The sequence below is a fragment of the Niveispirillum sp. FG148 genome (assembly GCF_057809655.1).
The window spans coordinates 1-57671 of record NZ_JBMDKJ010000022.1 but is presented as its reverse complement, the minus strand read 5'-3'; the positions used below and the strand labels follow the sequence as shown (position 1 = coordinate 57671).

General features: G+C 64.1%; 39 protein-coding genes and 1 pseudogene (1 of these 40 running past the window's edge). 22 read left to right on the top strand and 18 right to left on the bottom strand.

Going from position 1 to position 57671, the window contains the following annotated elements:
* From ACODTW_RS20135 to ACODTW_RS20125, 3 genes are all read left to right on the top strand, one after another.
* Positions 1-1032, top strand: partial view of an outer membrane beta-barrel protein gene (locus ACODTW_RS20135; protein ID WP_488947864.1) — the 3' portion only. The gene continues 348 nt to the left of window position 1, outside the view; the window shows 1032 of its 1380 coding nt (coding positions 349-1380); its start codon lies off the left edge, out of view; its stop codon occupies positions 1030-1032.
* Between the two features lie 127 nt (positions 1033-1159).
* Positions 1160-2554: a sugar transferase gene (locus tag ACODTW_RS20130; RefSeq protein ID WP_488947863.1), complete on the top strand. Its 1395-nt coding sequence runs from the start codon at positions 1160-1162 to the stop codon at positions 2552-2554.
* Positions 2548-3318, top strand: coding sequence for a WecB/TagA/CpsF family glycosyltransferase (locus tag ACODTW_RS20125; RefSeq protein ID WP_488947862.1), 771 nt, complete (start codon positions 2548-2550; stop codon positions 3316-3318). The genes ACODTW_RS20130 and ACODTW_RS20125 overlap by 7 nt, the downstream gene beginning before the upstream one ends.
* A 27-nt stretch (positions 3319-3345) precedes the next feature.
* Here ACODTW_RS20125 and ACODTW_RS20120 read toward each other — a convergent pair whose 3' ends face one another.
* The 10 genes from ACODTW_RS20120 to ACODTW_RS20075 all read right to left on the bottom strand — a co-directional run bounded on the left by ACODTW_RS20120 (position 3346) and on the right by ACODTW_RS20075 (position 13704).
* Positions 3346-4041 carry a sugar phosphate nucleotidyltransferase gene (locus ACODTW_RS20120; protein ID WP_488947861.1) on the bottom strand — a complete coding sequence of 232 codons (696 nt, stop codon included), beginning with the start codon at positions 4039-4041 and terminating at the stop codon, positions 3346-3348.
* Entirely contained in the window at positions 4034-4978 is a 945-nt protein-coding gene (locus ACODTW_RS20115; protein WP_488947860.1) for an NAD-dependent epimerase/dehydratase family protein, read from the bottom strand. The genes ACODTW_RS20120 and ACODTW_RS20115 overlap by 8 nt, the downstream gene beginning before the upstream one ends.
* A gap of 15 nt (positions 4979-4993) precedes the next feature.
* The gene (locus ACODTW_RS20110) at positions 4994-6163 is read right to left on the bottom strand and encodes a DegT/DnrJ/EryC1/StrS family aminotransferase (protein ID WP_488947859.1); all 1170 of its coding nucleotides are present in this window, start codon (positions 6161-6163) and stop codon (positions 4994-4996) included.
* Positions 6164-6189: 26 nt separating this feature from the next.
* Positions 6190-7257 (bottom strand): alpha-ketoacid dehydrogenase subunit beta, encoded by a 1068-nt coding sequence (locus ACODTW_RS20105; protein WP_488947858.1) that lies wholly within the window; start codon positions 7255-7257, stop codon positions 6190-6192.
* The gene (locus tag ACODTW_RS20100; protein WP_488947857.1) at positions 7244-8206 is read right to left on the bottom strand and encodes a thiamine pyrophosphate-dependent dehydrogenase E1 component subunit alpha; all 963 of its coding nucleotides are present in this window, start codon (positions 8204-8206) and stop codon (positions 7244-7246) included. Before ACODTW_RS20100 ends, ACODTW_RS20105 begins: the two co-directional genes overlap by 14 nt.
* A gap of 95 nt (positions 8207-8301) precedes the next feature.
* Positions 8302-8868, bottom strand: a complete 567-nt coding sequence (locus ACODTW_RS20095) for an NUDIX hydrolase (protein WP_488947856.1) — start codon at positions 8866-8868, stop codon at positions 8302-8304.
* A gap of 11 nt (positions 8869-8879) precedes the next feature.
* The gene (locus tag ACODTW_RS20090) at positions 8880-9920 is read right to left on the bottom strand and encodes a GHMP family kinase ATP-binding protein (protein WP_488947855.1); all 1041 of its coding nucleotides are present in this window, start codon (positions 9918-9920) and stop codon (positions 8880-8882) included.
* Between the two features lie 234 nt (positions 9921-10154).
* Positions 10155-10898: an SDR family oxidoreductase gene (locus tag ACODTW_RS20085; protein WP_488947854.1), complete on the bottom strand. Its 744-nt coding sequence runs from the start codon at positions 10896-10898 to the stop codon at positions 10155-10157.
* Positions 10895-12235 (bottom strand): FAD-binding oxidoreductase, encoded by a 1341-nt coding sequence (locus tag ACODTW_RS20080; protein WP_488947853.1) that lies wholly within the window; start codon positions 12233-12235, stop codon positions 10895-10897. The genes ACODTW_RS20085 and ACODTW_RS20080 overlap by 4 nt, the downstream gene beginning before the upstream one ends.
* Positions 12232-13704, bottom strand: coding sequence for a UbiA family prenyltransferase (locus ACODTW_RS20075; protein ID WP_488947852.1), 1473 nt, complete (start codon positions 13702-13704; stop codon positions 12232-12234). The genes ACODTW_RS20080 and ACODTW_RS20075 overlap by 4 nt, the downstream gene beginning before the upstream one ends.
* Before the next feature lie 202 nt (positions 13705-13906).
* Here ACODTW_RS20075 and ACODTW_RS20070 point away from each other — a divergent pair, with 202 nt between their 5' ends.
* Both ACODTW_RS20070 and ACODTW_RS20065 read left to right on the top strand, forming a co-directional pair.
* Complete coding sequence (locus ACODTW_RS20070) at positions 13907-14134, top strand: hypothetical protein (protein ID WP_488947851.1); 228 nt, start codon at positions 13907-13909, stop codon at positions 14132-14134.
* A gap of 4 nt (positions 14135-14138) precedes the next feature.
* Entirely contained in the window at positions 14139-15740 is a 1602-nt protein-coding gene (locus ACODTW_RS20065; RefSeq protein WP_488947850.1) for a hypothetical protein, read from the top strand.
* A gap of 62 nt (positions 15741-15802) precedes the next feature.
* Here the strand turns inward: ACODTW_RS20065 and ACODTW_RS20060 are convergent, their stop codons facing one another.
* Both ACODTW_RS20060 and ACODTW_RS20055 read right to left on the bottom strand, forming a co-directional pair.
* Positions 15803-16654, bottom strand: a complete 852-nt coding sequence (locus ACODTW_RS20060; RefSeq protein ID WP_488947849.1) for a glycosyltransferase family 2 protein — start codon at positions 16652-16654, stop codon at positions 15803-15805.
* Positions 16647-17942, bottom strand: coding sequence for an oligosaccharide flippase family protein (locus ACODTW_RS20055; RefSeq protein WP_488947848.1), 1296 nt, complete (start codon positions 17940-17942; stop codon positions 16647-16649). Before ACODTW_RS20055 ends, ACODTW_RS20060 begins: the two co-directional genes overlap by 8 nt.
* Positions 17943-18411: 469 nt before the next feature.
* On the opposite strand from ACODTW_RS20055, the gene ACODTW_RS20050 reads away from it, so the two are divergent.
* Positions 18412-19911, top strand: coding sequence for a B12-binding domain-containing radical SAM protein (locus ACODTW_RS20050; protein WP_488947847.1), 1500 nt, complete (start codon positions 18412-18414; stop codon positions 19909-19911).
* A 211-nt stretch (positions 19912-20122) separates the two neighbouring features.
* On the top strand, positions 20123-20677 hold the full coding sequence (locus tag ACODTW_RS20045) for a hypothetical protein (protein WP_488947846.1): 555 nt from the start codon (positions 20123-20125) through the stop codon (positions 20675-20677).
* Between the two features lie 258 nt (positions 20678-20935).
* Here ACODTW_RS20045 and ACODTW_RS20040 read toward each other — a convergent pair whose 3' ends face one another.
* Positions 20936-21265 carry a hypothetical protein gene (locus ACODTW_RS20040; protein WP_488947845.1) on the bottom strand — a complete coding sequence of 110 codons (330 nt, stop codon included), beginning with the start codon at positions 21263-21265 and terminating at the stop codon, positions 20936-20938.
* A gap of 216 nt (positions 21266-21481) precedes the next feature.
* Between ACODTW_RS20040 and ACODTW_RS20035 the strand changes: the two genes are divergently transcribed.
* Complete coding sequence (locus ACODTW_RS20035; protein ID WP_488947844.1) at positions 21482-22186, top strand: alpha/beta fold hydrolase; 705 nt, start codon at positions 21482-21484, stop codon at positions 22184-22186.
* Positions 22187-22357: 171 nt separating this feature from the next.
* On the opposite strand, the gene scpA is transcribed toward ACODTW_RS20035, so the two are convergent.
* The 3 genes from scpA to ACODTW_RS20020 form a co-directional block, all read right to left on the bottom strand.
* A complete protein-coding gene (scpA, locus tag ACODTW_RS20030) occupies positions 22358-24511 on the bottom strand; it encodes a methylmalonyl-CoA mutase (protein ID WP_488947843.1) in 2154 nt (717 codons plus the stop codon).
* 179 nt (positions 24512-24690) lie between these two features.
* On the bottom strand, positions 24691-26691 hold the full coding sequence (locus tag ACODTW_RS20025) for an acetyl-CoA carboxylase biotin carboxylase subunit (protein ID WP_488947842.1): 2001 nt from the start codon (positions 26689-26691) through the stop codon (positions 24691-24693).
* A 172-nt stretch (positions 26692-26863) separates the two neighbouring features.
* Positions 26864-28396, bottom strand: coding sequence for an acyl-CoA carboxylase subunit beta (locus tag ACODTW_RS20020; protein WP_488947841.1), 1533 nt, complete (start codon positions 28394-28396; stop codon positions 26864-26866).
* 387 nt (positions 28397-28783) lie between these two features.
* Here ACODTW_RS20020 and ACODTW_RS20015 point away from each other — a divergent pair, with 387 nt between their 5' ends.
* The 5 genes from ACODTW_RS20015 to ACODTW_RS19995 all read left to right on the top strand — a co-directional run bounded on the left by ACODTW_RS20015 (position 28784) and on the right by ACODTW_RS19995 (position 36312).
* Positions 28784-32065, top strand: a complete 3282-nt coding sequence (locus ACODTW_RS20015; RefSeq protein ID WP_488947840.1) for an nSTAND1 domain-containing NTPase — start codon at positions 28784-28786, stop codon at positions 32063-32065.
* Positions 32058-32495, top strand: coding sequence for a hypothetical protein (locus tag ACODTW_RS20010; protein ID WP_488947839.1), 438 nt, complete (start codon positions 32058-32060; stop codon positions 32493-32495). Before ACODTW_RS20015 ends, ACODTW_RS20010 begins: the two co-directional genes overlap by 8 nt.
* Before the next feature lie 272 nt (positions 32496-32767).
* Complete coding sequence (locus ACODTW_RS20005; protein ID WP_488947838.1) at positions 32768-33175, top strand: response regulator transcription factor; 408 nt, start codon at positions 32768-32770, stop codon at positions 33173-33175.
* A gap of 82 nt (positions 33176-33257) precedes the next feature.
* Complete coding sequence (locus tag ACODTW_RS20000) at positions 33258-34679, top strand: helix-turn-helix domain-containing protein (RefSeq protein ID WP_488947837.1); 1422 nt, start codon at positions 33258-33260, stop codon at positions 34677-34679.
* 187 nt (positions 34680-34866) lie between these two features.
* Positions 34867-36312 carry a hypothetical protein gene (locus ACODTW_RS19995; RefSeq protein ID WP_488947836.1) on the top strand — a complete coding sequence of 482 codons (1446 nt, stop codon included), beginning with the start codon at positions 34867-34869 and terminating at the stop codon, positions 36310-36312.
* Between the two features lie 49 nt (positions 36313-36361).
* On the opposite strand, the gene ACODTW_RS19990 is transcribed toward ACODTW_RS19995, so the two are convergent.
* Positions 36362-38236, bottom strand: a complete 1875-nt coding sequence (locus ACODTW_RS19990; protein WP_488947835.1) for an ATP-binding protein — start codon at positions 38234-38236, stop codon at positions 36362-36364.
* Positions 38237-38718: 482 nt separating this feature from the next.
* Between ACODTW_RS19990 and ACODTW_RS19985 the strand changes: the two genes are divergently transcribed.
* Entirely contained in the window at positions 38719-39360 is a 642-nt protein-coding gene (locus ACODTW_RS19985; RefSeq protein ID WP_488947834.1) for a fimbrial biogenesis chaperone, read from the top strand.
* Positions 39361-39373: 13 nt separating this feature from the next.
* Positions 39374-41995, top strand: a complete 2622-nt coding sequence (locus tag ACODTW_RS19980) for a fimbria/pilus outer membrane usher protein (RefSeq protein WP_488947833.1) — start codon at positions 39374-39376, stop codon at positions 41993-41995.
* A gap of 52 nt (positions 41996-42047) precedes the next feature.
* Here the strand turns inward: ACODTW_RS19980 and ACODTW_RS19975 are convergent, their stop codons facing one another.
* Positions 42048-43412 carry an amidase gene (locus ACODTW_RS19975; protein ID WP_488947832.1) on the bottom strand — a complete coding sequence of 455 codons (1365 nt, stop codon included), beginning with the start codon at positions 43410-43412 and terminating at the stop codon, positions 42048-42050.
* Between the two features lie 180 nt (positions 43413-43592).
* Here ACODTW_RS19975 and ACODTW_RS19970 point away from each other — a divergent pair, with 180 nt between their 5' ends.
* The 7 genes and pseudogenes from ACODTW_RS19970 to ACODTW_RS19940 form a co-directional block, all read left to right on the top strand.
* On the top strand, positions 43593-44513 hold the full coding sequence (locus ACODTW_RS19970) for a spore coat protein U domain-containing protein (protein WP_488947831.1): 921 nt from the start codon (positions 43593-43595) through the stop codon (positions 44511-44513).
* Between the two features lie 85 nt (positions 44514-44598).
* On the top strand, positions 44599-45063 hold the full coding sequence (locus ACODTW_RS19965) for a Csu type fimbrial protein (RefSeq protein ID WP_488947830.1): 465 nt from the start codon (positions 44599-44601) through the stop codon (positions 45061-45063).
* A gap of 23 nt (positions 45064-45086) precedes the next feature.
* On the top strand, positions 45087-45509 hold the full coding sequence (locus ACODTW_RS19960; RefSeq protein ID WP_488947829.1) for a VOC family protein: 423 nt from the start codon (positions 45087-45089) through the stop codon (positions 45507-45509).
* Between the two features lie 236 nt (positions 45510-45745).
* Entirely contained in the window at positions 45746-46288 is a 543-nt protein-coding gene (locus ACODTW_RS19955) for a MarR family transcriptional regulator (RefSeq protein ID WP_488947828.1), read from the top strand.
* Positions 46289-46291: 3 nt separating this feature from the next.
* A complete protein-coding gene (locus ACODTW_RS19950) occupies positions 46292-47485 on the top strand; it encodes a DUF2336 domain-containing protein (RefSeq protein WP_488947827.1) in 1194 nt (397 codons plus the stop codon).
* Between the two features lie 34 nt (positions 47486-47519).
* Complete coding sequence (locus ACODTW_RS19945; RefSeq protein ID WP_488947826.1) at positions 47520-48263, top strand: DUF6065 family protein; 744 nt, start codon at positions 47520-47522, stop codon at positions 48261-48263.
* Between the two features lie 338 nt (positions 48264-48601).
* Positions 48602-57671 (top strand): annotated as a pseudogene (locus ACODTW_RS19940) (hypothetical protein); the annotation flags it as partial.

The following is a 57671-nucleotide window of genomic DNA, read 5'->3' as shown; positions in this document are numbered from 1 at the left end:
AACGCCAAGAACGACCTGATCACCCGCATTACGCCCGAAGTCCGGCTGCGTTCGCGGTTCCCGGTCCATGCCCTGAACGTGCTGGCCCGTCTTGACCAGTCCGTGTTTCAGAAGCATGAGGACGACACCCACCTGGACGGGGTGCTGCTGGTCGATGGCCGCTATGACTTCACCAAGCAGTGGGAAGCCAACGCCACGGCCGAGGTGAACCAGTATTACGAGGATCGCGGCACACCCAACGCCGCTGCCGGCAAGAAGCCGACGCGCACACGGGCCGTCAGCGGTGGCCTGCAGAGCAAGTCGCGCATGGGCAACCTGACGCTGACCGGCGACATTGACGTGGCGCACCGTGATTATGCCGATGTTGAAACCTCCACCGGCACCAAGATCAACAATGATGACCGCGACCTGAATGAAACCACGTTGACGGCGCGCGCGGGTTACGAATTCTACACCGGCTATTCGGTCGTTGTGGAGGGCTCGCAGAACTGGCGTCGCTATATCGACAAGCTTGACGATAACGGCTTTCAGCGCTCCAGCGACGGCCAGCGGATTCGCGCCGGTGTCGGCGTCGATATCAGTGAATTGCTGCGCGGCGATTTCCTGGTTGGTTATCAGGTGCAGGACTACAAGGACAAGCGCCTCAGTGACCCCAAGGGCTATTCCATCGTCACGAAATTCAACTGGACGCCCAGCCGTCTGACGGTTGTCGTGCCGTCGCTGGAGCGTTCGGTTCAGGAAACCACGATCCAGGGTTCCTCCAGCATCGTGCGCATGGCCGGCAGTGTGCTCATCCGTCACGAGGTGCGGCGCAATCTGGTCCTGACCGCGGTGGGCAGTGTCTCCCGCGACAATTTCAGCGCTAACCCACGTCGCGACTGGACCTATGACGCGCGCCTGCGCGGGACCTGGGCGCTGGCACCGGAATATTACATTGGTGGCGAGTTGGGCTATCGTGACCGTAACTCGACGATCGATACCGCCGACTTCCACCAATATGTTGTCGCACTGCGTTTCGGCCTGCGGATTTGATACCTGAACCTGCCGTTGGAAGGGCGGGTGCCGTTCAAGGTGACCCGGCACCCGGTATCGTGAAGTGCAACCGCAGGCAGACCGTCGATACCCGCCCGAGGGACGAGAGGCAGGGATGCCTGCTGACATGTTGATTGATCAGGCCCAGCAGGTGGGTCGCGGCCTCCCCGTCCGCCAGTACGGGCGCAAGCTTTGGCATGTCTCCCTGCTGATGATGCTGACCGATGCGCTGCTGCTGCAGGCCATCGTCATGTTGGCGACCTGGCTGCGTCTGCTGCTGGCACCGCAACTGCCCATCGAACTGAACGCCGATATCTATCAGGGTGTGCATCTGGCCATTCTGGCCCTGCCGCTGCTGTATCTCGCTGGTGGACTATGCCCCGGCTATGGCCGGTCGGCAGTCGACCGGCTGCGGGTGAAGGTGACGCTGACGGCGGCTTTCTTTGCGGCAATGCTGCTGTTTGACCATCTGGCGCAGGGTGGACAATGGTCGCGCGGCATCATGCTGATCGCCGCCGCCATCGCCATCCTGGTCATGCCGATGGGCGATTCCCTTTTCCGCCACCTGCTGATCCGCCGCCGCCTGTGGGGCATCCCCGTACTGGTGCTGGGCAAACCGGTGGAACGGGCGCGGCTGACGGCTGTTCTGCGCGCCCATCCGGAACTGGGCTGGGTCCCGGCGCTGGAGGGGGAGGCACCGCCGGCAGCACCGCCGCTGGCGCCCGGCATTGATCTGGCACTGATCGCCATCCACGGACTTGACGGCCTTGCCGCCGCCGACCGTCTGCCGTTCCGCCGGATTGTCCTGGCCAGCGGATTGACCGAAATGCAAAGCCAGTGGGTGGCCGCGCGCGATCTGGGCGGACAGTTGGGCCTGGAGATGCGGCGCAATCTGCTGCTGCCGTGGAACCGCGCCGTCAAGCGGATGATGGACCTGATGCTGGGCTCCATCCTTCTGGTGCCGGCCGTCCTGATCTGCCTGCCCTTCGTACTGTTGGTACAGATCATGTCGCCGGGGGACGTGTTCTACAGCCAGCCCCGTCGTGGCCTGGATAACCGGCTGATTCCCGTGCTGAAACTGCGCAGCATGTATCCGGACGCTGATCAGCGGCTGCAGGCATTGCTGGCCACGTCGGAGGCGGCGCGCGCAGAATGGGATAGCGCCATGAAGTTGCGCCATGATCCCCGCCTGATCCCCTTTGCCGCCAAGCTGATGCGCCGGCTCAGCATCGATGAACTGCCGCAATTGCTGAACGTGCTGCGCGGGGAGATGAGCATCGTCGGCCCGCGCCCCCTGCCCGATTATCATCTGCAATCCCTGTCAGCCACCGCCTGCGACATCCGGGCCAAGGTTCTGCCCGGCATTACCGGCCTCTGGCAGGTCTCCGGACGCAGTTCCCTGCCCTTGGAGGAAATGGAGCGGCTGGACAGCTATTATGTACGCAACTGGTCCATCTGGCTGGACGTCTATATCCTGGCCCGAACGGCGATCGAGGTGGTTCGGGGTCGCGGCGCATGGTGAGCCATCTCCACCGTGCGCCCATCCTGGGCGTGCCGGTCCATATGCTGACCTTGCCGGATGCGGTCAGGCTGGCGGCGTCCTGGATTGAGAACGGCGAAAAGGCCTATACTTGTCACGCCGATGCCCGGTCGATCCTGGAAGCGCGCGACAATGCGGATGTCCGACGGGCCTTTGACGGCGCCCATCTGGTGGGGGCCGACGGCATGCCCGTCGTCTGGCTGGGCCGGGCGCGCGGGCACCAGGTCGGGCGTGTCTACGGTCCGGACTTCATGGAAGCGCTGATGGCGCACGGCCTTCATCACGGCCGGCGGACATTTCGCCATTTCCTGTTCGGATCGACGCCCCAGGTGCTGGAGCGGTTGGTGGAGCGGCTGGGCCATCGCCATCCGGGCCTTGCCATTGCCGGCACCCTGTCCCCCCCCATGGGTCAGTGGGGTGATGAGACGGAGGCAGAGCATCGCGCCATCATCGATGCGGCGAAGCCTGATGTGGTCTGGGTGTCGCTGGGCGCCCCGCGCCAGGATCTGTGGATGGCCCGCAACCGCCCGCATCTGCACGCCCCGCTGCTGTGCGGGGTGGGGGCCGCCTTCGATTTCCTGTCGGGCAGCAAGCCGCAGGCCCCCGCCTGGCTGCGCCGCAACGGTCTGGAATGGGTGTTTCGGCTGGCCACTGAACCTAAGCGCCTGGGCGGACGCTATCTGCGCACGGTGCCCCGCTTCGCGGCACTGGGGCTGGCGGAGGAAATCCGTCGGCGTCTGCGCTGATCCGCAGTCGAGACGGAGAGCGTGGGATCAACCCGCCAGATCCGTCTGGGCGCGGGCATAATCGGCCGGCACCCCGATATCGATGAAATATCCGTCTCCGGCCAGACCGCACAGCCGCCCCTGACGGGCCAGGACCGTCAGCACATCGGCTTCCAGCGACACGACGCCCGGCGGAATGCCCGCCGCCGCCTGACGGTCCAGCCAGTAAAGCCCGGCATTGATCAGGCCCGGCTGGTCGGGATCGCCCGTGGCGGCAAAATCCGTGATCTGGTCGCCATCCAGCCGCACCACGCCATAGCGATCCGTGCGCGTAGCCGACCGCAGGGCTACCCGGCCAAGGCTGCCCGCGGGCAAGGGGACCGTCAGTTGTCCCAGATCGATGTCGAAAAGACTGTCGCCATTCAGCAGCAGGAATTGCGGCGCCAGGAAGGGCGCGGCCTGCCGCACCGCACCGCCAGTCCCCACAGGCGAGTATTCTGCGTGACAGGTCACGGATAAACCCGTGACCTTCCCTTGTTCAACAATGGGCTGAAACTGCTCTGCCAGATAGCCCGTCAGCAGGTGGATGTCGCGGAACCCCGCCCCCGCCAGCCGGTCCAGCAGATACAGCAGGAAAGGCCGGCCGGCAACCGGCAACAGGGGCTTGGGCGTGGATGCGGTCAATGACCCCAGCCGTGTTCCCTTGCCCCCCACCAGGATGACGGCCTGGCGTGCCTCAGACATTGGAATAAAGGCTGTTGCGCAGCATGCGGTAGCCCTTGATCAGTTCGGCAATGCCGGCATCCAGGCTGTGGGCCGGCATGTATCCCGTGCCCTCGATGCGGGCGTTGGACACGATATAGTCGCGCTTGTCCGGGTCTTCGCCGATGGGCGCCTCCAGGAAGACGAAGCCCGGCAGCTGCGCCTGGATACGCTGGCACAATTCCCATTTGGACAGGTTCGCGTCCGACAGGCCGACATTATAGGGCCGGTCACGCATCGTGTCGAAATTGTCGATGCCGTGCAGGAAGGCCCGCGCCACATCGCGCACATGGATGTAGTTGCGCTTGAAATGCGGCTCGAACAGCACGACCGCACGGTCATAGACGGCGCGATAGACGAAATCATTGACCAGCAGGTCGACACGCATGCGCGGCGACATGCCGAACACCGTGGCCAGCCGGAAGCTGATGGCATTGCCGCGCGCCAGAACGGCCGCTTCCGCTTCCACCTTGCTGCGCCCATAGAGCGACAGGGGGTTCAGCGGCGTTTCCTCGGTGCAGAACTTGCCCGCCTCACCCACGCCATAGCCGGAATTGGTCACCGGCATCAGCACGCGCTGATCCGGCGACAGCATGTTCAGCAGAGTCAGGATCGCATCATGATTGGTGGTCTGGGCGGCTGTGCGATCGGCGTCGCACAAGGGCGCACCGACCAGGGCGGCCAGCGGAATGACGATATCAGCCTTGGCCAGCAGCGGCCGCAGCGTCGCCGCCTCACGCGCATCGCCGCGCACCACGTCGAAGCCGGGGTCGGCGCAGACATGGGACAGCGAATTCTGCTTGAACAGGAAATTATCCAGCACGGTCACCCGGTGCCCGGCCGCCAGCAGCGCCGGCACCATGGTGGAGCCCAGATAACCGGCGCCGCCGGTGATCAGGATGGAATAGCCCTTGGACATGCGTGTCACTCCGGTTCAGCGGCAGGCCTGATCGAGCACGGCGCGCAGCCGCTCGATCTGCGGCGTCAGGTCGAATGGATGGTTGCCGACGAAGAAGCCGCAATCATGGGCCAGGTTGGCATTCTCGATCCCGCCGACGATGTCGTAATCGTAATATTTGATGACGTCATGGCGCAGGAAGCAGCCACCCGTGATGATGCGGAAGCCGATATCGGCCTCGGTCAGGGCGGCGAAGACCTTGCGTCGGTCCAGCTTGGCCGCCGGGTTCAGGATGATGGTGAAGCTGAAGCTGGAGCTTTTGCCATTCTCGCGCTGGATGATGAAACGCTCATCCCCGGCGAACAGCGACTGGAACAGGGCCAGATTGCGTCGGCGGGCCGCCGTCATGGCGGGCAGCTTCTTCAACTGTTCCAGGCCGATGGCGCCCTCCATCTCCAGCGGCCGGACATTGTAGCCGGGCAGGATGAAGCGATAGGCCTCGAAATGGTCTTCCGACTGGCGCTGATAGACGGGGCTGTCCGCCGGCAGGTCGCGGGTCCAGCCATGGGCGCGCATCGACCGGCACAGATGCGCCAGTTCGGTATCGTCGGTCAGGACGATGCCGCCTTCCATGGTGGAGATATGGTGGGAGAAGAAGAAGCTGAAACTGTTCAGATGGCCGAAGGTGCCGGTCTTGCGACCGTTCAGCTCCGCATCCATCGACTCGCAATTATCCTCGAACACATAAAGCCCATGGGCGTCGGCAAAGGCGCGGATGACGTCGAGGGCTGCCGGATTGCCCAGGATGGACACGGGCATGATGGCGCGGGTGCGCGGGGTCAGCGCCTGTTCCAGCTTCGACACGTCCATGTTCAGCGTGTCCAGCTCCACGTCCACAAAGCGCAGCTTCAGCCCATATTGCTGCAGCGGGTGGTAGGTGGTGGCCCAGGAGATGGCGGGCACGATCACCTCGTCCCCGCGCTGCAACGGCCGGTCCTGCTTATAGGCCAGGGCGGCGACGCCGACCAGGTTGGCCGAAGAGCCGGAATTGACCATGATGCCGTGGCGCATGCCGAAATAGCCGGCGAAGGCCCGTTCAAAGGCCGCCACCTGTTCACCCATGGTGAAGCGGCCGGAGGCCACAACCCGCTGGATGGCGTCAATTTCTTCCTGGCCCCAGCTGGGGGCGGCAAGTTCATAGAACATGTTCGTCGTCACCAATGATCGAAGGCTCAGAAAGGTCCCTTGAAGGCCTGCTGATAGGCCAGGCGCGCACGCTCGGGATCGGGCTCCCACCCCCCACCACCCCCGGCCAGGGCGTGGGCCGCCTTGGCGATGCTGATGGGGTTGGGATAGAACAGCGCCTCCAGCGCCGGCGTCGTCGGACAGGTGGTGGGCGCAAAACCCAGGCGCTTGATGGATAACGGGCCGGAACCGCCCAGCCATTCGGCCACCTGAGCCGCGATCTCCGCCCCCGCCCCGGCCGACACCCAGGCATTGTCGACCACCAGCAGCCGGCGCGTACGCGCCACCGACGCCACGATGGTCTCCATATCCAGCGGCACCAGGGTCACCGGATCAATCAGATCGACCGACATGCCGACATCGGCCAGCAGGCTGGCGGCACGCAGACATTCCACCGCCATGTTGGAAATGCCGACGATGGTGATGTCATCCCCGCGCGTCATATGCCGGGCCCGGCCGAACTCCACGGCGAACGGCTCTTCCGGAACGGGCGCCTCCGTCGGGTACAGCAAACGGTGTTCCATGAAGATGACGGGATTGTCGTCGCGGATGGCGGCGATCATGCAGCCCTTGGCGTCATAGGCGTTGGATGGTGCCACCACCTTCAGGCCGGGCACATGCACGAACATGGCGTGCAGCCCCTGCGAATGCTGTGCCCCCTGGCCCCAGGATTTGCCGATCATGGACCGGACCACCATGGGCACCTTGACCGACCCGCCATACATGTAATGGGCCTTGGCCGCCATGTTGACCAGCTGGTTCATGCACAGCATCAAGAAATCCATGCGGATATGCACATGGATGGGCCGCATGCCCGCCATGGCCGCACCGATGGCCACCCCGGTCATGGCATCTTCGGACAAGGGGGTGGTGAAACAGCGCTCCGGCCCGAATTCGGCCAGCAGCCCGGCGGTCGACCCCTGGATGGACTTGTGGTCATCCACATCCAGGCCGAAACAGAACACATCCGGATCACGGCGCATTTCCTGCGCCACGGCCTCGCGCAGCGCATCGACATAGCGGAGGGAGCGCACGGCGCTATCAGGCGAAGACATGGGCGTGCAGCTCCTCTGCCGCGGGGAACGGGCTCTGTTCGGCAAAGGCGACAGCCGCCTCGATCTCGGCTTCGATCTCGGTCTCGATACGGGCGCGATCGGCGGCGGGCAGCAGGCCGGCCAGGCGGCCCACCTGATCCTTGCGCTCCCACGCCTCCAACTCGGCGCGATGGCGATAACCCTGGGCGTAATCTTCGGCCGGCCCCACATGCTCGCGCCAGCGATAGGTGTGACATTCCAGGAAAGCCGGACCGCCCCCTTCACGCATGGCGGCGACCAGACCGGCGGCGGCGTCGCGGATCTCGAAAATATCGCCCGACATGATGCGCCGGGCGGGAATGCCGAAGGTCGCCACCCGTTCCGTCAGCTGGTCGGCCGCCCAGCGGCGATGCAGCGGTTCATGGATGGCCAGAAAATTATTCTCGCAGATGAACAGGATGGGCAGCTTGTGCAGGGCGGCGAAATTCAGCGTCTCGTAGACGCAGCCTTCCTCGCTGGCCCCGTCGCCATAGAAGGCGGCGACCACCTGCCCGCGGCCGCGCCGCTTCAAGGCCAGGGAATAACCGGCGGCCACGGGGACATTGCTGCCCACCACCGCCGAACAGCCCAGGATGCCGTGATCCATGCCCACCAGATGCATGGAACCGCCCTTGCCCCGGGCACAGCCGTCGACCTTGCCGAACATCTCTGCCAGCATGGCGCCGGGATCGCCGCCCTTGGCCAGATATGTCGCATGACCGCGATAGGTGCCGGAGACGATATCATCTTCGCGCAGCACGTCGCAGATGCCGACGGCAATGGCCTCCTGCCCGATGGACAGGTGGACGGGGCTCTTGATCTTGTCGGTGGGATAGATTTCCGCCACCCGTTCCTCCATCCGGCGGACCAGATAGAGCGACCGGTAAAGCCGGCCGATCAGGTGCAGATCGGGAGCTGAGCTGTTGGCCATGCGCGACGCCTGTTTCCCCTGAGATTGATGGCGGAAGATCCCTCTTCCGCGCCCTTATAGCAGTCCCACCGGGCAACGCCAGCGGGGCGCGCGACCTAGGGCCCCGCGCGCAGCAATGGCAAGGCCCGGAACAGGCCGATGGCCGTTCCTGAATCCTCGATCTCCGACCCGATCAGCATGCGCTCAACCTCTTCGGGCGTGAACAGGCTCAGCCGGCCCAGCCCCAGTTCGCCCTCGTCGCGGGCGCCGAAGGGGTGGCAATCGCGGGCCAGGAACAGGGCCCCGCGCACCGCCATCACCGCCGCTTCGGGCAGAAAGGTGCCCAAAGGGTAAAGGTCGGAAGGCGCGCAGACATGCCCCGTCTCCTCTCCCAGCTCACGCAAGGCGGCCTGGACCGGGGTCTCGCCATCATCAATGAAGCCCTTGACGATTTCCCAGCAGGAGCCGCCGACGGGATGGCGGCTGTTGCGCAGCAGACCGATACGGCCATTGATAACCGGCACCACGGCCGCCCCGGTCAGCAGGTCAGGTCGGGGATTGGCCGGGGAAAGGACCATGAATTCCGGCACGCGGCGACCCGCGGCATCGGTGATATCATCCAGATGGATGGTCCATTTGCCGTTGCCGCCCAAGGTGCGACGCCCATGCCGTGTGATGGTCATGGCGTCGCCCATCACACAGCCGCCGGAACGGCGGGCGTCGCGGCCCCCGCCGCCGGTTGACGCAGCAGGATGTGACTGCCCTGCTGGGCGATGCCGAAGGTCAGGCTGGTCAGCCCCTCCAGCCGCCGCACCAGATCCTGCCGCCGCTCCGGCGGCACGAAGAACAGCAGGAATCCGCCATTGCCGGCTCCCAGCAGCTTGCCGCCAACGGCGCCGGCGGCGCGGGCTTCGGCATAAATGGCATCAATCTCGGGGTTGGACACACGGTCGGCCAGACCGCGCTTCAACATCCAGCTTTCATGCAACAGCTCGCCCAGCCGATGGACGGGCTCGCCTTCATTGGCCAGCAGGGCCGCGGCCGGATCGATCAGCGCGGCCATGCGATGCAGTTCGGCCTCCCGCCGGTCCAGATTCTCGATCTGGTCCTTGGCGACTTCCGACGCGATGCGGGTCTGACCCGTGAACACCATCAACGTCGACGCCAGCAATTCCTCCCGCCGCGTGGCCGACAGGGTGATGGGGGTAACCCGGAACTGTCCGTCGGGCATGAAGCGGATATGGTTCATGCCCCCATAGGCGGCCCAGACCTGGTCCTGGCAGCCGACATTCTCTGCGATCACCTGCTGTTCGATACGGATGGCTTCCGTCGCCAGATCATGCGGGGTAACCGACTGGCCCCGCATGGCGGCCAGGGCATGCAGCAGGCCCACCGTGAAGGATGAACTGGACCCCAGCCCGGACCGGGCGGGCAGATCACCCTCATGGCGCAGTTCCAGCCCGGGAGGCACCCCCAACTCGGCATAGACGGCCCGCACGGCCGGATGCTGGATGTCGGCGATCCGGGGCACCTGCTCCTCCCGCGCATAGATCACGCGGTAAATGTCCTTCTCCGCCCCCGCCAGACGCGTCAGGGTGATATGGCAATATTTGTCGATGGCCATGCCAAGCACGGCCCCGCCGTGCCGGGCGATCCAGGCGGGATAGTCCGTGCCGCCGCCGAAAAGCGAGACGCGGTAGGGCGTACGGCTGGTCATCATTACGAACTGGCTCACGGATCCCCGAGAATTTCTGCCGCAGTGGCAGGTTTGACCCGCACCCATTTCCGGGCCGGCGCCCCTTGCGAAGGGTCGCTAAATTGTCCTGCTATAATTGTGATAAGCAAGACTTTTATCAATGTATGATAATCCCTCGGCCGGGTTGTGCGCCCTTATCCCGACATTTGTTGAGCACGGATATGAAGAAACCCCCATGTCCCTGATCTGCGCCTGACACCGGGCCATCGGCCGCTACAGCGACAGACGCTTGAACACCCGCTCCGGAATGGCCCGGATGATTGCCATGATCAGTGACCAGACCGGCCGGACGTAGATCTGGTCACGGTTTCTGCGCCATGCCTTGTAGATGGCCTCACCCACCTCGGCCGGCTGGGCCGTCAGCGGCGCTGGCGTGCGCATCCCCTCGATCATCCGCGTCCGGACAAAGCCGGGCTTCACGGTCAGGACGTGAACGCCATGGCGGGCCAGGCGATTGCGCAGGCCCGACAGGAAGGCGGTGAAGCCGGCCTTGGCAGACCCGTAGACATAATTGCTGGCCCGTCCGCGCTCCCCCGCCACCGACGACACACCGATCAATGTTCCCCGCCCCCGCGCCTGGAACCGGTTGGCCAGCAGCCCCAGGATCAGGGCCGGCCCTTCATAGTTGCTGCGCATGATCAGGCTGGCATGATCGGCGTCCGCCTCGGCCCGCACCTGACCCCCCAACAGACCGACGACGCAGACGGCAACGTCCGGCAACCAGGGCAGGCCGTCCACAAAGGCCGCATGCCCGCCGGTGTCCAGCACATCGAAGGCATGGGCCGTGACCGATACGCCATGGCGGATGGAAATATCCGCGACGTCCCGCTCCAGCCGCTGCGGGTCGCGTGCCGCCAGGGCGATGGCGAATCCGTGGGCGGCAAAGACCCGCGCGACGGCAATCCCCATATCGGAAGTCGCCCCCAGCAGGAGCAGGCGTTGCGGTTCATCCATCATAGGCCCAGCCGTTCGGAAAGAAGGGAATGGAAGCGGGTGTCGGCGCCGATCCGGTGTCGGATGGCGTTGAAACGGTCCAGCCGCTGTCCATAGGAGCGGCGCAGCAGGTCGGCATCCATGCGCGCGTCCTTGGCCAGGTAAAGCCGCCCACCATGGTCGGCGACGATGGCATCCAGTTCGCGCAGCAGCGGCAGGGTGGCCGGGCGCATGGGGAAATCCAAGGCCAGGGTGTAGCCTTCCATGGGAAAGGACAGCAGCCCATCGCCTTGTGCGCCCAGCAGCTTCAGCACCGCCAGGAAGGACCCGATCCCCGCCCGCGCGATAGCGGTCAACAGGGCCCGCAATCCCTGCTGACTGCCATCGCGGGGCAGCACACATTGATATTGGGTGAAGCCGTCCCGGCCATAGATACGGTTCCAGGCCAGAATGCGATCCAGCGGATAGAAATAACTGTCCCAATCGACCAGCGTCGAACCCGGCCGGCCATGGCCATAATAGAAGGCGTTGAAGGCGCGCACCGACAACCCGTTCAGCGCCAGCCCCGGCAGGTAGAACGGTATCGTCAGCGGGCGGCGTGCCGGCGCGCGCAGCGGTTCAGCCCGCCGGGCCGCATCCAGTTCATCCAGCTGCGCATGTTCGCCCCGATAGACAAGACTGCGCCCAAGCTGCGCCCCGCCCGCCAGGCCATCGATCCAGGCAACGGCATAGGTGCTGGCCTGCGCCGCCTCCAATGCCGCCATGGCCGCCATCAGGTCCGGACAGCGCACGGTCTCCTGCCGGATCCAGGCCGTTTCGATCCGGCGCAGCCGGAAGCTGACGGTGGCGATGACCCCCGTCAGCCCCATGCCCCCGCAGGTCGCCTGGAAAAGGTCCGCATTCTGCGTCGGGGTGCAGGTGACGATCATACCGTCGGGCAGGATCAGATCCAGGGCTTCCACATGACGGCAGAAGGATCCGTCGATATGATGGTTCTTCCCATGCACATCGGCCGCCACCATGCCGCCAAGCGTGACCAGTTTCGTTCCTGGCGTGACCGGCGGAAAAAATCCCTGCGGCAGGAACCGGTCCAGAATGTCTGACAGCATGACGCCGGCTTCGGCCTTCAGCCATCCTGTCGCCGGATCGAAGGCCAGGATCCGGTCGTGCCGTTCCATCAGCAAGGTCGCACGGGCGTTCAGGGCGGCGTCGCCATAGGCCCGGCCGTTGCCACGCGCGATCAGGGACGGCTCCGCCGCCACCCGCCCCGGCAGGGCGGCGCCGTCAGCCTGGATCATCCGGCAGTCAACGCGGGGATAATTGCCCCATCCGGCCAGCGTCGTCGTCACCCCCTTGGTCATGCCAGCATGCTCCAGCCGACCGCGACCATCGCCAGCATCAGGATCAGCAGGCTGACCCGGTCCTTCAGGGCAAAAACGATGGGATCGTCATGCATGCGGCCGCGATGGGCGATCAGCAGCGCTCGGCTGATCCAGTACAGCAGCAGTACGCAGATGCTCCACAGCCCTTCCGGCCGCCGGTACAGCACCGTCACCGCCTCGCTGTTGACATAGAGCGCCAGCACGACCACGGCGGCATAGCCGGCAGCACCGGCCAGCGCGATCAGCAGGGGCATGTCGTCCAGCAGATAGCCGCGCCCCAGCGGCGCCGGCTTGCCGGCATCGAAGCGCGAACGCAGTTCCGTGTAGCGCTTGACCAGGGCCAGCGACATGAACAGGAACAGACAGAAGGCCAGGATCCAGGGCGAAAGGGGCAATGTCAGCGCCACCGCCCCGGCCATGACGCGGATGGTGTAAAGCCCAGCCAGCGCCAGCACATCAACGATGACCAGCTGCTTCAGGTACAGCGAATAGGCACAGGTGAGCAGAAAATAGACCAGAACGATGCCCAGAAACGCGGGCGACACCAGCGACGCCGCCGCGACACCCCCCAGCAACAGCAACGGCGCCATCACCGCCCCATGCCGGACGGGCATGTTGCCGCTGGCAAGCGGCCGCAGGCGCTTGCGCAGATGATCCCGGTCATTGTCCAGGTCGATCAGGTCGTTCAGCACATAGACCGACGACGCCACCAGACTGAAGGCCAGAACGGCCAGCGCGATCAGCGCCAGATTGACGGGGTCGAAGGCATGGGCCGCGATCAGGGGCAGGAACAGCAGGCTGTTCTTGGCCCATTGATGCGGGCGCAGCGCACGCCCATAGTCGCGCCAGCCGCCGGGCCGTCGATCCAGCACGGTGAGATCGGGCACCTGTGCCCGCAACCGGCTCTCCACCCGGGCATTGCGCGCCACCAGCAAGGCGCGCCGCGCCCGGCGCCAGACCGGAATATCGATATGGCTGTCGCCAATGTAATCAAACCCGCCCGGCCCGAACCGCGCGCACAGGTCTTCGGCCTTGCGTGTGCCGGTCAGGTTGATCTGCCCGTCGGATGCCAGCACCCCGGCAAACAGGCCCAGATGGTCTGCCACCGCCTGGGCGAAGGCACGGTCCGACCCGGTGGCCAGATAGACAGGCCGGCCCCGCGCCTGTTCGGCACGGATGAAGTCCAGCACGGTTTCGTTGTAGGGCAGCCGGTCCGGCGTCAGGGGCACACGCATGGCCACTGCTGCCTTGAACGCGGCCTTCCCCCGCCGGAGCCGGACAAGCGCCGCCGCCGCGGCCCCGGGCCGCAGGGCACACAGCCGGATCAACGCCTCGTGCAGCAGGTCGGTGCGGATCAGCGTGTCATCCAGATCGACCACCAGGGGCACAGGCGGCACGGCACCGTCATCCGGCCGGTCAAAATCCTGACTATTCACCGACTGCCGCATGACCTGATCCGCTGAAACCCCGTGGCGGGGACGGGCGGAATTATAGGGGGCCGCCCGCCGCCCCGGCCACAACTTTCTATAGAGGCAGCGGGATGGTGGCGGTGCGCCGATGCCGCGGGTCGAAATGATTGCTGGCCCCCGGGGCCCGCCTCGGGCAATCATTCCCGCCTGTCATCCTTGTCCCTGTTGGAGCCCCTCTTTCATGATCGACCAGAACGGCAAGCCCGTCACCAAGCCGGCGCTGAAGGAATATCTCGCCACCTATAATGCCGGGGTGCGAGGATCGAAGGACTTTGGCGGTCTGCCCCGCGCCCTGATCACCATCTGCGACGGGCTGGCCCTGGGCAAGACCACCTATGTCAAATGCGTCGAGGGCCAGGTGCAGCTGTCGCGCCGCAAGGATGGCAGCGTCGCCGGCAACGGTCTGTAACCCCATGCGCGTGGCCCTGTTCCAGCCGGATGCAGCCCCCTGCCCCGCCCTGGACCGGGTGGCGGAACAACTGCGCGCCGCGGGCTGGCCCCTGTTCCAATGCCGCCTGTCGCGGGAGGTGGAGGCGGCCGCCCCCGATCTGGTGATCAGCGCGGACACGCAAAGCGGCAAGCGCACGGCCCATCCCTGGCTCTGCTGCTTTACCGACGACCCGGAGCCGCTGCGCAGCGACCGGCGTCGGCTGGAATGCCTGCTTTCCCATGACGGGTTCCTGACCGGGACGGAGGTACAGGCGCGCTTCGTCCGCGATACGCTGTTTCCCACGGACCGCACGGCACAGATCCTGTCCCTGGGGGGGCCGTGGGGGGAGGCGGACCTGCCGGCCCGGCTGGTGGCCCTGGCGGCCGACATCCATGCCGCGGCGGGCTTCGGGCCGCGCCATGACGGACCCAGCGTCGATTACATCATCCGCGTCGGGGGCCGCGACATCGGCTTCGTGCGCCGCAGCCTGGCCAGCCTTGCGGCGCAGACCGCGTCCGGCATTGGCGCCATCCTGGTCCGCTATGCCCCCGTAAAGGGCCTGGAGGCAGAGATGGAGCACTGGCGGCCGCATCTGCGCCGGCTGACGCTGGTGGACCTGCCCCCTGTCCCCGCCCCGCGCAGCACGGCGCTGTGGGCCGGGCTGGCGGCGGTGGAGGCAGAGCTGTTCGGCGTACTGGACGATGACGACGCCCTGCACCCCAATCATGTGGCCAGTCTGGCCCAACTGGCCTGGGGCGGGCAGGTAGCGGCGGCCGGGTCGGTACGGGTATGGGACGATGCCGACGGGCCGGTACCGCCGTCCGTCACGGGTGACAAGGCTGAACACCGGCGGTTTCACGGCCTGCCGGTGGCGGACAGGGGCCGGTTCCTGGCCGACCGCATGACCATCCATTCCAACGCCTTTCTGGCCGCATCCAGCCTGTTGCCCGCAATCGGACCCGATCCGGAGCTGGATTTTGCCGAGGATACCTATCTGATCCGCCGGCTGTTGCTGAGGGGCCCTTTACGCGCATCCCTGCGGGTCAGTTGCGATTTTCACTGGCGCGACGGGCAGGCCGACAATACCGCCTTTCGCCAGGAGGGGCGGGAAGAGTCCGCCCGTCGCCTGGCCGACCGCGAGCGGCTGGACCCCATCCTCACCGCACTGCGCCAGGGCCCCGGAACCGGGATGGGGGAGGACGGCCCCCCCGCCTGGGGGCAGGAGGCCGACGTCGCCGCCCTGCCCCGCCTGGCCCGCCCCGCCGATTTCTGGGCCCTGCCCACGGGGCGGCCGCTTTTTGTCTATGGTGCCGGCTTTGGCGGGCGGGTGGTCCTGGGCGAATTGGCCAAGATGGCGCATCTGCCCGTGACGGCCGTGCTGGACAGCACGCATCGCGGCACGGCCTTCGGCCACCCGCAGCGCCTTCCCACGGACCTCAGCGAGGCGGAACGGGCCAACGGCGTGTTCATCATCGCCAGCGAGTACCGGGCAGAGATGACCCGTACCTTGATCGACCTGGGTGCCCGCACGCTGTTCGACGCCAATCCCTTTATCCGCACCTATGTGGACCTGCGGCGGGGCTGAGCAGCATTGACATGCGGACTTGTGCGCCCTGACCAGCCGTTGCCCCAGCTCCCCGCAGCCGGTCAGCCCGTGATGGCCTTGCGGAAGTTGCGTATGCGCACATAGGTTCTGGCGGAGACGTGGTCACGCAGCCAATCGTCAAAGGTGTGAAACGCCATCTTCAGCAAGGCAAACGCCCAGACGGGCACCGGATTGGCGCCCAGCCGCACATTGGCCAGCGCATTTTCCACATAGCCCGTGATGTTGTGCCGGGTGGAGTTGCCGCCGATGCGGAAATCATACCCGATCGCCGGGTCATAAGCGCCCTCGCAGCCGCCGCGATGGACCCGGAACAGCCACTCATAATCCGGGGATACCTTATAGGCCGGATCATAGAGGCCAATCTTTTCATAAACCTGGGCCATGGCGGACAGGCTGGGGAAGTTCATCACCGGCCCTCGATAGGACATCTTGCGCCGATAGTCCGGGTCGCCCGGCAGCCTGAACAGGAACTCCCCATCCTTGTGGAAATTCATGTCGCCGAACACAAAATCGGCGCCTGTCCGGGCGAACGCGGCGACCGACTTTTCCACGAAATCATCGGGCAGCCAGTCATCGGCATAGACAAAGCCGATATAGCGGCCTGTTGCCTTCAATATGGCCTTGTTGGCGCCATCAATTGCGCCTTTGTCGGGTTCCGAGCACCAGAAACTGAAGAGATGTTCATACCGACGCAGGATATCGACCGTCCCGTCCGTCGATGCAGCGTCGACGACGATATATTCGATGGCCGGATAGGTCTGCCGGGCGACACTCTCCAGCGTCTTTTCCAAGGTGCCGGCCGCATTGCGCATCATGGTGATCAGGCTGTACACGGGCATGTCCGGCGCCGGTGGGGGCCGCTTGCCGGGCCTGAATCCAAAATGTTCACTCATGCTGCTGAACTCCGACAGGTGACGGGGCCGCGGGGCCGTTCGGCGGGGATGACCAGGGGGCCATGTCTAGACGGTGCAACCTTACCGTACAAGTGCCCAGCACGAGCAGTTCCGACAGGATATTGGCCAGGGCCGCGCCATGCGCCGCCTGTTCGCTTCCCAGCATGGAACAGAAGGCCAGGCGCAGAAGGCCCGCGGCAAGGTAGGCGTTGCGCAATGTCGCCTCCTGCCCGATGGGGATCATCCATTGCACCCCAAGGACACTGTTCAACACCGACAAGGGCACGAACAGGCACAGCAGACGCAGGATGTCAGCCGCGCCCACCGCCTCAGGCCCCAGAAAGTAGCGGCTGACCAGATCGGCCGTCAGGAACAGCCCCAGCGCGATGATGACGGAGACGCCGCCAACCCGCACCAGTGCCCAGCGCCAAAGCCGCGCCCCTTCTTCCCGGCTGTCGCGCATCAGACTGGTCATGCGGGGAAACAGGGCGGTGCGGAACGGCCCCAGCAGGCCCGTCAGGGCACGCGCCAGCTTATCGGCCCCCACGAACAGGCCGACGGCAGCAGGGCTGGTCACGGTGCCCAGCACAATGGGCATCAGCATGTCAAAAATATTGCCGCCCAGATGAAGCTGAAATATCCGAAAGCCATCCTTCAGCACCGGCCATGGGTGCCTGATATGGCGGGCCGTGAACCCGGTCTCGCGCCGAACCCAGATGATGCCGATGATCAGCACGGCTAGCCAGGCCAGCGCCTGGGACATGAAATAGATCCAGGCATCGCCGGGACCGCGGATCAGCAGCACCATGCCGCCCAGGGCCGCCAGCCGTGCCACGATCGTCACCATGGCAATACGGCTGGGCCGTTCGGCGCCCAGAAAGAACCAGAGCGGATCCTGGGCCTGCAGGATGGCGGCCAGCAGGGCCCAGGCCGGCAGGATGCGGTCCGCCTCGACATGCGGCAGCAGCAGGGTCGCGGCATAGAGTGGCCCGGCCAGCACCAGCGCGATCAGCAGCTTGGCGGCGGTCACCGCCCCGAAAAGCCGGGCCAGGGCCGGCCGATCATCCTGGCGGCGGGCCGCCGCCTGGGTGGCGGTGATGTGGAAACCATATTCAAGCGGGATCAGGGCCAGCTGTGCGAAACTCATCAGCAGCGCCAGCCGTCCCCAGCCATCCAGCCCCAGCACCCGCAGCAGAAACGGGATCGTCAGCAGCGGAATGACATATTGCATGGCCTGCACGCCGAACAGGGCCGGCAGCGACTTCAGGACCTTGGCACCATTGCTCATGACCATTCCAGACAGTGCGGACGACCCGATCGGACGATTATGCGACATCCAGTGACCGGTCGCTTATCACAATTTTGGCGGGAATGCGCGGTGCGCCCTTGCACGGCTGCCCGCACGGATCGCACAGCCGATTGGCCGATTTGGGCTTCCCGGTGTGGGCAAGTGGCAGCCGCATGACCAGATCGGAGACAGTCAGCCGAGGACAGTCGCCTTGCGCGCGCCACGCTGAACGACCCACAGCGCGGCTACGTCGGCCGATGGCCTTCTTGGCAGTCAATCCTACATTGAAAATGTCAGATACCATGACATTCTGCCCACCAACCTGATCGCCGGGCGTCGGGCATTGTCCGATAATACGTAATCCTCTGCTTTTTTCACTTTTAGGTGATCGGGCGATCTGCATAATGGTGGGGATTTTTGGCAGCTAACCATTCTGTGAATGAAGCATTGCTGGTCGGGGCTATTTATCATGGCAGAGAAGATCGATCTCCTGTTGATCAACCCTGGCGGGCGGGAACAGATTTACCAGAGCCTTGGCAATGAGTTGACCGCTGTGGAGCCGCCGCTCTGGTGCCGGCTGATCGGCGGCTATGTCCGCGACCGCGGCTATTCCATCGCCATCCTGGATACGGAGGCGGAAAATTGCGGGCCGCAGATGGTGGCCGAACGGGTGCGCCAGCTGAGCCCGCGCCTGGTCGCCATGGTCGTGTTCGGCCACCAGCCTTCGGCCTCGACGCAGCAGATGCTGGGTGCCGGCATGGCCTGCCGCGCCATCAAGGAGCTGCTGCCCGACCAGCCGATCATCATGGTCGGCAGCCATGTTTCCGCCTTGCCGGAACGCACCCTGCGTGAGGAGAAGGTGGATTTCGTCTGCAAGGGCGAGGGGCCGCGGACCATCGTGCAGTTGATCGAGGCACTGAAGGCCGGGGCGAGCGCGGATTTCGCGACGGTGGAGGGGCTGGGCTGGTGGCAGGGCGGGACGGTGACCGTCAACCGCAGCCCGGCCCTGATCGAGGATCTGGATGGCGACCTGCATGGCAACGTCTGGGACCTGCTGCCGATGGACCGGTACCGGGCCCATAATTGGCAATGTTTTCATGATCTCAGCACCCGCAAGCCCTATGCCTCCATCTATACGTCGCTGGGCTGCCCCTTTAAATGTTCGTTCTGCTGCATCAATGCACCGTTCGATGTGAACCGGTATCGCATGCGCAGCCCGCAAGCCGTCGTGGCCGAGATCGACTTTCTTTACCACAGCCATGGGGTGCGGACCTTCAAGATCGTCGACGAGATGTTCGTGCTGAACGAGCGTCACGTCATGGGTATCTGCGATCTGCTGATCCAGGGCGGCTATAGCGATCTGAATATCTGGGCCTATGCGCGGGTCGATACCGTGAAGCCGCGCATGCTGGAAAAGCTGCGCAAGGCGGGTTTCCGCTGGCTGGCGCTGGGCATCGAGTCCGGTTCCAAACATGTCCGGGACGGTGCGCAGAAGGCGCTGAAGCATGATGACATTGTCAGCATCGTCCGGGAAATCCAGAAGGCCGACATCGCCGTCATCGGCAATTACATTTTCGGCCTGCCCGACGATGATCTGGAAACGATGCGGGCGACATTGGACCTGGCCAAGGAACTGAACTGCGAATTCGGCAATTTCTATTCGGCCATGGCCTATCCGGGCTCCCCCCTGTACGACACCGCCCTGGCCAGGGGCTGGGCCCTGCCGGCCGCCTGGTCCGGCTTCTCCCAGCACAGCTATGACTGCCAGCCGCTGGCGACCGAGAAGGTCAGTGCCGCCGACGTGCTGAGATTCCGGGACGCCGCCTTCCACGAATATTTCGAGAACCCGCCTTATCTGGACATGGTGAGCCAGCGTTTCGGGCCCGAAACCCGCGCCCATGTCGAGGATATGGCCAGGGTGCGCCTGCGGCGCCAATTGCTGGAAGCACCACTCGTCGCGGCGGCGTAGCGCCCGGCCTCCCCCGCCCCGCAGTTGCCTGTCAGCCGGCATTGATGCAACCAACTGCGCCATCATCATGGCCTGCTTGCGCGCCGGCGTGACCAGAAAGGGATATTCCCCCATCACGACAGACCGGAGAGAGGCAAGAATCGCGGCGGTTTCGCGGTGCGGGTGCAATGGGCTATGCTGCGCTGGAATGAGCTGTGGAGGGGGACGCAGGATGCCGCTGTACCGGGATGACCAGGGTGCTCTTTATCATTCCTGGCGCACCGACCTGCGCGGGGAACCGGTGCCAACGGGCGCCATCCAGATGCCGGAGGATGCGTGGCTGCGCGTGGCGCGGGTGAAACCGGAATGGGCGGCGCGGTTGCCACGGGCAGCGCTGGGCCTGATCGTGCTGTCCCTGCCGGCCCTGGCGGCCCTAGGCCCGCTTTATCTGTGGGGTGGAGTACCAGGGACCCTGGCAGCCTTGCTGATCGCATGGCTGCTGTTGGGCCTGGGCGGCATCGGTCTGCTGGCTGTCGCCTGCCAGCAGGTGCCGATGGACCGCCCCCTCTCTCTGGTGACGCCGCAGCCGGGCGGGCTGTTCGCCTTGGAACTGCTGCGCCCCTGGGCCACGGTGGCAATGATGACGGGCGCCCTGCTGATGCTGGACCGCGTCCCCGAACTGGCCGGATGGCAGGGGTGGGTGTCGTCCGTGATCGGCTTCATCATTGCCCTGGCAGCAGGCGCCAACCTGCGGCTGATCGGCCGGTTGCGGCGGGGAACGGCCTGAACGCGCTCAGTGCCAGGACGAAAGGCCCGTAAGTCATATAGCAAGAGCCATGGGACATGGCTCCTGGTAGCGGTTGCGCCCTCATGCGCCGGGCGTCGCTACCGGCGGCTTGGCTGGCGCCCAGGGGGGCTCGTCTGGCCCGGTAGACGGAAAATGCGCAGGGTTGCGCGCTGGCTAAGGTTTCGGACGCCGGACTCACCCTGGGTGCCGGCTTTCATCGGATAGGGAAAGGGGCGCCTGCGGGAGCGACCGGCCCTGTCAATCCGCGCTGATCTTGAGCAGGGAGTACACATTGAACAGGAGGCCGAAGCCCATATCGCCGATCGCGTAGTGATATTGGTACCGGCCGCCATCCTTGTCCTCAACATGCATGATCACGGCAAATTGCGATTTGTGGAGCACGCCGTGATATTCGCTGTGGAAGGCGGGGGGATAGGGTCCCCTGGTGTACCGGATTTTGAATCCGCGATCGGTCAGGTGCTTCTTGACGCAAGCCGTGGTCCGGCGAATGCCGAAGGCCATGACCGAAATGACGGCACAGGTGACCATGAAGAACAGCAGCAGAAATTTGTCCCGGTCAACCTGCAATCCGGCCCCCTGCGTTAAATAGAATGACATCTGTCATATTCTAGGAGAAAGCGGCTTCCGTCGTCAATCTGGCGTCGGTTCATGGGAGCGGCCGACAGCGCGGTGACGGCCGCGGCCCCGATCTTAGCCAAAGCTTATCCCGGCACCCCAAAAGCAATGATCGGTCGGACGCTCGCCGTGCCATCACTGGAGCCGTAAATCCGCAAAGGACCGCACATGCAAGCCCCTGCCCCCTGTGACGCCCCGCTGGTGATCCTGCCCGGATTGATGTGTGACAGCCGCATGTTCGGGCATCAGCTGCTGGCCTTTGGCGGGCGCTGTGTCGATGGCTTTTATGGCGGGGCCGACAGCATCGCTTCCATGGTGGATTATGCCCTGGCCCGGATGCCGGCGCGCTGTGCCCTGCTGGGCCATTCCATGGGGGCGCGCGTCGCGCTGGAGCTGTATCGCCGCGCGCCGGAACGGGTGGCGCGGCTGGCGCTGGCCGATACGGGCGTGCATCCGGTGCGGCCGGGGGAGGCGGAAAAGCGCTTCGCCCTGCGCGATCTGGGCCGCAGTGAAGGGGCGGGGGCGATGGTGGATCAATGGCTGCCGCCCATGATCGGCCCGGCCCATGCCGGGGACAGGGACCTCTATGTCGCGCTGCGCGCCATGTGCGTCGATGCCGGGGTGGCGACCTATGAGGCGCAGATCACGGCCCTGCTGGCCCGGCCCGATGCGGGGCCGGTGCTGCCGACCCTCACCTGCCCCACCGCCTTGATCGTCGGCCGGGATGATCAATGGTCACCCGTGGGCCAGCACCAGGAGATGGAAGCCGCCATCCCTGCCGCGCGTCTGTTCATCATCGATAATGCCGGCCACATGGCCCCGGCGGAAGAACCGACTTCGTTCAATGATGCCCTGCGGGCGTGGCTGGCGTAGGGGTTGTCGGTTTGGGAGGGCCCGGAATACCTCTCACTACCGTCACCCCGGCGAAGGCCGGGGTGACGGTGGAGAGAACCATGCCGATTCTAATTAAACCGGTCCGTCTCTAAGAAAAAAGGGGGCGCCCCCGCGGCCGCCCCCTTCGCCTTTACCCCACGGAAGAGCGGGTCAGGCGGTGCGCTTGGCCTGGATCATGTCCAGGATTTCGGCGGCGGCCTTGGGGATGTTGGTGCCGGGGCCATATATGGCGGCGGCGCCGGATTTCAGCAGGAAATCGTAATCCTGGGGCGGGATGACGCCGCCGCAGATGATCAGGATGTCGCCGGCCCCCTGTTCCTTCAGGGCGGCGGCCAGTTGCGGGACCAGGGTCTTGTGACCGGCGGCGAGGCTGGAGACGCCGACGACATGCACGTCATTCTCGATGGCCTGACGCGCCGCCTCCTCCGGCGTCTGGAACAGGGCGCCGACATCGACGTCGAAGCCGATATCGGCAAAGGCGGTGGCGATGACCTTGGCGCCGCGGTCATGGCCGTCCTGGCCCATCTTCACCACCAGCATGCGGGGGCGGCGGCCCTCGGTCTCGGCAAAGGCGGCCACGTCCTTCTGGATCTGCTGGAAGCCGGCATCACCCTCGTACGCCGCGCCATAGACGCCGGAGACGGAGCGGATGACGGCGCGGTGACGGGTGAACACCTCTTCCATGGCGTCGGAAATCTCCCCAACGGTGGCGCGGGCGCGGGCGGCGTCCACGGCGAGCGCCAGCAGGTTGCCGGACTTCTCCGCCGCCGCCTTGGTCAGGGCCGCCAGCGTCTCGCGGACCTTGGCTTCGTCGCGGGTGGCGCGGATGCGCTGCAGCAGGGCGACCTGGGCCTCGCGCACGGCGGTGTTGTCGATGTCCAGCACATCCACCGTTTCCGGGTTCTGCGGACGGTACTTGTTGACGCCGACGATGACTTCCTCGCCCCGGTCGATGCGGGCCTGACGGCGGGCGGCCGCCTCCTCGATCATCAGCTTGGGCAGGCCGCTTTCCACGGCCTTGGTCATGCCGCCCATGCCCTCCACCTGCTCGATCAGCTTTTCAGCCGCCTCGGCCAGGCTGGCCGTCAGATGCTCGACATAGTAGGAGCCGCCCAGCGGGTCCACGACATGCGGGATGCGGGTTTCCTCGGCGATGATCAACTGCGTGTTGCGGGCGATGCGGGCACTGAAGGGCGTGGGCAGGCCCAGGGCCTCGTCAAAGCTGTTGGTGTGCAGCGACTGTGTACCGCCCATGATGGCGGCCATCGCCTCGATCGTCGTGCGGATGACGTTGTTATAGGGGTCCTGCTCCGTCAGCGACACGCCAGAGGTCTGGCAATGGGTGCGCAGCGCCAGGGAGCGGGCGTCCTTGGGCTGGAAATGCTTGTCCATCAGCTTGGCCCAGAGCAGGCGGGCCGCGCGCAGCTTCGCCACCTCCATGAAGAAATCCATGCCGATGGCGAAGAAGAAGCTGAGGCGCGGGGCGAACTTGTCGACATTCAGGCCCTTGGCCAGGGCCGCGCGCACATATTCCATGCCGTCGGCCAGGGTGAAGGCCAGTTCCTGCACCGCCGTGGCGCCGGCTTCCTGCATATGGTAGCCGGAGATGGAGATGGAATTGAACTTGGGCATGTTGTGCGCGGTATATTCGATGATGTCCGCGATGATCCGCATGCTGGGTTCGGGCGGATAGATATAGGTGTTGCGGACCATGAACTCCTTCAGAATGTCATTCTGAATGGTGCCGGAGAGCTTGGCCGTCGGCACGCCCTGTTCCTCACCGGCCACGATATACATGGCCAGGATGGGCAGCACGGCGCCGTTCATGGTCATGGACACGGACATCTTGTCCAGCGGGATGCCGTCGAACAGGATCTTCATATCCTCGACAGAATCGATGGCCACGCCGGCCTTGCCGACATCGCCCACCACGCGGGGATGGTCGCTGTCGTAGCCACGATGGGTGGCCAGATCGAAGGCCACCGACAGGCCCATCTGCCCCGCCGCCAGATTGGCGCGGTAGAATTTGTTGCTGGCCTCGGCCGTGGAGAAGCCCGCGTACTGGCGGATGGTCCAGGGCTTGACCGCATACATAGTAGCGCGCGGGCCGCGCACGAAGGGCGCGAAGCCGGGCAGCGTGCCGGTCGTCTCCAGCCCCTCCAGGTCTTCGGCCGTGTAGAGCGGCTTCACCGCCAGCCCTTCCGCCGTGGTGCGGGTCAGGTCGGACAGGCTGGCATCGGCGCCGGCATCCTTGGCGGCAAGCGCTTCCCAGTCGGCGAGGGTCTTGGTGGGGAACTGGGTCATGGAAGGTCTCCGGGGGAGGGTGCTGGCTCAAATCTCTTCTTGCTTCCCCCGCGGAAGCGGGGGTCCAGGGGCCGCATGAAATGACGATTGGTCTGCGACCCCTGGATCCCCGCTTTCGCGGGGAAGGCACGTTTGTCAGACGGGACCGGATAGGCTCTACCGGGCGCCGTTCTTTTGGCTCACTCGAACTCGATGATCTTCTCATCCACGGCCAGAGACGCGCCCTTGACGGCGTGGACTTTCTTCACCGTGCCGTCGGCCTCGGCCCGCAGGATGTTTTCCATCTTCATGGCTTCGACCACGGCCAGTTCCTGGCCGGCCTTCACCGCCTCCCCTTCCTTGACCGATACCGAGACCAGCAGGCCCGGCATGGGGGAGAGCAAGTATTTGGACATGTCGGGCGGCAGCTTCACCGGCATCAGTTCGGCAAAATCCGCCGCGCGCGGGGTCAGCACGTCCACCGTGAAGGCGAAGCCGCCATGGGTCAGAACCCAGGACGTGCCCTTGCGGTCCACCTGCACCGTCAGATAGGTGCCGCCGATGGTGCCCTGCCACAGGCTCTGGCCGATTTCCCAGTCGCCGACGACGAAATAGGCACCGCTGTCCAGCCGGACCTCGGTATCGCCACCGCAATTGCTGATATGGGCCTTGTGGTTCTGCCGTCCGGCCCGCGCCACCCAATCGGGGCGGACATGGAAGGCGTGGCCCGCCATCTGGCCCGACACCATGGCATCACGCGTGGCAACCCGGTTGTGCAGCACCACAGCCAGCGCCAGCAGACGGTCGCGCACGGCATCATCCGGGGTCAGGCCATGGAACCCGTCGGGATATTCCTCCGCGATGAAGTTCGTGGTCAGGCGGCCGTCGCGGAAGCGCTGCTTCTGCATCAGCGAGGTGAGGAAGGAGATGTTATGGCCCACGCCGCGGATCTGGAACCCGTCCAGCGCATCGGCCATGGCATCGGTCGCCTGCCCACGCGTCGGCGCCCAGGTGATCAGCTTGGCGATCATGGGATCGTAATACATGCTGATCTCGCCGCCCTCATACACGCCGGTATCGACACGGACGATGGAACCATCGGCGCGGCGGCCCTCTGCGGGCGGGCGGTAACGGGTGACACGGCCCGTGGAGGGCAGAAAGCCGCGGGTCGGCTCCTCCGCATAGACGCGTGCTTCCAGCGACCAGCCATTGATGCCGACATCATCCTGACGGATGGGCAGCTTCTCCCCGGCGGCAACCCGGATCATCAGTTCGACCAGATCCAGGCCGGTGATCATTTCCGTGACGGGATGTTCCACCTGCAACCGGGTGTTCATCTCCAGGAAATAGAAATTGCGGTCCTTGTCGACGATGAATTCCACGGTACCGGCCGACCGGTACTGCACCGCCTTGGCCAGCGCGACGGACTGTTCACCCATGGCCTTGCGGGTCGCGGCGTCCAGGAAGGGCGACGGCGCCTCCTCAATCACCTTCTGGTGACGGCGCTGAATGGAGCATTCACGCTCATTCAGGTAGACGGCGTTGCCATGCGCATCGGCCAGAAGCTGGATTTCGATATGGCGCGGCTCGGTGATGTATTTTTCGATGAAGACACGGTCATCGGCGAAGCTGGACCGGGCCTCGTTGGTGGCCGACCGGAAGCCGTCGCGGGCTTCGGCATCGTTCCAGGCCACGCGCATGCCCTTGCCGCCACCGCCGGCCGACGCCTTGATCATGACCGGATAGCCGATGTCGCGGGCGATGCGGACCGCTTCCTCATCATCCTTGATCACGCCCAGGTAACCGGGGACGGTGGAGACGCCGGCCGCCTTGGCCAGCTTCTTGCTCTCGATCTTGTCGCCCATGGCGCCGATGGCATGCACATCGGGGCCGATGAAGGTGATGCCGTTCTGCTTCAACGCCTCGCAGAAAGGCGCCTTTTCCGACAGGAAGCCATAGCCGGGATGCACGGCCTCCGCACCCGTCTTCTTGCAGGCCTCGATGATCTTGTCGGCGATCAGGTAGGATTGGGCCGACGGGGCCGGGCCGATATGCACCGCCTCGTCCGCCATCTCCACATGCAGGGCGCCGGCATCGGCGTCGGAATAGACGGCCACGGTCTTGATGCCCATGCGGCGGGCGGTCTTGATGACGCGGCAGGCGATTTCGCCACGGTTGGCGATAAGGATTTTGTTGAACATGGGGCCGGTGACCTCGTGTCGGAGCGCGTGGAACGCGCGTCTTTCATGGTTCTCGCTGTTTCATTCCGTCATCCCGGCGAAAGCCGGGACCCAGGAGTCCCAAGCGCCGGCCTCTGACCCTGGGTCCCGGCTTGTCACCGGGATGACGGGAAAGAGTGGCGCCCGCGAGACATCACAGCGGCAGATTGTCGTGCTTCTTCCAGGGGTTCTGAAGCTGCTTGTTCTTCAGCATGGAAAGCGCCTTGCACAGGCGGCGGCGGGTGCCGTGGGGCATGATCACATCGTCGATATAGCCACGGCTGGCCGCCACGAACGGATTGGCGAATTTCTGGCGGTATTCCTCCGTCCGCTCCTCAATCTTGGTCTGGTCACCGATATCGCCGCGGAAGATGATCTCCACCGCCCCCTTCGGTCCCATCACGGCAATTTCCGCCGTCGGCCAGGCGTAATTGACGTCGCCGCGCAGATGCTTGGACGCCATCACGTCATAGGCCCCGCCATAGGCCTTGCGGGTAATCACAGTCACCTTCGGCACGGTGGCCTCGGCATAGGCGAACAGCAGCTTGGCGCCATGCTTGATGATGCCGTTATATTCCTGGGCCGTGCCGGGCAGGAAGCCGGGCACGTCCACCAGCGTCACGATGGGGATGTTGAAGGCGTCGCAGAAGCGGACAAAGCGCGCGGCCTTGATGGCGCTGTCGATATCCAGGCAGCCGGCCAGCACCATGGGCTGGTTGGCGACAAAACCGACGGTCGATCCCTGCATGCGGGCAAAGCCGGTGATGATGTTCCGGGCGTAATCCGGCTGGATTTCGAAGAAATCGCCCTCATCCACGATCTTCAGGATCAATTCCTTCATATCGTAGGGCTTGTTGGGATTGGCCGGGACCAGAGTGTCCAGGCTCATCTCCTGACGGTCGGGCGCATCCGGCGTGGGGCGCGAGGGCGGCTTTTCCTGGTTCGACAAGGGCAGGAAATCCACCAGACGGCGGGTTTCCAGCAGGGCCTGCACGTCATTTTCGAAGGCCAGATCGGCCACACCGGACTTGGACGTGTGGGTCACCGCCCCGCCCAGTTCTTCGGCCGTCACCACCTCATGCGTCACCGTCTTCACCACATCGGGGCCGGTGACGAACATGTAGGAGCTGTCCTTCACCATGAAGATGAAGTCGGTCATGGCGGGGCTGTACACGGCACCGCCGGCGCAGGGGCCCATGATCAGGCTGATCTGCGGCACCACGCCGGACGCCAGCACATTGCGCTGGAACACTTCGGCATAGCCGCCGAGCGAGGCCACACCTTCCTGAATGCGGGCACCGCCGCTGTCATTCAGGCCGATGACGGGGGCGCCGACCTTCATGGCCTGATCCATGATCTTGCAGATCTTTTCGGCATGCGCTTCCGACAGGGAGCCGCCGAAGACCGTGAAATCCTGGCTGAAGACGAAGACCAGACGGCCATTGATGGTGCCGTGGCCGGTGACCACACCGTCGCCCGGCACCTTCTGCCCGTCCATACCAAAATCGTTGCACCGATGTTCGACGAACATGTCCCATTCTTCGAACGAGCCTTCGTCCAACAGGATCTCGATGCGCTCCCGCGCTGTCAGCTTACCCTTGGAATGCTGGGCCGCGATGCGCTTGTAACCGCCGCCCTGACGGGCACCGGCCCGCTTCTCTTCCAACCTTATCAGCACGTCATGCATCGAATTCCGCCCCTTGGGAAAGGTTTATGGGAAGTTGGGCGGAGTTTGCAAATTTTGCCGCGCCGCGGATAGGCGTGGATGGGTGCATAAATGCGAACGCGCCACAGGCAAATTGCAAATTTTGCAAATTCGCAACATGCCCATACGCAACCCGTGGCATGGATCGCCCCGGGCGGATCCCCCATTGTCGCGACCAGGAGCGTGGGCCGCCATGGCGTACCCCGATTGACGGCAGGCCCACACCATCTCGGCGTATGGTGACTTCTCCTTTTGATTGCTCTGTAGACTATTGGGAGGACAATCATTAGAAATCGTCGTAGACCGTTTCCCATCGTTGCCGGTATGGTTGCGGTCGTCCGCAGGCCATCGGCAATCAGGGAGCCGTCATTGAAAAGCGAGAGCTTCCAATTCGGAGACTGGCAGATCGATGCACGCGCCTGCATGATCCGCCATTGCACGGAGCCGGTCGAAATACAGGTCGAGCCGCGTGCCATGGATGTGCTGTCGGCCTTGTGTCATCAGGCTGGCACCATCCTGAGTGCGGCGGATCTGTTGCATCTGTGCTGGGACGGGTTGGTCGTCGGCGAGAACCAGGTCCATAAGGCCATCACGCAGCTGCGCCGCGCCCTGCGCGACAGCGTCACCCAGCCGACCTATATCGAGAATATCCGCAAGCGCGGTTATCGCACCATCGCGCCCGTCACCTTCCCCCCCGGCCACAGCCTGGCGGGACCGGCGGAGGACTGGGCGCGGCAATCGCCCTATGTCGGCCTGACATCCTTCGACGCGGCCCATGCCGCGGTGTTTTTCGGTCGGGAAGCGGCGGTGGCGCGGCTGGTCACGGCCCTGTCCGGGCGGCTGGCGGCCGGGCGCCCCCTGCTGCTGGTGCTGGGGCCCAGCGGCAGCGGCAAGACCTCCCTGATCCAGGCGGGGCTGATGCCGGCACTGCGCCGCGGCGCGGTGGCCGTGCCCATCCATGATGCGGTCGCCCTGGACCTGGGTGATGTCGGCGGATTGCCGCTGGCCACGGCCCTGGGCGGCGCGCTGCTGGATCTGTATTGGGACGATGCGCCGCTGTTCACGGGGCTGAGCGCGGAGGAGATTGGCGACCGGCTGACCGACGAGGGCGGGGAGCCCGCGACCTGTCTGCCCATGCCGGCCGATGCGGCGGATGGCCGCTTTGTCCTGTTCATCGACCGGCTGGAAGCGCTGTTCGGCACGCCCGGCGGCGGCAGCCTGCAACGCGCACAGTTCCTGACGGCGCTGGACCGGCTGGCCCGGTCCGGTTCCTTCATCGTCATCGCCGCCTGCCGCAACGATTTCTATCCCGACCTGGCGCGCGAACCCCTGCTGATGGAGGGCAAGGAGGCCGGCGGTCATTTCGATCTGGCCCCGCCCACCCGGACCGAGATCGCCCGCATGATCCGCCAGCCGGCCCAGATGGCCGGCCTCAGTTTCGGCGTGGATGCCGTCAGCGGGGAGCATCTGGACGATCTGCTGTGTGACGGGGTGGCCGATAATCCCGACGCACTGCCGCTGCTGCAATATACGTTGCAGCAATTATACCTGCAGCGCAGCCCTGGCCGGGAACTGACACTGGCCGCCTATCGGGCGCTGGGCGGCATTGATGGCGCCATCGGGCGCCGGGCCGACGCCATTCTGGAGAATCTACCGGCCGCCGCCCAGGCGACGCTGCCGCATATCTTCTCCCTGATCGTGGCCGTGGGCGGCAGCGACGGGGCCGCCCGTGGCCTGCAAGCCCCCTGGTCGGCACTGGGGGGACTGGATGAGAGGCGGCTGGTCCAGACCTTTGTCGACGAAAGGCTGTTCGTCAGCCTGGTGCATGGGGCGGAGCCGGTATTCGGGGTGGCGCACGAAGCCCTGTTGCGGCAATGGCCGCGCGCGGTGGCCTGGATATCCGAACATCATCAGGCGCTGCGTATCCGCGCCCGGCTGGAGGGCGAGACCCAGCAATGGCTGAACGATGGCCGCCGGGCCGACCGGCTGCTGCGCCAGGGCCGGCCGCTGGAAGAGGCACTGGACCTGCTGCGGGCCCGCGCCGTGCCTCTGTCGGACGATGTGGCCGCCCTGATCGCGGCCTCCTCCCGTCAGGCGCGCCGGGCCGACCGGCTGCGCCTGGGCGCCGTCTTCGGTTTCGCGCTGATCGCCCTGGTAGCCCTGGCAATGGGCTATCAGGCCCGCAAGGCCGAATATCAGGCTGCCCAGCGCCGGGATGAGGCCGAAGGGCTGGTCGATTTCATGCTGGGCGACCTGACGGAGAAATTGCAGCCGCTGGCTAGGCTGGACCTGCTGGATGGGGTGGCGCAGAAAGCCATGGCCTATCTAACCGCTGAGGATCCCGGCCGCATGCCCGGTCCGCTCCGACTACGACAGGCCAAGGCGCTTTTGACGCTGGCGGATGTGAACCGGTCACGCGGTAACGTGGATGCCGCACTGACGGCGCTGGCGCGCGCGGAGGCGCTGTTGCAGGTCAATCTGGCGCAGGGGCCGGTGGATGGGGATTTGCTGAAGACCGCCGGGGCGGTGGCGTTCTGGTTCGGGCAGATCGCGCTGGATCGGGGGCGGTTGGATGAAACCGAAAAGCGATTTGAGCAATATCGCATTTTTGCGCAACGGATGATGGATCTGAACCCCGATGATGTTGATGCCTGGCTGGAGCTGTCCTATGCCCTGTCCAGTCTTGGCACCCTTAAGGCAAGACGGGGAAGCGAGGACGCGGCCGCCGCAGATTTCACCTATTCCCTGGCGTTGAAGGAAAAAGCACTTGGCTGCCGCATTGGTGATCACGGCCTTCTCGCGGGTGTCGCCAATGTTCTTTCATTGCTTGCCAACAGCAAAGCCCAGGCGGGAAATCTTAATGAAGCCGCCACGCTTTATGACCGGCAGCGTGAAAAGCTTAGCGCCCTAATTGAGATTGATCCGCAGGCCACAAATTGGCGCTATCGCCTTGGGCTGGCCATCAAGTTAAAGGCTCAGCTTCTATTAGCCCTGGGCAGAAATAAAGAGGCGATTGACGCCGCAGGCGAAGCAATAAATCTAATCAGTCTGTGCCTTGAACAAGAACCTAATAATCAAATATGGCTATCACGCCGCGCTGACACAACTCTAATAAAAGTCCGTGGGTTGATTTCAATTAACGCAATAGCTGAAAGCGTCACCGCCATTGACATGGCCATAGCTGATATTGACAAAGCATCGCGTGATAACTCGACCGACGAGAGCTTTCGATTACGCGCTACTGCGTTGATGCTGAAAGGAATCGCTGAAATTCGAAGGGGCAGACTGAATGAATCGTCTGCCAGTATTTCGAGTGCAGAAAACTTGATGCTGTCGCTGCCCAGCAAGGCCGTGAATGACAAGCTGAGCATAATTACTCAAGTAAACATATTGCTGACCCGCGCGGATCTGGAGCAACAGCGGGGACAGCATGACAGGGCGAGATTGACATGTCGTCAGGTCGGCGATCGCCTGAAATCTCAGATCGTGAACAGTAACGATTTCCGCCTGCTTGATCCATGGGTACGTGCGGCCATGTGCAGTGGCGACCCAACGTCAGCAGCGCAGAGTGCCGCTATCCTGGAGAAAATAGGATATCGGGAAACGATGTACCGCAACCACATCATGCAGAATGGAGAAAAGAATGACTGAGCTTATTGATGGAAACGCCATGACTGTCATCGTTCATATTGATGAGGTCAAAACAGGGAATAATATAACTTATAAATGGTACTACAATCGTATAACTGGAGACGGTCTCTCTCTGGCCGTTCCGAAGAACGTGCAGAAAATTAATTTTGCCCTCGATGACAGCAGCAAGAAGCTCTACAGGTTGGTCACGCCAGAGATCACACCGCGGCGGGAGGATTCGCATGTGTATGCTGATCTGTTGATTCCGACAGAAGATGGGCCGAATTCAAGAGATTTTATTTCTGTCTATGATGGCCAAATCAATCTCGGCACCCATGTTGGCAGCGTTACGCTGCGCATGGAATTGATCAATGGAAATTTCAGCGAGCATGTTGACATGGGCACGATCCGTTCGGATCCCGAGGTCATCAATACCGGCATGGAAACCTAAGCCATTCAACCGGAAGCGCAGGATGTAGTTCCTGCCCTTGATCGGGTTCTGCAAATAGGGTGATCGACACGGATCACGCGCGAAAGGGGGGCGGACCCAAGGCCAGAGAGGCTGGGGTCCGCCCCTTTTCATTTCGTGCCGTCTTCTGCATTTCTTCCGACAAATATCATTCATAATCAATGTCTTACTATCCGGAAGGATAACAGAAGAAAGAATTCTTCCGAACCCTGGCAGGGTCTGGCCATCGCCATTCCAGCCAGGGAAATCATCCCATGCCCATCCTGCTGACCCCGCGTGAACGCCAGGTTCTGGCCCTGACCGGGCGCGGATTGAAAAGTGCCCAGATCGCGGCCGAACTGGGGGTTTCCGAACTGACCATCCGCAAGCATCGGTCCGCCATCATGCGCAAGGCGGGGCTGCGGTCCACGGCGCAGCTGATCGCCTTTGCCGGCAATGACACGGAACCGGATGGAGCGGCCCCCCTGTCCTGGGACCGGCTGCGCCCGCGGGAGGCGGAGGTGGTGCGCCATGTCGTGGCCGGACGCACCAGCAAGGAGATCGCGCGGCTGCTGGATATCAGCCCCCTGACGGTACAAAAACACCGGCAGCGGGCGCGTGAAAAGCTGGGCGTGCATACGGTGGGGGAGATGATCACACGGGGCCGCAGCCTGCCCGCCTGAAAGGAATTGCTGCGGCAGACCCGCTAGCCGGGTAAGGTCGGGCGGGAACGGGCCTGCGGACAGGGGATGGAGAGCGCCGGGCATGACCGCCAAGATCTATGCAGGCGAACGGATACGCCGATTGCGGGAGACGCGCGGGATCAGCCAGGCGGCCCTGGCCGCGGCCGTGGGGCTTTCCACCTCCTACCTGAACCAGATCGAGAATAACCAGCGGCCGCTGTCGGCCGCCGCCGTCATCCGCCTGTCGGGCTATTTCACGGTCGAGCCCAGCCATTTCGCCGATGACAGCGACACGCGGCTTGCCTCTGAACTGCGGGAAGTATTGGGCGACCCGCTGTTTTCCGACGCATCGGTGACCTTTGCCGGCATCCGCGACGCCGTGCGCGCCGCTCCCGGCATCATGGGCCAATTCCTGAAGCTCTATCGCGCCTATCAGGGGCTGGACGAGGAATATAAGGCCCTGGTCGACAAGGTGGGGGGCGAGGAAGCGGTCAGCGGACCCGCCGCCTTCCCCTATGACGAGGTGCGCGATTTCGTGCAGGCGCAGCGCAACCATTTCGAAACGCTGGACCATGCGGCCGAGGACCTGTTCGAGAACGGGCATTTTTCCAAGGACCGGCTGCTGGAACATCTGGGCCAGCATCTGGCCGACCGGCATGGCGTGACCATCCGGGTCTCCCCCATGCTGGTGCGCCACGACGTGCTGTGGCGCTATGATCCCGACGACAAGGAACTGCTGGTTTCCGAAGGCACGCCGCGCGAAAGCCGCACCTTCTTCGCCGCCCACCAGATCGCGCTCTTGGATTACGGGGTGGAGATCGAACGGCTGGTGGCCGGCGCCGGCCTGTCCAGTGTGGAGGCGCGGTCGATCCTGCGCGTCGGCCTGGCCAATTATTTCGCCGGCGCCCTGATCCTGCCCTATCGCCGCTTCCTGGCCGAGGCGCAGCGCATGCGCTATGACATCGACCGGCTGTCTGCCCATTTCAATGTCAGCTTCGAACAGGTCTGCCACCGCCTGTCGACCATGCAGCGGCCGGGCCTGCCGGGCGTGCCCTTCTATTTCGTGAAGGTGGACATGGCCGGCAATATCGCCAAACGGTCCAGCGCCACCCGGTTCCAGTTCGCCCGTTTCGGCGGCGCCTGCCCCCTGTGGAACGTGCATCAGGCCTTCGCACAGCCGGGCCGCATCCTGGTGCAGCAGGCGCGCATGCCGGACGGGGCGACATATCTGTGCATCGCCCGTACCGTGGTGGCCAAAGGCAACTCGTACCTGTCGCGCCCGCGCGAGGCGGCGGTGGGTCTGGGCTGCGAAATCTCCTTCGCCGACCAGCTGGTCTATTCAGCCGGCCTGGATCTGCGCAATGCTGATGCGGCCGTGCCCATCGGGTCCAACTGCAAGGTCTGCGACCGCGAGGAATGCCGCCACCGCGCCTTCCCGCCCATCGGCAAGGCCCTGCGCGTCGATGCGCATGAACGGCGCGTGGTGCCGTACAGCGTCAGTTGAGGGTAAAAACGGTCAAACTGGCGCACACGCCCAAGCGGCGAATTGACGGTCAGTTGATGGAGACAGGGACAAGTTCCGACCACTCCTCCTTTTTGTCACGTCAAAATTGTTCTTGATATGTTCACCATTCTATGGGTGTAATCGGGAGGTTTGCGCTACTTCTCTATCAAAAGATCAAGGGCCGGAAATGTCACTGTCAGCCTATGAAGTGCAGAAAGAACCCGCACCGCACTATTCTGACGACTTCCTGGGCAGCCTTCGTCAAGGCGAAGACTCACCTTGCGGTAAGTTCAAAGGCGGCTGGGGAGGCTGGGGTGAGTTTTTCCGCATGCTTCCCTCCGTCACCATCCCCCCCATAATCCTGGTGCCCATCGCGCCAATCCTCGTGGGGTTCTGGTGCACTGCCAACGAATTGCCCTATTTCGACGTGATGTCGGACATCGGCCAGAATTCAACTTACTTCACCACCATCATCATGGGCATGACCTTCCTGACAAGTCTGTGCCTGCTGTCGCCAGGATTCATGCGCATCTATGATGATTACACCGTCTATCGAAGCGGCCACTATAAGCGTCGCGACGACATGGAAAAGCTGCGCGACGCCCGCTGGGAAATGGCTTCGGTCATTGCACTTATCATTTATCTCAGCATCAATCTGTGGATTCTGAATTCGTCTTCGATCAGTCTCGGCGACCCCAGCGACGACAAATATCTTTATGCTGACCTTGCCTTTTTCGCCTGGGCGATGGGGCTCTGTTTTCTTCTTGTCATCCTCATCCGACGCCTCATGTCCTTCTCGGAAAGATGGCGCTTCGCCAAAGACACGGCCCTGCGCCGATTCCCGCCGAATGCGGAGCAAAGTGCCCCAAGGCGCATCTGGACCTGCTGTCAGCGACGCCGCTTCGCCGTGCGCGAATTCCTCGCCTATCTCGCCGGAAGGGTGGCCGTGATGCCGGTTCCGTCGAATCAGTCGACCAATGAAACCGCTCCGTCAGCGTCGGGCAGAACATCAGGTCGGAAGAAAGGGGCGGAGCCAGAGGCCTATGACATCGGTCTTATGGGTATCTTTAATATCGCGATGATCGATCTGACTGCACTTTCCTTCTTTACCACGATCGCTTTCAGCGCCATGTCCAGCATCATCGACAGGGATGCAGGCAATTCCACAGCAATCTTTTCCACAACAATCTTTGCAGAAGTCGCATTCCTGTTCATCCAGCCGTGGATCCCGTTCTCTCTTCTGATGATGTCCAAAGCATGGGCTGACAACAGATCAGCGAAAAGCGCAACCAAGGCTGTGGTGATGACGATTTTCGTCTTGCTCTTGGGGTTCCCCCGTGTACCTGCAATTATCGATAATCTCGGGCGGGGTCTTGGCTTTGCCGGTGACAGGCCTGTTTTCCTGCACCTGTCGCCTTCAGTGGCTTGCAGCAATCCTGTCCTGGTCGCAGAGCGGCCCGATTGCACCTCTTCGACGCCGGTCCGCTCGGTGGCCGTGCGCATCGGCTGGATGGGGCCAAGCCGCGCCATCATCCATCCCGGTGCAAAGCATGACAACGGTAACACGGTGGTGCTGGATCGAAAGGATGTTCTTTCTTATGAGGTCGTCCATATGAAAAAGCACGACCAATAGACGTCAATCGGACGGGGTACGCCCCCCCTTCAGCCACCGAGCACCACCCTCACGCCGCCGGGCGGGCCAGGGGCAGGACGGAGGTCAGCGTTTCGATCAGCTGGTTCAGCTTCACCGGCTTGGTCAGGAAGGCCTGCATCCCCGCTTCGCGGCATTGGCGGCGGATATCGGCCGACAGATTGGCCGTCAGCGCCACGATGGGCACACGGCCGGCGCGGCCCGGCAGGTTGCGGGCGCGCCGCGCCGCCTCCAGCCCGTCCATTTCCGGCATGGACAGATCCATGATGACGGCGTCGACGGGACGTGCTTCCAGGATGGACAGGGCGTCGATGCCGTTGCCGGCCTGCACCACCTGCGCCCCGCGGATTTCCAGCAGTTCCGTGGCCGCCTGCCGGTTCACGGCGTCATCTTCCACCAGCAGGATGACGGGCTTGCCTTCCAGGCCGGCCTGCCGGATGGCGCCCGGCGCAATATACGCCTCGTCCCCTTCCCGCTGCACAGCCAGCGGCGACAGCGGCAGGCAGAGCGTGAACTGGCTGCCCTGTTCCGGCCCGCTGTCCACGGTCAGAACGCCGCCCAGCATATCGGTCAGCGACCGGGCGATGGCCAGACCCAGACCCGCCCCGCCAAAGCGGCGCGAAATGGAATTGTCGGCCTGGCTGAACACATCGAAAATTCGGTCCAGCTTTTCCGGCGGGATGCCGATGCCGGTATCGATGACCTGAAACCGCACCCAATGGGCGCCATCGCCCACGCTGGCCTGCTGATCACCGGGGGCGTTCACGCGGTCGACACCCAGGGTGATATGGCCGCGTTCGGTAAATTTCACAGCATTGTCCAGCAGGCACATCAGGATCTGGCGCAGCCGCTTGGCATCGGTGACGACGCCCGACGGCACACCATCCCCCGTGCGCAGGCTGAGCACCAGCCCCTTGCGTTCCGCCCGCGGGCCGACCACGGCCAGCAATTCCCCCAGCAGCAGGCCCAGATCGACGGGACCGGACGCCACTTCCAGCCGCCCGGCCTCCAGCCGCGCCATGTCCAGCACATCATCAATCAGTGACAGCAGCGACCCGCTGGCATTGCCCATCACTTCCAGCAGGCGCACCTGGGCCGCGTTCAGATTATGGGTTTCCAGGATCTGCAGGCAGCCCTGGATGGCATTGATGGGGGTGCGGATCTCATGGCTGATCGTGGCCAGGAATTCCGACTTGGCCCGGTCGGCGGCTCGGGCCTGTTCAGCCACATGCTGGGCCGCGTGACGTTCGGCGGCTTGCTGACGCAACAGGCGCAGCAAGGTGGCGGCCACCCCGCCGGTGGCCACAGCCGACACGATGAAAGGCTGAACCAGCCAAGACACCTGGCTGCCCAGCGTCGACGGATCAAAGGCGTCCAGCGGCCGGTTCACCATCACGTCGGTGACGAAGATGCCATTGACCAGGGCCGCGATTCCGAACGCCGCCATCAGCACCCCGTCGGCCAGGCTGCGCGGCCGCACGCCCCAGAGATGGTAGAGCGTGGCGATCAGCGCAGCCTGGATGAAGCTGCCATTCAGCACTTCCCGCAGGATCACGTCGTTGCGCGCCAGCGTGACCCCGGTCAGCGCCATCAGGGCCGCCAGCCCCGCCAGCCAGCGCCCCAGCCAGGGCCGCCGCCCGGCATAAAGCGCAGCACCATGCAGGAACAGCAGGAAGATGCCGTTGAACAGCGTGTCCGCCAGCAGCGCCAGCGCCCCCGTGGGCAGGGTGAAGGGCGGCCTGGCAAACCGGACCAGCGGCATCACCAGCAGGGCCAGGGCAAAGGCCAGGGCCCAGGACAGCGCATAGCGTTCCCGCCGGCCATGCCACCAGATGACAGCCAGCAGCACCGACGCCCCCAGAAGGGGCGCGGCATTGACCGTTATCAGGGCGGCTTCAAGGTCCATGGGGCGATTCTGTACTGGGGCCGTAAACACAAGATTGATTTGCGGCGCCATCCTGCAACAACCGAACAGATTTCGCAATCACCAGCATATGGGCAATCTGTGATCGTTAACTACTGACGAAGATCACTTGTCGATTCTCTGTGTATAAATTCATTAACATGAATTTGAGGCTTTTTTATGGGATTGACTTGAATGCCGGCTCAAATAAGCGCCCATGATGATTGAAGTTGGACTTTGGGGCGCGCCGCACCCCATCCATGGTTCAAATGGATGGAGTGGTACGTCCAATGCGCTTCGTTGTGGCAAATATCGGGCTCTTGTGATTCAAAGGGGGGCTGTCCGACGGGTGTATGCCGTCGGCCGATGTGAACGTATATCCGGGGCGGATCATGAACAGGTTATTGCGCGGATTACTGATGGTTGCCGGCTTGTTGCTGTTGACAACATCGCCCGCCGCCGCATTCCGATTGATTCCAATCGAAATGGAGTTCGAGCCGACAGGCCGCGGCGCCACCCAGATTTTCCGGGTGGAAAATGACACAACCAATCCGATCGCCATCGAAATCCACATCACGGGCCGCAAAATGGGTCCGGACGGCGAGGATCTGCCGGCCGACCCGTCCGACGAATGGATCATCTTCCCCGAGCAGCTGGTGCTGGAGCCCGCGCAGAACCAGTCGGTGCGCGTGCAGTGGACAGGCGACGCCAAGCCCGAACGGGAACTGGCGTACCGACTGATTGCCGAACAACTGGACGTGGATATCGGGCAGGCCCCGGCGCAGCAGGGCGGCAAGGTGAAGTTGCTGGTCCAGTACAAGGCGTCGATCTATGTGACGCCGGCAGGATCCAAGGGCACCCTCTCCGTCGTCAGCGCCGGCCCGCACAAGCTGGTGGATGGCACGGTGATGGAGGTTCTGGTGCGCAATGACGGCACGGCCCACAAATTCCTGAAGGACCTGACCCTGACCGTGTCGGCCGGGGGCAAGTCCGTGACCATCCCCACCGACCGGCTGGGCGGCATGGCGGGGGAGAATATCCTGCCGGGCGTCACCCGCACCTTCCTGCTGCCCTGGCCGGACGAACTGCCGCAGGGTCCGGTCACGGCCAAGCTGAACCTGCCCTGACCTGATCCGTCCCATGCCCCGCCCCCGCCCCTCCCGTTACCGGCGCGCCATGCGTCTGGCCCTGGCAGCGCCGCCGGCGCTGGCCGTGGCGCTGGTGCCGGCACGGCTGAGCGTGGGCGCAGAGGCGACGCCGGCGGCGGCCCCCGGGCCGGCACCAGCACCGGCACCAGGCCCCGCCAGGCCCACGGCGGACGAGCTGTTCAAGAAGGCCTTCGGACAGAAGAAGCCGGCGACCCGGACGCAGAAGGCCGACCTGCCTGTGTTCTTCGACGGGTATGAGATCGGTCAGGTGCCGGGTCAGGTGGCCCTGAACCCGATGGACACGATGGTCGACCTGACCAGGCTGGCCGACCTGCTGCGCCCGCTGGCCCAGGAAGAGCCGATCCGCGCCCTGCTGGCCCAGGCCGGCCCCGATGGACAGGCCGCCCCCGCCCGCATGGCCAAGACGGGCATCCAGCTGGCCTATGATGGCGGCGATCAGGTGGTGAAGGTCACCGTGCCCGCCGCAGCCCGCAAGCCGCGCGACCTGTCAGTGCTGGAACGCGGGGCAGCCGCCCGCACCTATACGATCATCCCGCAGGCCGACCTGTCGGCACAGATGAACATGCGGGCGGCCGTGGAATATCTGTCCACGCCTTCCGCCTTCGGTGAAAGCGGCCTGGGGCCCTTGTCGGTCTCGGCCGAACCCGCCATCAACTGGAAGGGCTGGGTGGTCGAGGGCGAGGTCTATTATCGCGAGGATGCCTATCACACCCTGTCGCGCGGCCCCGTGCGCGTCGTCCATGATTTCACCGACCTGGGCGTGCGTGCGCAGCTGGGCGACATTTCCATGGCGGTCATCAACAATCAGGTGGGCCGGGCCGTGGGCGGCCTGACCGTGGCCAAGAATTTCTCCATCCGGCCCTATGACCTGGTGCAGCCGGGCGGCAACCGGGAATTCATCCTGGAAAACCCATCGGTGGTGGAGGTCATTGTCAATGGACGGCCCACCCGCACCTTCCGCCTGGAACCCGGCCCCTACAATCTCAACAATTTTCCCGGTGCGTCGGGCACCAATGATGTGCAGATCCGCATCACCGACGCCTATGGCCGCGAACAGACCATCGATTTCCCCTTCTTCTTCGACAGCCAGCTGCTGGCGGCGGGCGTGCAGGAATATGGCTATACGATCGGCCTGCCTTCCACCGTCAGCCGCGACCGCTATCATTACGACAAGGACAATCCGACCTTCTCCGGCTATCACCGGGTGGGCGTGACCGACAATTTCACCCTGGCGCTGGGCACCCAGATCGACACCAAGGAGACGACGGTCACGGCCGAAGCGCTCGTCGCCACGGGCTGGGGCACTTTCGGGCTGGAGCCGGCCGCCTATCTGCGGCGCAAGGACTGGGACAGCACCCAGACCGCGGCGGCGAAGAAGCAGGGCTATGCCGGCACCCTGCGCTACCGTTCCTATTCCAACGGCGCCTCGGTCCTGGACAACCAGTCGATCACGGCACAGTTGAGCTGGTACGATCCCAATTACCGGTCCTTCGGCTCCACCTTCGTGAATGACACCAAGCTGGACGCATCGGCCCGCATCAGTCAGCCCTTGTTCGAGAACCTGACCGCCTCGCTGGGCGGGCGCTACCGCATGGTGCGCGGCGACAGCACGGTCGACAATTATTCGATCGATTTCGCGCTGCGCCGGCGCCTGTTCGAAACCGGCAATGTCGACCTGACCTTCAGCCATGGCAAGGACAGCCTGGGCGCCAAGGAGACGGGCGTCTATCTGTCCACCCGCTTCATCTTTGATGGCGGGCGGCAGAGTGCCGGCCTGAATGTCGACACCATCACCAAGCAGCAGCGCCTGGACTGGCGCTACAGCTCGCTCTACACCGTCAACGCCCTGTCGGGCGGGCTGGAACTGCTGAACGAGAAGGGGCGCGTCGGCGACCAGGTGCAGGGCAACCTGAATTATACGAACCAGCGGTTCGAAACACAGGTTCGCCACAGCGTCGTGCAGCGCGGGCTGAACGACGCCAACGGGGTGGAAAACCGCACTCAGTTGACGGCGGCCACCGCCCTGGTCTTTGCCGATGGGCATTATGGCGTGACGCGGCCCGTCACCAACAGTTTCGCCGTCATCGTCCCCCATCCGCGACTGAAGGACATGGATGTCGGCGTCGACCCCGTCGACGACCGTTATGTGGCCGAAACGGATTGGCTGGGTGTACCCATCGTGCCCAATATTTCCGCCTATCTGGTGCGGCCCATCCTGCTGGACGTGCCCGACGCGCCCGCCAATTACGATCTGGGCGACGACCGGCCCGCCGTGCAGCCGGGTTACAAGTCGGGCACCATCGTCACCATCGGCACCGATGCCATCGTCACCCTGGTCGGCAATCTGGTCCTGACCGATGGCAAGCCCGCGGCCCTGCTGTCGGGCACATTGCGGCCGGTGGGCATCAAGGATGCCAAGGACCTGGCCTTCTTCACCAACCGCGCCGGCCTGTTCCGCATCGACAGCGTGCGTCCGGGTGACTGGCTGCTGCTGGTCCATGGCGCAGAGACGGCCCCCATCCCCGTCAGCGTGGCCAAGGATGCCGAAGGCGAGGTCAAGCTGGGCCGGATGCCGGTGCAGATGAAGCCCTGAGGCGCCCTCAAACGCCGGGCCAGGGGCCGTGAAAATTGGCCGCTGGCTTCATTCAAGGTCCCTTGGCCTTCAGCAGCGCCTCCAGGTCTGGCCGGCGGTCGGCCCAGTCCGTGGCGCATTGATAGGCATGGCCCAGCGTCACCAACGCCGCCTCCCGCCAGGGGGTGGACAGGATCTGCAAGGACAGGGGCAACCCGCCCGACGTGGCCCCGCAGGGCACGGCCAGGGCCGGCAGGTTCAGCCAGTTGGCGATGCGCACATAGCGGCTGAAGGGCAGTTTGCCTTCATCCACATCGGCCAGGGCCGGGGCCGGCACGGGCACGGTCGGCGTCAGCAGCGCGTCAAATTCCTGCGCCCAGGCATGGAACCGTGCCTGCTCCCGCGCCTGAATGACAAGAAGTCTGGATATTTCCGTATCCGGAACATCCTGGCCGCCGGACAGGCGACGCAGGACGCCTATATCCATTTCGGCACCGTAACGTTCTATCCGGCCCCGCCAATAGCCCCAGGCGCGCCCCGCCATCAGCAGGCCGGACGGTTCCACGCACGCCGCCGGATCAATGGCCGGCGCCGCCTCCACCAGCTTGGCGCCCAGCGTCTCCAGCTTGGCCAGGGCCGCCAGATAGGCGGCCCCCACCTGCCCGTCCACCCCGTCCAGAAACCGGTCGGGCAGCACGGCCAGGACCATGCCGCGCGGGCTGGCGGACAGGGCCTCCGCCGCGTCGAACCGGGCCTGGCGCGCCAGTTTCGGGGAAGGCCTCACGGGCCCCGCGGCGGGATCGGCCAGAGCGGACAGCATATGGGCCACCCGTTCCACCGTCCGCGCCATGGGTCCGACCGTATCCAGTTCCGGACAGAGCGGCAGGCAGCCTGCCACGGGCACCCGGCCCAGGGTGGGTTTCAGCCCCGTGACATTGTTCAGGGCACCGGGGATGCGGATCGACCCGCCCGTGTCGCTGCCCAGGGCCGCATCGGCCAGCCCCGCCGCCACGGCCACCGCCGACCCGCTGGACGAACCACCGGGCACACGCGCCATGGCCGCATCCCAGGGATTGCGTGGCGTGGCCGTGGCGCGGTTGACACCCCAGGTGCCGAAGGCCAGTTCCACCGTGTGGGTCTTGCCCAGCACCAGCATGCCGCAGGCGGCCAGGGAGGCCACGGCAGCCGCATCGGCCGCGGCGGCCCCGATGACGGGGGTGCGCGCCCCACCGCCCGTGGGCAGGTCGCGCACATCCAGCAGGTCCTTCACCGCCAGGGGCAGGCCGCACAGCGGGTGCGGTCCCGGTGCCGCCCTTTCCATCCGCCAGGCCCGTTCGCGGACCCATTCCGGTTCGACCAGGGCGAAGGCGTGCAGATGCGGATCGAACCGGGCGATCCGGGCCAGCGCGGTTTCGGCGATGGAGGCGAAGTCGGTCATGCAATATCCAGACAGCGGCGACAGGTGTTTCAAAGGCCTTCTATGATAGCTTCATGTGACATCAGGTCCATGGATTTGCCGTCACGCGCATTTGCACCCTTGGTGCTGGCGCCCTCTTCCTGGCATTGTCATTGCATAAACTTTTGGTAGTACCTTCCCCTCTCTGTCGAGATGATCCCCATGCCCGCGTCCCCCCTGTTCCGGCTGTCCGCCCTGATCCCTGCCGTCCTGGCGCTGGGGCTCGCTGTGCCGACGGCCATGGCCACCAGCAGCAAGGACAGGTGCGATGTCTCCATCGACAAGCTGGACCGGATCGAGCCGACGGACGAGTACGACCCCTATGGCGGCAGCGCCATGAGCTATAACGAGATCGAGATCGAGCTGAACAAGGGGGCGGCCTGCGCCCTGCTGGTCGGTATCGATGACGGGCGCAACGGCAACCGCATCATGACCAGTTCCAAGGACCGGCTGGTCTATGACCTGTACAAGGACGGGCGGCTGAGCCAGCGGGTGGGCGATATCGGCGGCAACGAGTCCGCCATGTTCGCCCTGACCCTGACGGACAAGAACGACGAGGCCAGCCTGCAGTTCTTCTCCTATATCGAGCCGGGGCAGCTGGTGGCCAAGGGCACCTATCTGGATCAGGTGACGGTCAATGTCTATGACGTCAGCACGGGCACGCCCGTCGGCCCCATCGCCACGCGCAGCGCGCAGGTGAAGACCAAGGTCCGGTCGGTGGTCAGCGCCAGCGTCATCGTCGATGGCGTGTCCCGTCCGCTCTATGGCAGCGTCGGCACGCTGGACATGGGCGACCTGACGCGGGGTGGGGCGGGACGGTTCGAACTGTCGGTCAGCGGCAACAGCGATTATTCGCTGTCGCTGCAATCGGAAAATGCCGGCAACCTGGTCTCTCCCGGCATCCAGGGTGGCATCGGCTACCGGCTCTATGTCAGCGGCCGGCAGGTATCGCTGTCACGCGGCAGCACGGTCGACCTGGGCGGGGATGGCCGGTACGAGCTGCGGGTGGAAACCGATCCGGCAGGAGAGGCCCTGGCCGGCACCTACAGCGACAACTTGATCTTAACCATTTCGGCGGATTAATGTGGGATATCCCGGCAAAAGGCCGGGATTTGCCATCACGGGGCGGCCAGCCCGCCCGTGAAGCCCAGAACGGGTGGGGATTGCCATGCGCCTGTCATCATTCGCCGTGCTTCTTGCCCTGTCGCTGGCCAGCCTGCCCGGCAGCGCCGCCCTGGCCCAACAGGGCGCCCCGCAAGGATCGATCACCCTGCGCGCAACGGTTCCCGCCACCTGTGCCGTCACCCTGTCCGCCGACAGCGTCACCCTGAACCTGACCGCCGGCGTCACCAACCTGCCCGTGGCCACGGTGGAGGAACGCTGCAACGCCGCCAACGGCTATCGGGTCAGCCTGGCGTCCGGCAATGGCGGCGCCCTGTCATCGGGCAGCGCCAGCATCGCCTACAGCATGCAGTACGGGGACAGCAGCAGCGGCAGCGGGACGCTGGCCGCCGACCGGGCCGCATCGGGCGCGTCGCGCCAGACGGTGCTGTCCGTCTCCGTCCCCGCCGGCACGGCCCGGCAGGCCGGCGACTACCAGGATACGGTGACGATCAGCATCGCCGCGAAGTGACCCGTTGGGAGAAAGACATCCGCATGCAGGCCCGCCCGCGCTTCCACCTGGCCTTTCCCGTCCATGACCTGGCCGCCGCCCGCGCCTTCTATGGCGGGCTGCTGGGCTGTCCGGAGGGGCGAAGCAGCCCGCAATGGGTGGATTTCGACCTGCATGGCCACCAGATCGTGGCGCATCTGTCGCCCGCGGAATGCCGGCCGGGCCACACCAGCCCCGTGGATGGCCACGCCGTGCCCGTCCGCCATTTCGGTCTGATCCTGGACTGGGACGACTGGCAAGCGCTCGCCGACCGGTTCCGTGCCGCCGGTCAGCATTTCATTATCGAACCCGGCATCCGCTTTCAGGGCAAGCCCGGGGAGCAGGCGACGATGTTCCTGCTGGACCCGTCCGGCAATGCCCTGGAATTCAAGGCCTTCCGGGACGAGGCGTCCATCTTCGCCACCTGACGCACGACGCCCGCCCGCGGAGGTGGTACCCCATCCCGGCCCCGTCGGGTCCCCCCATATGGTCTATGTCGCCGGGAGGGGAAGATTTCCGGAGCTTGCGCTTGGCGATGGAAACCACAAACGCTAATCTATGGGTTGACGTCCGGCGCATCGGATGGTCGGACGGCCCGCCCCGACAGGCGGCGGGTCAGGAGGCAAGCATGGCGGCTGGCGATGATGGACGGGGTTTGGGGACGATGATCAGGTTGACGCGCATCGGCGAGGCGCCGATCGAACATGACAAGGCGTCGACGATCGGCGTGGCCCCCGTCAGCGAGGTGGCGCTGTATGGCGACATCGCCCGCGTCATCGACCATATGCAGCGCCGCCTGCACGATGTGATCCGGGTGGAACTGGGCCGCATCGGCGTGGATGATATCAGCCCGATGCAGGCGCTGATGCTGCTGAATATCGGGCATGACGAGCTGACGGTCCGCGACCTGATGGAACGCGGCTACTATCTGGGCTCCAATGCCAGCTATAATCTGAAGCATCTGGTCGAACAGGGTTATGTCGACCGCGGTGCATCGGCCCGTGACCGCCGCGCCGCCCGCCTGCGCCTGTCGGAAAAGGGTGAATGGCTGTGCGCGGAGATCGGCAAGCTGGAATCCCGCCAGTCGGAGCAGTTGCTGCGCAGCCCCGCCGACGCCCAGGATCTGGAAACGACGTACCGCATGCTGCGGCGTCTGGAACGTCTGTGGGGCGATGTCGTCCGCTATGACAGCCGCGGCCAGGATTGATCGATGATGATGACCCCGACTGCCGGGGACCCCACAACCCCGTTGCGCCCCATCCTCCGCGCCCGGTTGACCAGCAGCGATGTGGAGCGGCTGTTGAACCAGCCCGGTGCCCGGGCGCGTATCGAAACCATGACCAAGCTGGTCCTGGAGATGGAGGAAGGCGACCTGACGGCCGCTGAACAGCGGCTGGCGCTGGATGTGCTGCGCGCCTTCGCGACGGATGCGGAGATGGAGGTGCGGGCCGCCGTCGCCTGGCAGATCCATAACAGCCCCGTCCTGACCGGCGACATGGCCGAACGGCTGGCCCGCGACGTGGCGCAGGTGGCCGTGCCCATCCTGAAATATGTGGACGGCCTGCCCGAACAGCTGCTGCTGGAGATTGTGGCCGAACGTGACCCGCAGAAGCAGCTGGCCATCGCGGGCCGGCGCACCGTGTCGGAAGCCGTGTCGGCCGCCCTGGTGGAAACGGGCAATGTCCTGACCGTCGTCCATCTGCTGCGCAATCGCGGTGCCGCCGTGCGCGAGGCGACATTGAAACGCGCGGCGGAGCGGTTCGGCCAGTTCCGCATCGTGGCCGACAGCGTCGCCGCCCGGCCGGAAGTGACGCTGGCCGTGGTCGAACGCATGATCGCGCTGGTGTCGGAGGATGTGCGCCAGCAGTTGATCCGCGACCATAATATCGAACCCGCCCTGGCCAAGCGCCTGGCCGAAGGCGGACGGGAGGCGGCGACCTTGCGCGTGCTGCAACCGCTGCTGCTGTCGCGCGACGACGCGGAAATGGTGGCCAAGCATCTCTACCGCCAGGGCCGCCTGACGCCGCAGGTCCTGTTCCGGGCGCTGTGCGCGGGGGATCTGGAACTGTTCGTGGCCGGCATGGCAGCGCGCGCCAACATCACGCCGCAGGCGGCCGGGATCCTGGCCTGGGATGACGGCATCCTGGGACTGCATTGCCTGATGGATGCGGCCGCCATTCCGGGCGTCCTCACCTCTCCCTTCCGGACCGCACAGCAGGTGGCGCTGGAAACCGACTATGCCGGCGGCAACTGCACGCGCGAACGTTTCCAGCAGGTGGTGCTGGAAACACTCTATGACCGGTTCGCCGACACGGCGGAGCGGGAGGTGGACGAATTGCTGATGCAGATCGCCGACCAGCCCGGCATCGATATCGGTGGCGCCTTCAACCCCATGCGCGCCTGACACGCCCTTACCGTCCAGGCCGGAACCGTCAATCATGAAGCTGATCTGCTATCCGATCCAGGGCGAGGCCCCATTGATGCGCCCGGCGCCTGCCACGCGCACCTGGATGGACGAGACACCGCAGAGCTTCGCCTATCGCTGCCTGCCGCTGAACATCGCCAATGCCCATGGCTGGGAACTGCTCTGCCCGTCGGGTTTCTCCGCCGTCTGGAACGGGGAAACCCACACAAACGCCATCACCATCATCCCCGATCCGGGCACCACGGCCCCGGCGATCAGCCATTTCGGGTCGGGCGTGCTGACCTTCCATGTCCACGCCCTGTTCCGCACCGAACCGGGATGGAGCCTGATGGCGCAGGGACCGGTGAACAGCCCCAAGGACGCCATCGCCCCCCTGTCCGGCGTGATCGAGACGGACTGGGCGCCCTATACCTTCACCATGAACTGGAAATTCACGGGCGCGAACCGGCCCGTGCGATTCGAGAAAAACGAGCCGTTCTGTCATATTTTTCCCGTGCAACGGCGTTTTCTGGAAGGGGTGGAGCCGGAGATCCGCGCCCTGTCGGAGAACCCGGAATTGCAGCAGCGCTACAATGACTGGGCATCGGGACGGCAGCGTTTCAACAGCGACCTGATGCAGCCCGGATCGGCCGCACAGGCGGAGAAATGGCAGAAAAGCTATTATCTGGGCCTCAATCCGGATGGGTCGGCCGGTGATCCGGACCACTTGATCAAGCTGCGCGCCCCCGGTTTCATCGATAGGCGGACGCCGGAATAAGCGCGATACAGCAGGCCTGCACCAACCGGAAGTCGTTGCCGCCTCATCAACCCCATAGTAACCTTCTTTTCTTCCCTGGATTGTGGGGCAATCCCGGGGGAATGGGGGCGGTGGCCAAAGTCTGGCTGCCACACGCTTGGGGTGGGCGAACAGCATGCACAGATACGCATCGACAGGTCCGTCACGCGCCCCTTGCGCCATCGGCAAGACCGATCCCCCACGGCATTCCCCGCGCGGTTGAGCATTCAGCCACGGACGCGCCGCGCCGTCACATTTCAAAAAATCCAATTGGCAGATGCCGTGCACCGCCACGGCCAGCATGAATGGGGCCTTCCGCCATGAGCACGATTACCGGCACCACGGGCGATGACAGCATTACCGGAGCGTTTGGCGACGACACGCTCTATGGCGGTGCCGGCAATGACAATTTGGATGGCGGGAATGGAGCGGATGACCTGCAAGGCGGTCTCGGCGACGACACGTTGAATGGCGGGTCGGGTGATGACACGCTGACCGGCGGCGATGGCAATGACCACTTGGTCGATCTCTATGGATCCAACCTGTTTGAAGGCGGTGCCGGCAACGATACAATTATGGGACAATATATGTCCTCCGCTGGATCTGAATTCCCAAATACCATGCGGGGCGGCGATGGCGATGACAAAATAATTCCGGCCCTTGGCGATTCTGTTCAGGGCGGGGCCGGAAATGACGCCGTCGATATCTGGGCATATGGCGTGAGGGTCGATGCCGGCGACGGCAATGATGTCATCACAGTGATGGCAGGGGCCGCCAGCATTACAGGGGGAAGTGGACAGGATACTTATATCCTGAACCCGTGGACATTCGGTTCGTCTGGGGGAACGCCCAATGTGATTACCGATTTCACCGTCGGTTCGGGTGGCGACATCATCGACCTTACCCCGCTGCTGTCGGTCAGCAGCGGCTACACAGGCGGCAACCCGTTCACTGCCGGCTATGCGCAGTTGGTGCAGAGCGGGGCCGACACACTGGTCATGTTCGATTTCGACGGGACCGGTACCGGCTATACTGCCTCCAGTCTACTGCGGCTGCAAAATGTTACTGCTACCAGCCTGGACCCCACCAATTTCAGCCCCAATTACAATGCAACGGGTGGCACGGGCACGCCCGGCCTGTCGCTGACAGGAACAACGGGCAGTGACAGTCTGACAGGTCGGGCGGGCAATGATACTGTCCTTGGTCTGGATGGCAATGACACCCTGACCGGTGGGTACGCCAATGACAGCCTGGAAGGCGGATCGGGAAGCGACAGCCTCGTGGGCAATGCTGGCAACGACACGCTGGATGGCGGCGATGGCAGCGACATGCTGAACGATTATAGCGGCAACAACCTGCTGCTGGGCGGATCTGGTAATGATTTTCTATCCGGCGACGGCACGCTTCAGGGCGGCGCCGGCGATGACAGCATTAATGCCGGCGCCAGTAACGACACCCTGATCGGTGGCGACGGCGACGACACGCTATTGGGCAATTTCGGGACCGACCTGCTGGAGGGCGGGGCAGGCAACGATCTCCTGGCGGGAGATTATACAATATCGAGTAACACCGCCTTCTCCAACACCCTGCGCGGTGGCGATGGGGATGACCGTCTCTATGCTGCTTCCGGCGATCTGGCGGAAGGCGGCGCTGGTAATGACACGGTTTACGTTCTGGCCAGCGGGGTAACGGTCGATGCCGGTGGGGGCGATGACATCATCGTCCTGTCGGGCGCGCCTGCCACAATCACCGGCGGCAGTGGACAGGACAGCTATACGCTGAATTCGGGGATTGGCAATTATTCCGGGTCCTCCCCGGCACTGGTCATCGACTTCACGGCCGGTTCCGGTGGCGATGTAGTCGACCTGAACGGGGTGTTGGCAGAGGTGGCCGCTTACACGGGCGGTAATCCGTTCACCGCCGGCTATATGCAGCTGACGCAAAGCGGGACCGACACGCTGATCGTCTATGACCGCGACGGGGCCGGCACGGGCTATGCGGCCAAGACTTTGCTGCGCCTGCAGAATGTCACCGCCACCAGCCTGACCGCCGACAATTTCAGTCCTGGGTACAGCCCCACGGGGGGTACGGGCAACGCTGACCTGTCACTGACCGGAACAAGCGGTCCTGACAGTCTGACGGGTGGCGGTGGTCATGACACGCTGCTGGGCCTGGACGGCAACGACACGCTCTATGGCGGTGCCGGCAATGACAGCCTGGATGGCGGGTCTGGGAGTGACAGCCTGCAGGGCGCTCTCGGCAATGACACGCTGAATGGTGGTGCTGGCAATGACGCGCTGACCGACACCAGCGGCACCAACCTGCTGCTGGGCGGATCCGGCGATGATCAGCTAATTGGCGCTGGCACCCTGCAGGGTGATGCCGGCAATGACAGCATCACCGGCAGCACCGGCAATGACACGCTGAGCGGTGGTGATGGCAATGATTCCCTGTACGGCGACGTCGGTATCGACCTGCTGGACGGTGGCGCCGGCAACGACTCGCTTTCCACGGACAATAACTATTTCTATTACGCGGGCAGTGTCAGCACCCTGAGAGGTGGCGATGGGGATGACCTTTTGCGGGCCAGCTACTACAGTTCTGTGGAAGGCGGCGCCGGCAACGACACAATTTATATTCTGGGCGGCGGATCCGGCGGGCTGACAGTCGATGCCGGAGACGGCAACGACATCATTTCCCTGACGGGAGCGACCGTCACAATTACCGGCGGCAGCGGGCAGGACACTTATGTCTTGAGCTCGGGGAATGGTAGTATTTACCCTGCCTCCCCCACTGTGATCACCGACTTTGCCGCTGGCGCCGATGGCGATCGGATCGACCTGACTGGCCTGCTGACGGAAATCACCGCCTACACGGGCGGCAACCCTTTCACCGCCGGCTATCTGCTACTGCAGCAGAGCGGAACTGACACCCTGCTGATCTATGATCGCGACAGTATCGCCACAGGCAGTAACCCCAACACCCTGCTTCGGCTGCAGAATGTAAGCCCCACCGCCCTGACCGCCGCAAATTTCAGCCCGCAATTCGATCCAACGGCCTTCTCGGTCATGGGGACGGCAGGTGACGACAGCCTTACGGGTGGCACGGGCAACGATACGATTCAGGGCTTGGCCGGCAATGACACGCTGACAGACTTCAGCGGCAGCAACCTGCTACAGGGCGGGTCCGGCAATGACTTCATTAATGGCATGGGTGAGCTCCGAGGGGATGTCGGCGACGACAGCATCGCTGGCAGCAATGGCAGCGACACCCTGATCGGTGGGGAAGGCAATGACACGCTGAGCGGCGGGGTCGGCAACGACACGCTGAGCGGCGGGGAGGGCAATGACACGCTGAGCGGTGGGGATGGTAATGACACACTGGGCGGCGGGGATGGTAATGACACGCTGAGCGGCGGGGATGGTAATGACACGCTGAGCGGCGGGGATGGAAACGACTCGCTGAGCGGCGGAGCCGGCAACGACACCTTTGCCTACACCAACGATAGTGCCGTCGGCTCCGACACCATCAGCGATTTCGGCAGCGGTGATGAACTGTATTTTTACAATGGTGGCGGTCCTGTCACGCTCAATCCCTCAATCGGGCTGGGTACTGGCGGCATGGAACTTGGCGACGTGCGCATGCTGGCCGCGTCGGGTGGATCGACAACGCTGTATGTCAATGTCGGCAACACCGCTAACACCATCGCCATCAAGCTCACCGGCAGCTTCACCCCGTCTGACCTGAACGTCACCAATGAAGGGGCAGCAGCTTATATCCGCATCGGCACCGGCATCACGGGCAGTTCGACGACGGGCAACGACACCATCACCGGCACGGTCAGCGCCGACACGATCAGCGGCGGGCTCGGCAATGACACGCTTTATGGCGGCAGCGGCAATGACCGGCTGGATGGGGGCAGCGGCGCCAACCTTCTGTCCGGCGGGGCCGGTGACGATACGCTGGTCGGTGGTGGGACGTCCGACACGCTGCAGGGCGGTGACGGCTATGACATCGTCATCCTGCCCGTCGCCTCGACCGTGGCTATCATCAGTTCCAACATCTGGGGCAAGGATAGCGGCAATTTTGAGGGCCTTTCCATCAATGCGCCCGGCACGTCGGGGTCGCCATCCTATTCTCTCAGCGGGGTCGAGCAGGTCAGCTTCACCGACACGACCCTGTCCATCCTGTCGGGTACGACCGGTGCCGATGCCGTGACGCTGTCCGGCACGGGGCTGAACGTCATCAATCTGGGAGCCGGCAACGACACGCTGACCGGCAGCATCAATGCCGATACCATCGCCGCAGGTCTCGGCGCCGACAGCATCCTGGCCGGAAGTGGCGACGATCTGATCCTGCCCGGCCGGCCGCAGGGCGACGTCATCGATGGTGGTGCCGGCAATGACACGCTGCAGTTCGGTTATCTCAGCGGGACTGGCGTCACGGTCACGGTCGGGTCCGGGACCATCACCGACAGTTCGGGCGGCTCGCTAAGCTTCAGCAATATCGAAGCCATCTCCATCCAGGGCAACTATGCCGGCGCGAACAGCCTGACCGGCGGCAACACGCAGGACAGACTGATCGGCGGCTCGCTGGCCGATCTGCTGATCGGCGGGTCCGGCAACGATACCCTGTTTGGCGACAATGGAAACGACACCATCTCGGGCGGTGCCGGCAATGACATGCTTTTCGGCGGCGACGGCAATGACAGCCTGAGCGCCGGTGACGGCAATGATTTACTGGATGCCGGGAATGGCAACGATACGCTGGATGGGGGCAGCGGCACCGACCTTGTCACCTTCCTCACTGTTGCCTCCACCGGTGCCGCAATCACCAAGAACAGCGATGGCAGCTTCACCATCAGCCATGCCAGCGGCACCGTCCAACTGTCTGGGGTGGAATCCGCCTTCTTCTCGGACACCACCATCGACCTGACGACCTTTGCCATCACCGGCACTACCGGCAACGACACCATCACCGGCACGGTCGGCCCCGACACGATCAGTGGCCTAGCCGGCAACGACACGCTTTATGGCGGCAGCGGTAGTGATCGGCTGGATGGCGGGGTCGGAAACGACGTTGCCCAATACGTTTACAGCAACGGTACATTCCCCACGGGCCTATCGCTTGATTTCTCGAATTTTGTGTCGGGGGGCACATCCACCATTATCGATGGGTTCGCTGGTACCGACACACTGATCAGCATCGAAGCCATCTCCATTTTGGGATCAACAGGGAATGATACGATTACAGGCAGCCCCTTCGATGACACTTTGGCGGGTGGAAGCGGCCAGGACCTCGTGATTGGCGGAGATGGAAACGATGCCATCTATTTGACAAGCAATGGCGATACGATTTCTGGCGGTAATGGCAATGATTATCTTTATGTTGCCGGTAGTGGCACTGTCGATGGAGGCGCCGGCAATGATCTTATCGTTCTTCAGAGCATCCCGTCGGTTCTGATCGGCGGCGCGGGCCAGGACGCCTTCGTTTTTCTGTCGGCATCCAGCGACACCGGCGTCGCGCCCTACCGGATCAGCGATTTTACGGCCGGCGCGGGCGGTGACGTTCTGTATATCAGTGCCGTGCTGGAGATTGCGGACAGTTATGAAGGCGGTGACCCCATCGCCGCCGGCTATCTGCGCCTGTTCCAAAGCGGCACAGATACCTTGTTGCAGGTAGACAGAGATGGCAGCGGCTCTCTATATGATTTTTCAACAAAAATTATACTGGAAAATGTCAATGCCACCAACATGATGGCTACAAATGCCGTTTACATATTGCCACCAGAATCGATACTTCCTGGTCGTAATATATATTCAATTGATACAGCTTCCGGATCGTACGGGCCGGACACCATTACAGCCGGCTCCATCGATGTGATGCTTTATGGGGGTTATGGAGCCGATTCCATCGTTGGATGGTTTGGATCGGAATCTCTCTTTGGCGAAAGTGGGCCAGACACAATTGAAGGCCTTTACGGCTTGGACATTATTCATGGCGGTCCTGGCCGCGATACCGCCGTTTATCGTTTCACCAACGTCAGCACCGGTATCAATTTCACCGTCGTTGCCGCCGATAGCTTTGGCGACAGCGTCCAACCAGACGGCTCGGGCACATCTGACTACCTCTCTTCCATCGAAATCATCTCCGTCGTCGGCGGTTCCGGCAATGACACGATTACGGGCGACGCGCGGCCCAACATTCTGGAGGGTGCCGCCGGTAGAGACACCCTGATCGGCGGCGGCGGCAACGACATGCTGTCCGGCGGGGCCGGTAACGACACCTTTGCCTTCCGCAAGAACATCGCCGTAGGCACCGACACCATCACCGATTTCAGCAGTGGCGACGATCTCTATTTCTACAATGAGACCGGCACCGTCACACTCAATCCGTCCATCGCGTCAGGCACGAGCAGCGGCGGCATGGCCGTCGGTGACGTTCGCATGCTGGCCGCGTCGGGTGGATCGACAACGCTCTATGTCAATGTCGGCGGCACAGCCGGCACCATCGCCATCAATCTGTCCGGCAGCTTCATCCCGTCGAACCTAGACATCACCAATGACGGCACCGGTGCCCATATCCGCATCGGCACCGGCATTACCGGCAGCGCGACGACGGGCAACGACACCATCACCGGCACGGTCAGCGCCGACACGATCAGCGGCGGGCTCGGCAACGACACGCTTTATGGCGGCAGCGGCAATGACCGGCTGGACGGCGGCAGCGGCATCAACCTTCTGTCCGGCGGGGCCGGCGACGATACGCTGGTGGGGGCCGGCAGATCCGATACGCTGCATGGCGGCGAGGGTAACGACCTCGCCATCCTGCCCATCTCCTCCACCGGCGCCAACATCGACCACAGCGAGTGGGACCCCGAAAGCGGCAATATCTACGGCGTCAGCATTTATGCGCTCAACAATACGGGATCGCAGTCCTTTTACCTGAGCGGGGTGGAGCGGGCCGATTTCACCGACAGCAGCCTGCTGATCCTGACAGGTACGGCGGGCGCCGATGTCGTCACCCTGTCCAGCACCGGGTTCAGCGTCGTCAATCTGGGGCTTGGCAATGATACGCTGACCGGCAGCGCCAATGCCGACATGATCGCCGCCGGCCTTGGCGCCGACAGCATCATGGCGGGCGGCGGCAATGACCTGATCCTGCCGGGCCGGCCGCAGGGTGATGTCATTGATGGCGGGGCGGGCGATGATACGCTGGAAATCGGCTATTACACCGGCACCGGCATTTCCGTCTCGGTGGGGGCCGGCACCATCACCGACAGTTCCGGTGGCACGCTGACCTTCAGCAATATCGAATCCATCCGCATCAATGGACTTTACACCGGTCGCAACAGCCTGACCGGTGGCGATACCAATGACAGCCTGCAGGGCGGCAGCATGGCCGATCTGCTCATCGGCGGGTCCGGCAATGATTCACTCTATGGCGACAGCGGAAACGACACCTTGTCGGGTGGAGCCGGCGATGACAGGCTTTTCGGTGGGCTGCAGGGCGATGACAGCCTGATCGGTGGCGACGGCAATGATGTGCTGGTTGCCGGGAATGGCAATCAGACATTGGATGGTGGCAGCGGCACCGATATCGCCAGCTTCGCCGCCACCTACACCGCCACCGGCACCCCGATCGCCAAGAACAGCGATGGCAGCTTCACCATCACCCTGGCCAGCGGGCAGGCCCGGCTGACCGGGGTGGAGTTCGTCGAATTCAGCAATACCACCATCAGCCTGACCACCTTCGCCACCACCGGCACCGCCGGCAATGACACGCTCACCGGCAGCGTCAGCGCCGATACGATCCGCGGGATGGACGGCAATGACCTGCTCTATGGCGGGTCGGGCAATGACAGTCTGGCCGGCGGGGCCGGGCTGGACACTTTGCAGGGCGATGCCGGCAACGACACGCTGGATGGCGGGGCCGATTACGACATTGCCCATTACATCTTCGCCAGCAATACCGGCGCCGTCAGTTTCACCGTGGCCGCAGCCGATAGCAGCGGCAACAGCAGCCAGGCCGATGGCCAGGGCGGCACCGATACCCTGATCGGCATCGAAGAGGTGCAGGTGGTGGGCGGTCAGGCGGCCGACACGCTGGTCGGTGACGCGCGCCGCAACTATCTGGACGGCAATGAGGGGGCGGACACGCTGACCGGCGGGGCCGGCAACGATACCTTCGCCTATGACATCAACAAGAACCATAGCGGCGTCGACCGCATCACCGATTTCAGCAGCGGCGACAATATCGTCTTCTTCCACGCCGAAGGGCAGGATGTGAACCTGTCGACCGCCATCCTGAGCGGCGACAGCACGGTCGGCCTGGTCACGGGCGCCGTCATGGTCGGCGTCGCCACGGGCGGCATCACCAAGCTTTACGTCCACACCAGCGGGTCGGCCGGCATCATCAGCGTCGACCTGTCGGGCACCTATACGGCCGACATGCTGGCCGTGGACAACAGTGCCCAGTCCGCCCAGATCTATATTACCGGCACCGGGTCGGGCAGCAGCGCCACCACCGGTGATGATCTCCTGACCGGCAGCAGCGGGGCCGACACGATCGACGCGCTGGCCGGCAACGACGTTGTGCTGGGCGGGGCGGGTGCCGACAGCCTGTTCGGCAATGCAGGCGACGATACGCTGGCCGGCGGCGCCGGCAATGACACGCTGAATGGCGGGTCGGGCCAGGACAGCGTGCGCTATGATTTCGCCGACCGAAGCAGCGGCATCAGCTTCACCATCGCCGCCCAGGACAGCAGCGGCAACAGCAGCCAGAGCGACGGCGATGGCGGTGCCGACAGCCTGATCGGCATCGAACAGGTGATGGTGTTCGGCGGCAGCGGCGGCGACATCCTGATCGGCAATGCCAGCGGCAATATCCTGGCCGGCCATGAAGGGGCCGACACGCTGACCGGTGGCGGCGGCAACGACATCTTCGCCTTCGACATCGCGAAGAATAACGGCATCGACCGCATCAGTGATCTCGGGTCAGGCGACAGTCTTTATTTCTATCGCGACGATGAAGGCGACGTGAACCTGTCGACCACCATCCTGAGCGGCAACAGCACGGGCAGCCTGACCTCCGGCCAGGTGATGGTCGGCACGGCCAGCGGCGGTGTCACCCGGATCTATGTCCATAACGGCTCCGGCATCACCAGCATCGACCTGTCCGGCAGCTATACGGCCAGCCAGTTCACCATCGACAACAGCAGCACCGCCGGGGTGATCCGGCTGACATCGGCGGAGGGTGCCACCGGCCTGTCGCTGACCGGCACGACGGGGGCGGACAGCCTGACGGGTGGTGCGGGGAACGACACGATCCTGGGACAGGACGGCAATGACACGCTGTCCGGCGGCTTTGGCAATGACAGCCTGGATGGCG

Excerpts from the sequence above, each read along its gene's own strand:
- ACODTW_RS20100 (WP_488947857.1), bottom strand. The coding sequence starts at position 8,206 with ATGGCCAACAGCTCAGCTCCCGATCTGCACCTGATCGGCCGGCTTTAC.
- ACODTW_RS20125 (WP_488947862.1), top strand. The coding sequence starts at position 2,548 with ATGGTGAGCCATCTCCACCGTGCGCCCATCCTGGGCGTGCCGGTCCAT.
- ACODTW_RS20005 (WP_488947838.1), top strand. The coding sequence starts at position 32,768 with ATGCCCATCCTGCTGACCCCGCGTGAACGCCAGGTTCTGGCCCTGACC.
- ACODTW_RS20130 (WP_488947863.1), top strand. The coding sequence starts at position 1,160 with ATGTTGATTGATCAGGCCCAGCAGGTGGGTCGCGGCCTCCCCGTCCGC.
- ACODTW_RS19950 (WP_488947827.1), top strand. The coding sequence starts at position 46,292 with ATGATGATGACCCCGACTGCCGGGGACCCCACAACCCCGTTGCGCCCC.
- ACODTW_RS20085 (WP_488947854.1), bottom strand. The coding sequence starts at position 10,898 with ATGATGGATGAACCGCAACGCCTGCTCCTGCTGGGGGCGACTTCCGAT.
- ACODTW_RS20055 (WP_488947848.1), bottom strand. The coding sequence starts at position 17,942 with ATGAGCAATGGTGCCAAGGTCCTGAAGTCGCTGCCGGCCCTGTTCGGC.
- ACODTW_RS20110 (WP_488947859.1), bottom strand. The coding sequence starts at position 6,163 with ATGTTCTATGAACTTGCCGCCCCCAGCTGGGGCCAGGAAGAAATTGAC.
- ACODTW_RS20095 (WP_488947856.1), bottom strand. The coding sequence starts at position 8,868 with ATGACCATCACACGGCATGGGCGTCGCACCTTGGGCGGCAACGGCAAA.
- ACODTW_RS20065 (WP_488947850.1), top strand. The coding sequence starts at position 14,139 with ATGCGCGTGGCCCTGTTCCAGCCGGATGCAGCCCCCTGCCCCGCCCTG.
- ACODTW_RS20050 (WP_488947847.1), top strand. The coding sequence starts at position 18,412 with ATGGCAGAGAAGATCGATCTCCTGTTGATCAACCCTGGCGGGCGGGAA.
- ACODTW_RS20105 (WP_488947858.1), bottom strand. The coding sequence starts at position 7,257 with ATGTCTTCGCCTGATAGCGCCGTGCGCTCCCTCCGCTATGTCGATGCG.
- ACODTW_RS19945 (WP_488947826.1), top strand. The coding sequence starts at position 47,520 with ATGAAGCTGATCTGCTATCCGATCCAGGGCGAGGCCCCATTGATGCGC.
- ACODTW_RS19955 (WP_488947828.1), top strand. The coding sequence starts at position 45,746 with ATGATCAGGTTGACGCGCATCGGCGAGGCGCCGATCGAACATGACAAG.
- ACODTW_RS19965 (WP_488947830.1), top strand. The coding sequence starts at position 44,599 with ATGCGCCTGTCATCATTCGCCGTGCTTCTTGCCCTGTCGCTGGCCAGC.
- ACODTW_RS20025 (WP_488947842.1), bottom strand. The coding sequence starts at position 26,691 with ATGTTCAACAAAATCCTTATCGCCAACCGTGGCGAAATCGCCTGCCGC.
- ACODTW_RS20035 (WP_488947844.1), top strand. The coding sequence starts at position 21,482 with ATGCAAGCCCCTGCCCCCTGTGACGCCCCGCTGGTGATCCTGCCCGGA.
- ACODTW_RS19970 (WP_488947831.1), top strand. The coding sequence starts at position 43,593 with ATGCCCGCGTCCCCCCTGTTCCGGCTGTCCGCCCTGATCCCTGCCGTC.
- ACODTW_RS19980 (WP_488947833.1), top strand. The coding sequence starts at position 39,374 with ATGCCCCGCCCCCGCCCCTCCCGTTACCGGCGCGCCATGCGTCTGGCC.
- ACODTW_RS20000 (WP_488947837.1), top strand. The coding sequence starts at position 33,258 with ATGACCGCCAAGATCTATGCAGGCGAACGGATACGCCGATTGCGGGAG.
- scpA (WP_488947843.1), bottom strand. The coding sequence starts at position 24,511 with ATGACCCAGTTCCCCACCAAGACCCTCGCCGACTGGGAAGCGCTTGCC.
- ACODTW_RS20020 (WP_488947841.1), bottom strand. The coding sequence starts at position 28,396 with ATGCATGACGTGCTGATAAGGTTGGAAGAGAAGCGGGCCGGTGCCCGT.
- ACODTW_RS20045 (WP_488947846.1), top strand. The coding sequence starts at position 20,123 with ATGCCGCTGTACCGGGATGACCAGGGTGCTCTTTATCATTCCTGGCGC.
- ACODTW_RS20060 (WP_488947849.1), bottom strand. The coding sequence starts at position 16,654 with ATGAGTGAACATTTTGGATTCAGGCCCGGCAAGCGGCCCCCACCGGCG.
- ACODTW_RS19960 (WP_488947829.1), top strand. The coding sequence starts at position 45,087 with ATGCAGGCCCGCCCGCGCTTCCACCTGGCCTTTCCCGTCCATGACCTG.
- ACODTW_RS20115 (WP_488947860.1), bottom strand. The coding sequence starts at position 4,978 with ATGTCCAAGGGCTATTCCATCCTGATCACCGGCGGCGCCGGTTATCTG.
- ACODTW_RS20120 (WP_488947861.1), bottom strand. The coding sequence starts at position 4,041 with ATGTCTGAGGCACGCCAGGCCGTCATCCTGGTGGGGGGCAAGGGAACA.
- ACODTW_RS19985 (WP_488947834.1), top strand. The coding sequence starts at position 38,719 with ATGGAGTTCGAGCCGACAGGCCGCGGCGCCACCCAGATTTTCCGGGTG.
- ACODTW_RS19975 (WP_488947832.1), bottom strand. The coding sequence starts at position 43,412 with ATGACCGACTTCGCCTCCATCGCCGAAACCGCGCTGGCCCGGATCGCC.
- ACODTW_RS19990 (WP_488947835.1), bottom strand. The coding sequence starts at position 38,236 with ATGGACCTTGAAGCCGCCCTGATAACGGTCAATGCCGCGCCCCTTCTG.
- ACODTW_RS19995 (WP_488947836.1), top strand. The coding sequence starts at position 34,867 with ATGTCACTGTCAGCCTATGAAGTGCAGAAAGAACCCGCACCGCACTAT.
- ACODTW_RS20080 (WP_488947853.1), bottom strand. The coding sequence starts at position 12,235 with ATGACCAAGGGGGTGACGACGACGCTGGCCGGATGGGGCAATTATCCC.
- ACODTW_RS20070 (WP_488947851.1), top strand. The coding sequence starts at position 13,907 with ATGATCGACCAGAACGGCAAGCCCGTCACCAAGCCGGCGCTGAAGGAA.
- ACODTW_RS20075 (WP_488947852.1), bottom strand. The coding sequence starts at position 13,704 with ATGCGGCAGTCGGTGAATAGTCAGGATTTTGACCGGCCGGATGACGGT.
- ACODTW_RS20010 (WP_488947839.1), top strand. The coding sequence starts at position 32,058 with ATGACTGAGCTTATTGATGGAAACGCCATGACTGTCATCGTTCATATT.